At 73.9% G+C, this 57,671-nt stretch carries 48 protein-coding genes and 2 pseudogenes (2 of these 50 running past the window's edge); 33 read left to right on the forward strand and 17 right to left on the reverse strand.

Features of this window, described 5'->3' with window-relative positions; all coding sequences use genetic code 11:
• Positions 1–468: the 3' end of an ExeM/NucH family extracellular endonuclease gene (locus ACY34I_RS00710; protein ID WP_462751412.1), read on the forward strand. The gene continues 3,867 nt to the left of window position 1, outside the view; only the last 468 of its 4,335 coding nucleotides appear in the window; its start codon lies beyond the left edge, outside the window; its stop codon occupies positions 466–468.
• 147 nt (positions 469–615) lie between these two features.
• The gene (locus ACY34I_RS00715) at positions 616–957 is read left to right on the forward strand and encodes a hypothetical protein (RefSeq protein WP_462751414.1); all 342 of its coding nucleotides are present in this window, start codon (positions 616–618) and stop codon (positions 955–957) included.
• Between the two features lie 96 nt (positions 958–1,053).
• Here the strand turns inward: ACY34I_RS00715 and ACY34I_RS00720 are convergent, their stop codons facing one another.
• A complete protein-coding gene (locus ACY34I_RS00720) occupies positions 1,054–1,962 on the reverse strand; it encodes a methyltransferase domain-containing protein (RefSeq protein WP_462751416.1) in 909 nt (302 codons plus the stop codon).
• A gap of 340 nt (positions 1,963–2,302) precedes the next feature.
• Positions 2,303–2,566: a GlsB/YeaQ/YmgE family stress response membrane protein gene (locus ACY34I_RS00725; RefSeq protein ID WP_148798767.1), complete on the reverse strand. Its 264-nt coding sequence runs from the start codon at positions 2,564–2,566 to the stop codon at positions 2,303–2,305.
• A 241-nt stretch (positions 2,567–2,807) separates the two neighbouring features.
• Here ACY34I_RS00725 and ACY34I_RS00730 point away from each other — a divergent pair, with 241 nt between their 5' ends.
• From ACY34I_RS00730 to hpnH, 13 genes and pseudogenes are all read left to right on the forward strand, one after another.
• Positions 2,808–3,152: an ABC transporter permease gene (locus ACY34I_RS00730; protein WP_462751419.1), complete on the forward strand. Its 345-nt coding sequence runs from the start codon at positions 2,808–2,810 to the stop codon at positions 3,150–3,152.
• Between the two features lie 732 nt (positions 3,153–3,884).
• Positions 3,885–6,326, forward strand: a complete 2,442-nt coding sequence (locus ACY34I_RS00735) for a transthyretin-like family protein (protein WP_462751421.1) — start codon at positions 3,885–3,887, stop codon at positions 6,324–6,326.
• Positions 6,327–6,478: 152 nt separating this feature from the next.
• Complete coding sequence (locus ACY34I_RS00740) at positions 6,479–7,219, forward strand: hypothetical protein (RefSeq protein WP_462751423.1); 741 nt, start codon at positions 6,479–6,481, stop codon at positions 7,217–7,219.
• Between the two features lie 288 nt (positions 7,220–7,507).
• A complete protein-coding gene (locus ACY34I_RS00745) occupies positions 7,508–8,881 on the forward strand; it encodes an MFS transporter (protein ID WP_462751425.1) in 1,374 nt (457 codons plus the stop codon).
• Between the two features lie 268 nt (positions 8,882–9,149).
• A complete protein-coding gene (locus ACY34I_RS00750; RefSeq protein ID WP_462751427.1) occupies positions 9,150–10,997 on the forward strand; it encodes a 1-deoxy-D-xylulose-5-phosphate synthase in 1,848 nt (615 codons plus the stop codon).
• 37 nt (positions 10,998–11,034) lie between these two features.
• Complete coding sequence (gene hpnC / locus ACY34I_RS00755) at positions 11,035–11,892, forward strand: squalene synthase HpnC (protein ID WP_148798777.1); 858 nt, start codon at positions 11,035–11,037, stop codon at positions 11,890–11,892.
• Positions 11,889–12,761: a presqualene diphosphate synthase HpnD gene (hpnD, locus tag ACY34I_RS00760; protein ID WP_462751429.1), complete on the forward strand. Its 873-nt coding sequence runs from the start codon at positions 11,889–11,891 to the stop codon at positions 12,759–12,761. Before hpnC ends, hpnD begins: the two co-directional genes overlap by 4 nt.
• A gap of 38 nt (positions 12,762–12,799) precedes the next feature.
• The gene (gene hpnE / locus ACY34I_RS00765; RefSeq protein ID WP_462751431.1) at positions 12,800–14,137 is read left to right on the forward strand and encodes a hydroxysqualene dehydroxylase HpnE; all 1,338 of its coding nucleotides are present in this window, start codon (positions 12,800–12,802) and stop codon (positions 14,135–14,137) included.
• Positions 14,134–15,141, forward strand: a complete 1,008-nt coding sequence (locus ACY34I_RS00770) for a polyprenyl synthetase family protein (RefSeq protein WP_462751433.1) — start codon at positions 14,134–14,136, stop codon at positions 15,139–15,141. The genes hpnE and ACY34I_RS00770 overlap by 4 nt, the downstream gene beginning before the upstream one ends.
• Complete coding sequence (gene shc / locus ACY34I_RS00775; RefSeq protein WP_462751435.1) at positions 15,141–17,087, forward strand: squalene--hopene cyclase; 1,947 nt, start codon at positions 15,141–15,143, stop codon at positions 17,085–17,087. Before ACY34I_RS00770 ends, shc begins: the two co-directional genes overlap by 1 nt.
• A 47-nt stretch (positions 17,088–17,134) precedes the next feature.
• Positions 17,135–17,644, forward strand: a pseudogene (locus tag ACY34I_RS00780) (phosphorylase family protein); the annotation flags it as partial.
• 42 nt (positions 17,645–17,686) lie between these two features.
• Positions 17,687–18,646, forward strand: a complete 960-nt coding sequence (ispH, locus tag ACY34I_RS00785) for a 4-hydroxy-3-methylbut-2-enyl diphosphate reductase (protein ID WP_462751919.1) — start codon at positions 17,687–17,689, stop codon at positions 18,644–18,646.
• The gene (gene hpnH, locus ACY34I_RS00790; RefSeq protein WP_462751437.1) at positions 18,643–19,647 is read left to right on the forward strand and encodes an adenosyl-hopene transferase HpnH; all 1,005 of its coding nucleotides are present in this window, start codon (positions 18,643–18,645) and stop codon (positions 19,645–19,647) included. The genes ispH and hpnH overlap by 4 nt, the downstream gene beginning before the upstream one ends.
• 24 nt (positions 19,648–19,671) lie before the next feature.
• Here hpnH and ACY34I_RS00795 read toward each other — a convergent pair whose 3' ends face one another.
• Positions 19,672–20,421: an SDR family NAD(P)-dependent oxidoreductase gene (locus ACY34I_RS00795; protein ID WP_462751439.1), complete on the reverse strand. Its 750-nt coding sequence runs from the start codon at positions 20,419–20,421 to the stop codon at positions 19,672–19,674.
• The gene (locus ACY34I_RS00800; RefSeq protein WP_462751441.1) at positions 20,412–22,964 is read right to left on the reverse strand and encodes a wax ester/triacylglycerol synthase domain-containing protein; all 2,553 of its coding nucleotides are present in this window, start codon (positions 22,962–22,964) and stop codon (positions 20,412–20,414) included. The genes ACY34I_RS00795 and ACY34I_RS00800 overlap by 10 nt, the downstream gene beginning before the upstream one ends.
• 182 nt (positions 22,965–23,146) lie before the next feature.
• Between ACY34I_RS00800 and ACY34I_RS00805 the strand changes: the two genes are divergently transcribed.
• From ACY34I_RS00805 to ACY34I_RS00825, 5 genes are all read left to right on the forward strand, one after another.
• Positions 23,147–23,980, forward strand: coding sequence for a DMT family protein (locus ACY34I_RS00805; RefSeq protein ID WP_462751443.1), 834 nt, complete (start codon positions 23,147–23,149; stop codon positions 23,978–23,980).
• 190 nt (positions 23,981–24,170) lie between these two features.
• A complete protein-coding gene (locus tag ACY34I_RS00810) occupies positions 24,171–24,986 on the forward strand; it encodes a phosphatase PAP2 family protein (protein WP_462751445.1) in 816 nt (271 codons plus the stop codon).
• Positions 24,980–25,855, forward strand: coding sequence for a DMT family transporter (locus tag ACY34I_RS00815; RefSeq protein WP_462751447.1), 876 nt, complete (start codon positions 24,980–24,982; stop codon positions 25,853–25,855). The genes ACY34I_RS00810 and ACY34I_RS00815 overlap by 7 nt, the downstream gene beginning before the upstream one ends.
• 105 nt (positions 25,856–25,960) lie before the next feature.
• Positions 25,961–27,964, forward strand: a complete 2,004-nt coding sequence (locus ACY34I_RS00820) for an N-acetylmuramoyl-L-alanine amidase (RefSeq protein ID WP_462751449.1) — start codon at positions 25,961–25,963, stop codon at positions 27,962–27,964.
• Between the two features lie 138 nt (positions 27,965–28,102).
• A complete protein-coding gene (locus ACY34I_RS00825) occupies positions 28,103–28,846 on the forward strand; it encodes an N-acetyltransferase (protein WP_462751451.1) in 744 nt (247 codons plus the stop codon).
• Positions 28,847–28,960: 114 nt separating this feature from the next.
• Here the strand turns inward: ACY34I_RS00825 and ACY34I_RS00830 are convergent, their stop codons facing one another.
• Together ACY34I_RS00830 and ACY34I_RS00835 are read right to left on the reverse strand one after the other, a co-directional pair.
• Positions 28,961–29,293, reverse strand: coding sequence for a nuclear transport factor 2 family protein (locus ACY34I_RS00830; RefSeq protein WP_148798803.1), 333 nt, complete (start codon positions 29,291–29,293; stop codon positions 28,961–28,963).
• Positions 29,294–29,332: 39 nt separating this feature from the next.
• Positions 29,333–31,801 (reverse strand): glycoside hydrolase family 65 protein, encoded by a 2,469-nt coding sequence (locus tag ACY34I_RS00835; RefSeq protein WP_462751453.1) that lies wholly within the window; start codon positions 31,799–31,801, stop codon positions 29,333–29,335.
• 110 nt (positions 31,802–31,911) lie between these two features.
• Here ACY34I_RS00835 and ACY34I_RS00840 point away from each other — a divergent pair, with 110 nt between their 5' ends.
• The 6 genes and pseudogenes from ACY34I_RS00840 to ACY34I_RS00865 all read left to right on the forward strand — a co-directional run bounded on the left by ACY34I_RS00840 (position 31,912) and on the right by ACY34I_RS00865 (position 39,907).
• Positions 31,912–32,580, forward strand: coding sequence for a spermine/spermidine synthase domain-containing protein (locus tag ACY34I_RS00840; protein WP_462751454.1), 669 nt, complete (start codon positions 31,912–31,914; stop codon positions 32,578–32,580).
• A 123-nt stretch (positions 32,581–32,703) separates the two neighbouring features.
• Positions 32,704–33,210, forward strand: a complete 507-nt coding sequence (locus ACY34I_RS00845; protein WP_462751456.1) for a hypothetical protein — start codon at positions 32,704–32,706, stop codon at positions 33,208–33,210.
• Complete coding sequence (locus ACY34I_RS00850; RefSeq protein WP_462751458.1) at positions 33,210–34,616, forward strand: hypothetical protein; 1,407 nt, start codon at positions 33,210–33,212, stop codon at positions 34,614–34,616. Before ACY34I_RS00845 ends, ACY34I_RS00850 begins: the two co-directional genes overlap by 1 nt.
• Positions 34,613–35,952: pseudogene (locus tag ACY34I_RS00855) on the forward strand (VWA domain-containing protein). The gene ACY34I_RS00850 and the pseudogene ACY34I_RS00855 overlap by 4 nt, the downstream one beginning before the upstream one ends.
• Before the next feature lie 14 nt (positions 35,953–35,966).
• On the forward strand, positions 35,967–37,079 hold the full coding sequence (locus ACY34I_RS00860) for an ATP-binding protein (RefSeq protein ID WP_462751460.1): 1,113 nt from the start codon (positions 35,967–35,969) through the stop codon (positions 37,077–37,079).
• Positions 37,076–39,907, forward strand: coding sequence for a DUF5682 family protein (locus ACY34I_RS00865; RefSeq protein ID WP_462751462.1), 2,832 nt, complete (start codon positions 37,076–37,078; stop codon positions 39,905–39,907). The genes ACY34I_RS00860 and ACY34I_RS00865 overlap by 4 nt, the downstream gene beginning before the upstream one ends.
• 83 nt (positions 39,908–39,990) lie before the next feature.
• On the opposite strand, the gene ACY34I_RS00870 is transcribed toward ACY34I_RS00865, so the two are convergent.
• Genes ACY34I_RS00870 through ACY34I_RS00885 form a run of 4 tightly spaced genes read right to left on the reverse strand, consistent with a single transcriptional unit; the run spans position 39,991 to position 42,852 of the window.
• On the reverse strand, positions 39,991–40,353 hold the full coding sequence (locus ACY34I_RS00870) for an aromatic-ring hydroxylase C-terminal domain-containing protein (RefSeq protein ID WP_462751464.1): 363 nt from the start codon (positions 40,351–40,353) through the stop codon (positions 39,991–39,993).
• A 26-nt stretch (positions 40,354–40,379) separates the two neighbouring features.
• Positions 40,380–40,949, reverse strand: coding sequence for a TetR family transcriptional regulator (locus ACY34I_RS00875; protein ID WP_462751466.1), 570 nt, complete (start codon positions 40,947–40,949; stop codon positions 40,380–40,382).
• Positions 40,939–41,478, reverse strand: coding sequence for an SRPBCC family protein (locus ACY34I_RS00880; protein ID WP_462751468.1), 540 nt, complete (start codon positions 41,476–41,478; stop codon positions 40,939–40,941). The genes ACY34I_RS00875 and ACY34I_RS00880 overlap by 11 nt, the downstream gene beginning before the upstream one ends.
• A gap of 30 nt (positions 41,479–41,508) precedes the next feature.
• Positions 41,509–42,852: a nicotinate phosphoribosyltransferase gene (locus ACY34I_RS00885; RefSeq protein WP_462751470.1), complete on the reverse strand. Its 1,344-nt coding sequence runs from the start codon at positions 42,850–42,852 to the stop codon at positions 41,509–41,511.
• Positions 42,853–43,051: 199 nt separating this feature from the next.
• On the opposite strand from ACY34I_RS00885, the gene ACY34I_RS00890 reads away from it, so the two are divergent.
• The 3 genes from ACY34I_RS00890 (at position 43,052) to ACY34I_RS00900 (ending at position 46,034) form a co-directional block, all read left to right on the forward strand.
• A complete protein-coding gene (locus tag ACY34I_RS00890; protein ID WP_462751472.1) occupies positions 43,052–44,008 on the forward strand; it encodes a hypothetical protein in 957 nt (318 codons plus the stop codon).
• Positions 44,009–44,110: 102 nt separating this feature from the next.
• Complete coding sequence (locus ACY34I_RS00895) at positions 44,111–44,773, forward strand: hypothetical protein (RefSeq protein ID WP_462751474.1); 663 nt, start codon at positions 44,111–44,113, stop codon at positions 44,771–44,773.
• 31 nt (positions 44,774–44,804) lie between these two features.
• Positions 44,805–46,034: a M23 family metallopeptidase gene (locus ACY34I_RS00900; protein ID WP_462751476.1), complete on the forward strand. Its 1,230-nt coding sequence runs from the start codon at positions 44,805–44,807 to the stop codon at positions 46,032–46,034.
• 67 nt (positions 46,035–46,101) lie between these two features.
• Here the strand turns inward: ACY34I_RS00900 and ACY34I_RS00905 are convergent, their stop codons facing one another.
• Entirely contained in the window at positions 46,102–47,991 is a 1,890-nt protein-coding gene (locus ACY34I_RS00905) for a zinc ribbon domain-containing protein (RefSeq protein WP_462751478.1), read from the reverse strand.
• A 234-nt stretch (positions 47,992–48,225) separates the two neighbouring features.
• Between ACY34I_RS00905 and ACY34I_RS00910 the strand changes: the two genes are divergently transcribed.
• Entirely contained in the window at positions 48,226–48,558 is a 333-nt protein-coding gene (locus tag ACY34I_RS00910; RefSeq protein ID WP_462751480.1) for a putative quinol monooxygenase, read from the forward strand.
• Here the strand turns inward: ACY34I_RS00910 and ACY34I_RS00915 are convergent.
• Together ACY34I_RS00915 and ACY34I_RS00920 are read right to left on the reverse strand one after the other, a co-directional pair.
• Positions 48,555–50,129, reverse strand: coding sequence for a Na+/H+ antiporter (locus ACY34I_RS00915; protein WP_462751482.1), 1,575 nt, complete (start codon positions 50,127–50,129; stop codon positions 48,555–48,557). The two genes, ACY34I_RS00910 and ACY34I_RS00915, sit on opposite strands and share 4 nt — an antisense overlap.
• A gap of 125 nt (positions 50,130–50,254) precedes the next feature.
• Positions 50,255–50,875, reverse strand: a complete 621-nt coding sequence (locus tag ACY34I_RS00920; RefSeq protein WP_148798831.1) for an L-threonylcarbamoyladenylate synthase — start codon at positions 50,873–50,875, stop codon at positions 50,255–50,257.
• A gap of 126 nt (positions 50,876–51,001) precedes the next feature.
• On the opposite strand from ACY34I_RS00920, the gene ACY34I_RS00925 reads away from it, so the two are divergent.
• Positions 51,002–51,322, forward strand: a complete 321-nt coding sequence (locus tag ACY34I_RS00925) for a hypothetical protein (RefSeq protein ID WP_462751485.1) — start codon at positions 51,002–51,004, stop codon at positions 51,320–51,322.
• A 23-nt stretch (positions 51,323–51,345) separates the two neighbouring features.
• Here the strand turns inward: ACY34I_RS00925 and iolD are convergent, their stop codons facing one another.
• From iolD to iolC, 4 genes are all read right to left on the reverse strand, one after another.
• Entirely contained in the window at positions 51,346–53,196 is a 1,851-nt protein-coding gene (iolD, locus tag ACY34I_RS00930; RefSeq protein ID WP_462751487.1) for a 3D-(3,5/4)-trihydroxycyclohexane-1,2-dione acylhydrolase (decyclizing), read from the reverse strand.
• Complete coding sequence (iolB, locus tag ACY34I_RS00935) at positions 53,196–54,080, reverse strand: 5-deoxy-glucuronate isomerase (RefSeq protein ID WP_462751489.1); 885 nt, start codon at positions 54,078–54,080, stop codon at positions 53,196–53,198. Before iolB ends, iolD begins: the two co-directional genes overlap by 1 nt.
• A 76-nt stretch (positions 54,081–54,156) precedes the next feature.
• Complete coding sequence (locus tag ACY34I_RS00940) at positions 54,157–55,053, reverse strand: Cgl0159 family (beta/alpha)8-fold protein (RefSeq protein ID WP_462751491.1); 897 nt, start codon at positions 55,051–55,053, stop codon at positions 54,157–54,159.
• Entirely contained in the window at positions 55,050–56,015 is a 966-nt protein-coding gene (iolC, locus tag ACY34I_RS00945) for a 5-dehydro-2-deoxygluconokinase (protein ID WP_462751493.1), read from the reverse strand. The genes ACY34I_RS00940 and iolC overlap by 4 nt, the downstream gene beginning before the upstream one ends.
• Positions 56,016–56,200: 185 nt before the next feature.
• Between iolC and ACY34I_RS00950 the strand changes: the two genes are divergently transcribed.
• Both ACY34I_RS00950 and ACY34I_RS00955 read left to right on the forward strand, forming a co-directional pair.
• Positions 56,201–56,938 carry a GntR family transcriptional regulator gene (locus tag ACY34I_RS00950; RefSeq protein ID WP_462751495.1) on the forward strand — a complete coding sequence of 246 codons (738 nt, stop codon included), beginning with the start codon at positions 56,201–56,203 and terminating at the stop codon, positions 56,936–56,938.
• Between the two features lie 152 nt (positions 56,939–57,090).
• On the forward strand, positions 57,091–57,671 hold the 5' portion of the coding sequence (locus ACY34I_RS00955; RefSeq protein ID WP_462751497.1) for an extracellular solute-binding protein. 817 nt of this gene lie beyond the right edge of the window; only the first 581 of its 1,398 coding nucleotides appear in the window; the start codon lies at positions 57,091–57,093; its stop codon lies beyond the right edge, outside the window.

A 57,671-nucleotide genomic window follows, 5' to 3' on the forward strand; every position in this document is an offset into this window, starting at 1 on the left:
ACCGGCACCTACGCCAAGCCGCTGGTGGTCACCGCCGGCCTGACCTGCCTGGAGAACGCCACCATCGGCGGCTCCGTCACGGTCAACCCGGGCGCCTCGCTGGTGGTCACCGGCGGCACCATCGGCGGACCGGTGTACGCCACCCGCCCGGTGCTGTTCGAGCTCTCCGACGCCACGGTGTCCGGCCCGGTGACGGTGTCCGGCGCGACCGGCGAGCTGGAGATCAGCAAGGGCAAGGTGAACGGCCCGGTGTCGGTCACCGCCAACACCGGTGGGGTGCGGATCGACACGGTCACCGTCGGCGGTCCGATCAGCGCCAACGGCAACGCCGGCAGCCAGCCGGTGGTGGTCGCCGGGAACACCATCGGCGGGCCGCTGGCCTGCTCGGGTAACACCCCGGCCCCGATGAACGAGAGCCGGCCGAACAGCGTGAAGGGCCCTGCCTCGGGGCAGTGCGCGCGACTGTAGTCCGGACGTGATCCCCGGTCAGCGGCCGGAGCCTGGCAGGCTCCGGCCGCTGACCCGTTGTGGGGGCACGCGCGGCCCGCCTCAGCCTCGCTCGCGGGCACCAGTGCCGCGACCACGGCGGAGGCGGGCGTTGCTACGCTCGCCGACGTGGGCGTGGACGTCGAGCTGGTCCGGGTCGAGCAGCTGGGTACGAGCCCGCGCCGCCGGCGGGAACATGAAATTGCCGTGGTCGGCGATCCACTCTTCCGGTTCGCTGCCCTTCTTGAGCGCTCCCAACACGCTGGCCGGACACCGATGCTGGACCGCATCGATCCCTACGGCTCACTGGAACTAACGCCCGCCGAGATGAACCAGTTTCTCGGCGAGTTGGACGTTCTCGCCGCGCTCGTCGAGGACATCGGTGAGCGGCAGGTGCTCGACGCCGTTCGAGGGCTCGCCAAGCGATGTCTCGCCGATCCGGACCTGCGGCTCCGATTCGCCGGCGACTAGGTCCCGTCTGGAGTTGTGATCACGGTGGTGTGGCGGCCGGCCGGTCGGCCGCTCCATGCTGCCACCCAGTTACCTGCAGAACTTCAGGCAGGCTGCTTAGCCTGGGCGGCGTCCCCATGCCGAGATCAGCGGCGCGAGGGTGAGGTCGAGCTCGCCGGCATCGACGGCGGCCAGGTGCGCGTCGATCTCGACGTCGTTGGCCAGCCCTGCGGCGAGCAACTCGGCGCGGACCATGCGCACCGTCGCAGCCTCCAGCCGGTCGCAGGCTACCCCGCCGACCGGGAAGCAGCCGGCCGCCGTAACGTCGACCAGGCCCGCCGCACGCAACGCCCGCGGCAGCGTACGGCCGTAGCGCAGATCGGCGCCGCGGCGGGTCATCAACTCCCGGACGGCGCGCCGCAGTCGGTTGGCGCGCCGCTGCGCCGGGCCAACCTCATCGAGGCAGGCCAGCGGCTGCAGCTCGGTGTCGGCATCCTCTATCAATAGCCAACCGCCGGGCCGCAGCGCCGCCACCATCGTCGCCAACGCCCGGGCACGGTCGGGCACGTGAACGAGCACGAGCCGCGCGTGCACCAGGTCAAACGTGCCTGGCTGCGGCGGCGGGTCCCCGACGATGTCGTGCCGGAGCACCTCGTACCCGCCGTGCGGGTCCAACCAGGCCGGATTGATGTCCGTGGCCAGCACGTAACCGGTTGGTCCGACGGCCGCGGCGAGTGCCTCGGGAATGCTGGGGCCTCCGGCACCAACTTCCCAGCAGCGCCAGCCCGCCCTCACTCCGAGCCGGTCGAAGTGCCCACGCGTGACACCGTCGAACAGCTCGGCCAGCCAGGTGAACCGCTCGCCCGCCTCCACCCGGGCGTTGTCGAGCAGGTAGCGGTGATCCGGCGAAGATCCGGGGGAGTCCGGCGATGGGGGCCCGGACCGCGCGCCAGCAGAATTCACCGGCCCGCCCGCGGTCGTGTCCGGCTCGGGCCCGGGGTCGACGACGGGCTGCGATGAACTCATGCCCACATCCTCACGCCCGACCCCGTGCTGTGTCAGCGCGACACGGGATGAAGCCAGACACAGCCCGGCTCCAGCCAACCAGGCCGACCCCTCACCCTCGACACGATCGCCCGCTCATCCGGGACCTCGGTGTCCCGACGCTCCCCCGGCCGCCTGGCCGCGCTGCGCCAACTCGTCCTCCAGGCCCCGGCGCCGATCGTCGCTCAGTCCTGTTTGGAGCAGCCGACCGGCCGGCCCCCACACCACTGTGATCACAACTCCAGACGGGACCTAGCTCTCCGCCGCGCCGAACACCGACGAACGCGGAGCCCCGCTGGCGGGCCGGCGGCGCTGCGGTGATTCAGCGGCGGCGGTAGGAGTTGGACGCTATCGAGACGCCGATCGCGGCGAAGATGACTTGGAGGGCCAGCTCGATCCAGTCGATGCCCCAGGTCTCCGCCACGCCGAGCACCGTGGCGACGAGGGTGCCGAGGACCGCGGCGACCACGCCGATGAGCACCGTGAGCCAGATCGGGATGCTCTGCCTGCCGGGTACGACCAGTCGGCCCAACGCGCCGATGATCAGACCGACGATGATCGCGGAGAGGATGCCGGTGACTTCCACGAGAGACCTGCCTTCCGACGGAATGTCGCTGCCCTCGATCATCGCCGGGGCTGGCAAGTCGCCACACCACCGGCCGTTCGAGGACGCTCGCCGGGAACGGGAAGCACGCCTGCTCGCCCTCGACCCGAACGGCGACCACGCGACGGTCCACGCCCGCCCCGGTAGGTCGTCCGCGCCCACGTCCGGCCACCTGGACGCCAGGCTCAGCAGCTTGCCGGGGCCGCCGCCGACATGAGCCGGCGTGGTGGTCACGCTCGTCCTCGGCGCCGCCGTCTTCGCCACCTTCTCGCTGATCATCGCCTGCCTGGTGCGGACCCGGGAACGGTTCCTCGGCATCGGCCAACTCCTCACCATGCCCCTGTTCTTCGCCTCCAACGCGATCTATCCCGTCGCGATCATGCCGCCCGCGCTGCAGTGGCTGGCCCGCGTCAATCCGCTCAGCTATCAGACCGACATCCTGCTCACCCTGATGCTGACGGGCGGCCGCAGCACCTTCGGGCTGCCGGTGGACTTCGCGGTGCTGATCTGCTCGCTGGTGCTTCTCGTCGTCATCGCCGCGCGCCTCTACCCGCGCGTCGTGCGGTGAGTCCGGGCTGCCGGGCACGGCTTGAGCGAGCCCTTCTCGCGCCGCGACTCGGCGGGCGTCCATCCCGGACATCCGTCCGTACCGTCGGTGGGAAGTCCCGATCGTGGTCGGGGCCTTCCCGCTGAGCAGCATTCGGTTGTCCCGCCGTTCTCAAGAGGTTCGCATAAATGTGACGGGCACCACGCCCGACTTTCCAAATATCGTGCGCCCATTCTCACCAATCGCCGGGCTGTAATCCCTTTCCCCGGGTCCGGTCCGGCACCCGCCTCGTCCGGGTGCCGCCCCGCCTGTGTCGAATCGCCGCAGGCCGCAGCCGGTCACCCCGGCCGGAAATCCTGTCCATAACAGATATCGCCAACTGCCGCCACCACAATTCCCGCCGGCGGGAACCGGCCGCGTCCGATGACCGACACCGCCACGGCTTTCCCAGTTGCTGCCAAGGTCGCGCTGGCCTGCTATGAGTCGACGCACCGCTGTCCACGAAACGGCAGCCGACCGCAGGAGGCGGCGCACGCCGCCGCCCGATCGGACGTTCGGACGGCGAGCGGCCGCCATTCGGTCGAATGAGTCGGGATTGTCAACCGAATCTGTCCATTGTCTTCGGTCGACGTGTCACTAACCGGTCAAAGGCTTTACCGAAAGGCACGCCGATATCAATGCTCACTCGGGGCCAAACAATGGCCCGGTCGACGCGGGCCCGACCACGGCCCAGCATCAGCGAGAGGAACACGAATGTTCAGCACGAAGGCCACCGGGCCCGCACGAACGGCGTTCGCCGTGCTCGTGTCGGGCGCGATGGTGGCACTCGCGGTCGGCACCGGTCCGGCGTACGCCGCGGACCCGAACGACGCCGCGAAGGCGCGTGCCACCCCCGCCTACCAGCCGGCGCGGGGCGAGACGTGCGGGCTACGCCCGTCGGCGAGCAAGAGCCTCAAGGACGAGACGCTGAGCTGCCTCGGCGTCGAGGCCAAGCTGGACCGCACTCCCGCCGTGGGCGAGACCGCGACCCTCCGGGTCACCGTGCGCGGCCAGGGCAAAATCGGACCGAGCGAGATCAGCGTCACCCTGCCGGCCGAGCTGGAGTGGGTCCAGACGCCGGCCGAGTTCGGTGCCCAGGACCGCAAGAGCACCCTGCCCGAGCGGGCCGGCACGGTCTCCGTCGCCCGGACGACCCGCACGCTGCGCGCCGACGACCGCTTCGCGTTCAGCGGCGTGGTCCGCGCGGTCAAGGCGGGGCAGGTGCAGATCCAGGTGCGGGCCACCGCTCCGCACGGCAAGGACGTCCAGGCCGGTCAGGACGACGTCTTCCTGACCATCGGGGAGAAGCCCGGGGTGTCCCGGCTCGGCCACGCCACGCCGGCCGGCGACAACGCCACCAAGCCCGTACCCACGGCGGCGCGCGCCCCCCGGCTGGCCGGGCAGAAGCCGCGCAGCGTCGGCGTGGACCGGGTGGCCGGCGAGGCGCGGGCGGAGGCCACGGCCAAGGGCCTGACCGCGATCAGCCCGCAGGCGGCGTGCGACACCCGGGTGGCCGGGAACTGGAGCTACCAGGACCAGAACGGCAGCTGGCACAACCAGATGAACTTCCAGGTGCAGGTCTGGGACGACGACACCTTCGGCGACTCGCTGCTCGCCACCGGCGTGACCGACGCCAACGGCAACTACAACATCTGCTTCGACTCGCAGGTCGAGGGCTGGCCGGACAGCGGCACCGCCGACATCTACCTCCGCTTCATCAGCTCGAACTCGCTGTGGCGGGTGCAGCGTGGCGGCAACCCGCTGTCCTTCCAGACCGGCACGACCAACGACGTACCCACCGGCAGCACGCTGAACCTCGGCTCGCTCACCGCCGCGGACGGCGCGCTGCAGCGCGGCCTGCACGCGTTCGACGCCGCGAACGACGCCTGGCTGTGGATCCCGAAGCCGAACAACCTCTGCTGGGACCAGGACGACACGAGCTGCCGGCAGGTGGTCATCAACTGGGCCCCGGACTCGACCGACGGCACCTACTACAACATCGGCGACAACCAGGTCCACCTGGCCGCCGACGACCCGAACGCGCCCGTCACGGTGGTGCACGAGATCGGCCACGCGGTGATGGACGACCTGTACAACGACAGCTTCCCGTCCGCGCCCAACTGCAGCCCGCACAGCATCACCGGCGCCAGCTCCGCGGGCTGCGCCTGGACCGAGGGTTGGGCCGAGTGGTTCCCGGCGACCGTCTACAACGATCCGTTCTACCGCTGGCCGAACGGCGCCTCGTTGAACCTGGAGAACGCGAGCTGGGGCAACGGCTGGGGCGAGGGTGACACGACCGAGGGCCGGATCGCCGGCGCCCTGATCGACATCACCGACTACGCCAACGAGGCGACCTGGGATCGGTACGGGGAAGGCCCGCTGAACATCTGGACCACCTCCCGACGGCACAACTCGGTGAACTTCGCGGACTTCTGGGCCCAGCGCGCCGCGGACGGGTTCAACGTGGCCGACTCCGGCGCCCTCGCGTCCGTCTACCAGAACACGATCGACTACCAGTTCCGGGACCCGCTGGGCAACTACGCCCCGCTCACCCGGCCGGCGCCGATCCCGCCGCACAACTTCGGCTACTCGACCTCGTGGAACTACTGGTCGGTGGTCGCGCTCAAGCCCAACTCCGGCGACCTGGACCTGCAGCTGTGGGACGACCGGGGGCAGGGCGCCTACCTGGCCGGCAGCGCCCAGGGCGGGACCAACGTCGACTTCGTCGCGGTCGACTCCAACCGCCGTGCGCTGGGTGACTACTACCCGCGGGTGGTCAACTACTCCGGCGGCGGTGGCTACCGGATCGAACTCGCCCAGGGCGCCGCGGTCCTGAACGCCGGCAGCAGCACGATCACCATGGGCACGAACAACGTGGCCACGGTGCGGGACACCTACCTGACCGCCGGGGTGCCGGTCACCATCTCGGTGGCGACCACCAACACCGGCCAGGACGCGGAGCTGTTCGTGCTGGACAGCGACTCGGCCAACGCCGGCACCTGGATCCGCTCGCGGTCCAGCGCGGTGGCCACCGCCACGAGCGGCGGGGCCGGCGCGACCGAGACGATCACCCTCACCCCCATCCGCAGCGCCTGGTACGGGGTCGTCGTGATCAACAAGGCGGGCTCCGGCAACTACACCCTCACCCGGTCCTGATCGTCGGGACCATTCCGGAACAACCGGTCCGGGGACGCCGACCATGGCGTCCCCGGACCGCCGTCCGTCCCCGGCGCGCTCCGGCCGGGACGGAACCGGCGGCACCGTCGTGGCGTCCGACCGGCGTGACCGCGACCCAGGAGGGCGATCCGATGCACCGAGGCAGAACGCTGACCCTGCTCGCCGTGCTCGCCGCAGCGGCGACAACCGCCGGCTGCGCCGGCCGGGGCGGCGGGGAACCGGAGCCGCCGACCGGTGGTGAGGCGCTGGTGCTGCGGCTGAGCGAACTGCCCGGCATGCTGGCGCCCGGTGGCGCCGCGGCCGTACCCCCGAGCTTCTCCCTGTTCGGTGACGGCCGGCTGATCAGCGTCGCCGCTCGGCCCTTCGGTGGCTGGCCGCAACTGCGCGAGGACCGGATCCCGCCGGACGGCGTACGCGATCTCTTCCGCGACGCGGCCGCGCTGCCGAACCATGCGCCGGTCGACGGCCCGGACGCGCCGGTCGTCCGGGTCGTCGTCGGCGCGACCGGCGGGCCGCGCACGGTCACCCTCCCCCGCTCCGACCCGGCGGCCACGCGGCTGCGGGCGGCGCTCGCCGGTCACGCGGCCGGGTCGCTGGTGCCGTACCGGCCGGCGGCCGTGGCGATCGTCGCCACGCCCGCCGATCCCACGGAACCGGCCCGGCCCTGGCCGTTGCCGACGCTGGCCGGTGAACCCCTGACGGGCACGGGAGCCGGCGCCAGCTGCCTGGTGCTGCGCGGCGCCGACCTGGAAACGGTCCGTCGGGAGACGGCCACGGCCGGCGCCGAGACGCGCTGGCGCAGCGCCGGTCAGGTGTGGCAGGTGGCACCACGCCCGCTGCTGCCCGACGAGACCGGCTGCGCGGACCTGTAGCCGCCACCCGGGTCGCTAATCCGCCGGCCGGGCGCGGTCAGCGCGCCCCCGCCCGGGTCACCGGGGAGCGGCTTGTCATCCCGCCCGCTCGGGGAATGCGGCACGGGCGGCCCGCCGGTCGGCCAGAGTCAGGGTGGGCACTCACCCGGGTGCCGGGCAGGGGCGGATCGAGCGATCATGGCGGGGCCGGCTGAGGGCAGCCACGACAGGCGCCCGGGCGGCAGGCCGGGGCGGGCGGTATCGCGCGGGGCAGTCCGGCTGCTCGGCGGCCCGGGCCGGATCCGGGTCGTGTTGCTGCTGGGTGGAGCGCTGGCGCTGAACAGTGCGGACACCGGCACGCTCGGCGCGGCGGCGAACCAGTTGGAGGCGGACCTCGGCATCAGCCACGCCCAGCTCGGCCTGCTGGCCACGGCCTCATCGGGCGTCGGCGCCGTCGCCTCCGTGCCGCTGGGCGTGCTCGCCGACCGGACCAACCGGGTCCGCCTGCTGGTGATCACCACTGCGCTGTGGGCCGCGGCCATGGCCGTCGGCGGCCTCGCGCCCAGCTACGGGTGGCTGCTGCTGTCCAGACTGCTGCTCGGCGCCGCCGTGGCCGCAGCCGGCCCCGTGGTGGTCTCGCTGACCGGCGACTTCATCCCACCCGCCGAGCGCGCGGGAGTGCTCGGCTGGATCCTCGCCGGCGAGCTCATCGGTGCCGGCGCCGGCCTGCTGGCCGGTGGCGAGATCGCGGCGGCGTACTCCTGGCGGTACGCGTTCTTCCTGCTCGCGGCGGCGAGCGCGGGCCTGTCGGTGGCGCTCTGGTGGCTGCTGCCCGAGCCCGCCCGGGGTGGCGCCAGCCGGCTGCCGCCCAGCGAGGACGCCGCCGAGCCGGGCCGGCGACCGGATTCCGGGCAGCAGCCCACCGGTCGGGCACAGGCGGCGGTGTCCGCGAGCGGGGTCGCGCCGGCGGGCGACCGGGTGCTGACCGGTGATCCGAACGGGTGGTCCCTGAGCCGGGCGGCGGCCTACCTGCTCTCGATCCCCACGAACCGGCTGCTGATCGTGGCCTCGTCGATGGGCTACTTCTTCTTCGCCGGCATGCGCACGTTCATCGTCGTCTTCGCCGTCCGGCACTTCGGCATTCCGCAGACGACGCTGGGCGCCCTCGTGCCGCTCATCGGGGTGGTGGCGCTGGCCGGCACGGTGCTCGCCGGCCGGCTCACCGACCGGGCGCTGGCCCGCGGCCACACCGGCGTCCGCATCGTCGTGCCGGCCGCCGGCTACGTCGCCGCCGCGCTGCTGTTCGTACCCGGGGTGTGGTCCAGCTCGGTGGTGGTGGCGCTCCCGCTGATCGCGCTCGGCGCCGGTGCGCTCGCGGTGGCCAACCCGCCGCTGGACGCCGCCCGGCTGGACATCGTTCCCGGCCGGCTGTGGGGGCGGGCGGAGAGCCTGCGGACCGTCCTGCGGCTGACCGCCGAGGCGGCCGCCCCGGCCACCTTCGGCTGGCTGGCCGACCAGCTCGGCGGCCCGGCCGGGCGGTCCAGCGGCATCGGCCTGCGGAACGCGTTCCTGATCATGCTGATCCCGCTGGCGGCCAACGGCCTGATCATGATCGCCGCTCGCCGCAGCTATCCGGTCGACGTGGCCACCGCGGCGGAGTCGGACCGGACGTCGAACGGCTGATCGGGGCCCGGCGGGCGGAGGCCAGCGCGCTCTGGGCGAGGCATTAGAAGCGATTTCAAGCGGTAGGGGTGATCAGCATGGTTATGCTCGGTTTGCACATGTTCCAGGTGACTCCATCGCCCACGGCGCCACCCGCACCACCCACGGCCGGATCACCGCATCCGCAGGTGCAACGCCCCGCTGCCGGGGGGCGATCGACGCCCGGCCGGCCGCTGCCGACGGGGTTGTGGCCGCTGGGTTCGCGCACGACCGGCCGGACGGAGAGATGATGTCCCTGCTTGACACCGTCAACCAGCCCGACGACCTCAGGCGGCTCACCCACGACCAGCTCCGGCTGCTCGCCGGGGAGATCCGGACGTTCCTGGTCGAGGCGGTCTGCCGCCGTGGCGGGCACCTCGGCCCCAACCTCGGCATGGTCGAGCTGACCATCGCGCTGCACCGGGTGTTCCAATCCCCGCGCGACCGGATCATCTTCGACACCGGCCACCAGGCGTACGTCCACAAGCTGCTCACCGGCCGCCAGGCTGGGTTCGCCCAGCTGCGCGGTTCGGGCGGGCTGTCCGGCTATCCGCGGCGGGCCGAGTCGCCGCACGACCTGGTGGAGAACTCGCACGCCTCCACCGCGCTGTCCTACGCCACCGGACTGTGCCGGGCGTACGCCCTGGACGGGCCCGACCGCACCGTGGTCGCGATGATCGGCGACGGCGCCCTCACCGGTGGCCTGGCCTGGGAGGCCCTGAACAACCTGGCCGCGTCACCCGGCCGGGTGGTGGTCGTGCTCAACGACAACGGCCGCTCGTACGCGCCGACCGTGGGCGGCCTGGCCGCGCATCTCGCGTCGCTGCGCGCCGGGTCACCGGACCGGCGCGACGGGTCGACGGCCGGCTCGGAGTTCTTCCAGGCGCTGGGCCTGAGCTACCTGGGCCCGATCGACGGGCACGACGTCGCCCAGCTCGAAGCGGCGCTGCGGCAGGCCCAGGAGTCGGACCGGTCCGTCGTGGTGCACTGTGTCACCCACAAGGGGCACGGCCACCCGCCGGCCGAGGCCGACGAGGCCGACCGGCTGCACACGGTGGGTGTGGTGGACCCGGCCACCGGGCAGCCGACCGGTTCACCCGGCCGCACCTGGACGGACGTCTTCGCCGAGGAACTCGTCGCCATCGGCGGACAGCGCCCGGACCTGGTGGCGGTCTCCGCGGCGATGCTCGGCCCGACCGGACTCACCGGCTTCGCCGCGCGCTATCCCGAGCGGACCGTCGACGTGGGCATCGCCGAACAGCACGCCATCACCTCGGCGGCCGGGCTCGCGTTCGGCGGCAAACACCCGGTGGTGGCGGTCTACGCCACCTTCCTGAACCGGGCGTTCGACCAGGTCCTGCTCGATGTGGGGCTGCACCGGCTGCCGGTCACCCTGGTGCTCGACCGGGCCGGGATCACCGGCCCGGACGGGCCGAGCCATCACGGCATGTGGGATCTGGCCGTGCTCGGCACCGTGCCCGGCCTGCGGGTGGCCGCCCCACGGGACGCGGCCACGCTGCGCGAGGAACTGCGGGAGGCGGTCGACGAGCGCCGGGGACCCACGGTGCTGCGGTTCCCCAAGGCCCGCGTCGACCACGACATACCGCCGGTGGAGCGGATCGCCGGAGTGGACGTCCTGCGCCGGGCGGTGGGTGCGCAGGTGCTGCTGGTCGCCGTCGGGGCGATGGCCGGGCCGACGCTGCGGGCGGCGGACCTGCTGGCGGCGGGCGGCGTCGAGTGCACCGTGGTGGACCCCCGGTGGGTGCGCCCGGTGAACCCGGAACTCGCCGTGCTGGCCGCCGACCACGCCCTGGTCGTCACCGTGGAGGACGGGGTCCGCGACGGTGGGGTGGGCGGCGCCGTCGCCCAGAGCCTCGCCGACGCCGCCGTCGCCACGCCGGTGTGCGCCCTCGGCCTGCCGACGGCGTTCGTGCCGCACGGCGACCGGCCCGGCCTGCTCGCCGAATACGGCCTGGACCCCCACGGCATCTGCGCGGACGTGCTGCGCCGGCTGTCGTGGGTCGGCACCGGGAGCTGGGAGGCGTCGCGGCGGGTACGGGCGAGCGTCCACAGCCGGTTGACCCCGCTCGCCGGATGAGCCGCCGCCCGTGTCCAGAGAAGGGAGAGAACCAGGGATGAGTCCACCAGCCATCGCCCCTGACATACGTCGGTTGGAGCAGGCCCGGGCGCAGGAGAACTTCCCGGTCGCCCTGCGGGTGCTGCCCGCGCGGTACCGCCGTCACCTCCTCGCGGTGTACGGCTACGCCCGCCACGTCGACGACCTGGGCGACGAACCGCTGGCCGACGGGCTCGACCGGCTCGCCGCCCTGGACGACGTCGAGGCCGAGCTGCGCGCCCTCTACGCGGGCGCCGACGTGCGGCACCCGGTGCTGCGCGCCCTCGCGCCCACCGTGGCCGAGTGCCGGCTGCCGCTGGACGCGCTCGTCCGGCTGATCGAGGCGAACCGGGTCGACCAGCAGGTCACCCACTACGCCACCTTCGAGCAGCTCGTCGGCTACTGCACCCTGTCCGCCAACCCGGTCGGCGAGCTCGTCCTGCACGTCTTCGGGCAGGCGGACCCGGCGACCGTCGCGCTGTCCGACCGGATCTGCACCGCCCTGCAAATCGTCGAGCACCTGCAGGACGTGGCCGAGGACCACCGCCGTGGCCGGGTGTACCTGCCGGCCGCCGACATGGAACGGTTCGAGGTCACCGAGGCGGACCTCGCCCGCGGCACCGCCGGTCGGCAGCTGCGGGAGCTGATCGGGTTCGAGGCGGAGCGGGCCCGGGCCTGGCTGGACGCCGGCGCCCCACTGGTGCCGGCCCTGCACGGCTGGGGCCGGCTCGCCGTCGGCGGCTACCTGGCCGGCGGCCGGGCGACGCTCGACGCGCTCGCCGCCGCCGACCACGACCCGCTGGCCGTCACCGTCCGGCCCCGCCGCCGGCACATCCTCGGCAGCTGGCTGGCCGCCACCGTGCGGAGCGCCGGATGACCACGACGACCACCCGGACCGACGCCGCCTACCGGCACTGCGAGCAGATCACCCGTAGCCAGGCGGCCAACTTCGCGTACGGCATCCGGCTGCTGCCGACGCCGAAACGGCGGGCGCTGTCGGCCATCTACGCGGCCGCCCGCCGCATCGACGACATCGGCGACGGCACGCTGCCGCCCGACGAGAAGCTGGACGCGCTGGCCCGGACCAGGGCCGCCCTGCACCGGCTGCCCGCCGACAGCGGTGGCGACCCGGTGCTCGCCGCGCTCGGCGACGCCGCGACGCGGATGCCGATCCCGCTGGCCGCCTTCGACGAGCTCATCGACGGGTGCGCCGCCGACGTGACCGGCCGCCGGTACGCCACCTTCGACGACCTGCTCTGGTACTGCCGCTGCGTGGCCGGATCGATCGGCCGGCTCTCCCTGGGCGTGTTCGGGGCCCGCCAGCCGGGCCGGGCCGCCCCGCTGGCCGACGCGCTCGGCGTGGCTCTGCAGCTGACCAACATCCTGCGCGACCTGGTCGAGGACCGGGCCGGCGGCCGCGTCTACCTGCCGGCCGAGGACCTGGACCGGTTCGGATGCACCCTCCGCCTGGACGGGGCCGGCTTCGCCGACGCACCCGAGCGGCTGGTGGAGCTGGTGCGCTTCGAGGCGGCCCGGGCCGCGCGCTGGTACGACGTCGGCCTGCGGCTGCTGCCCATGCTGGACCGGCGCAGCGCGGCCTGCACCGCCGCGATGGCCGGCATCTACCGCCGCCTGCTCACCCGGATCGCGGCCGATCCGCTGGCGGTCACCCGCAGTCGCGTGTCGTTGCCGGGCCGGGAGAAGGCCTGGGTGGCGGCGCGCGCTCTCGTCGGCCGTAGCGCATGACCGGGCCGGCCGCGCAGCCGGGAGGCGGATCCGGCACGGTGTGCGTGATCGGCGGCGGGCTGGCCGGGATAGCCGCCGCGATCCGGCTCGCCGACCTCGGCCTGTCCGTGACGCTGCTGGAGACCCGGCCGGAACTGGGTGGGGCGACCTACTCCTTCCGCCGCGACGGCCTCAGCGTGGACACCGGCCAGCACGTCTTCCTGCGGTGCTACCACACCTACCGTCGGCTGTTGGACCGGCTCGGCACGGCGGGCGACACCGACCTGCAGCCGCGGTTCACGGTGCCGGTGCTGCTGCCGGGACACCGGCCGCAGGTGCTGGCCCGCCGCCGGCTGCCGGCCCCCGCCCACCTGCTGCCGGCGCTGGCCGGATACCGGCTGCTCAGCCCGGCGGAACGGATCGCCGCCGTCCGGGCCTGCGCCGCGCTGCGCAACGTCGACCCGGACCTGCCCGCCACCGACGGGCGCAGTTTCGGCGACTGGCTCGCCGCGCACGGCCAGAGCCGCCGGGCCGTCCGGCGACTCTGGGACCTGATCACCGTGGCGGCGCTCAACCTGCCCAGCACCGACGCGTCACTGGCGCTGGCCGCCCGGGTGTTCCGCACCGGGCTGCTGGAGGCCGCGGACGCCGGTGACATCGGCCGGCCCCGCGTCCCGCTGACCGAACTGCACGGCGTTGCCGCCCGTCGGCTGCTCGACCGGCTCGGCGCCCGGGTCCACACCCGGGCGCGGGTCCGCTGGATCCGGCCCGAGCCGACCGGATTCCGGATCGGCCTGGGCGACGGCGAGCTGGACGCCGACGGTGTGGTGCTGGCCGTGCCGCACCAGGCCGCCGCGTCGCTGGTGCCGCCCGGCGCCGCGCCCGCCGCCGAGCAGTGGCACCGGCTGGGCGCGGCACCCATCGTCAACGTGCACCTGCGCTACGCCACCAAGGTCACCGACCTTTCCATGGCCGCCGCGGTGGAGTCCCCGGCGCAGTGGATCTTCGACCGGTCGGAGCCGGGGATGAACGGCGAGCAGCATCTGGTGGTGTCGCTGTCCGCCGCCGACGCGGAGATCGAGCGGCCGGCGGCGGAGCTGGTGACGACCCAGCGCCAAGCGCTCGCCGACCTGTTCCCGGCCGCGCGGCACACCGCGGTACGCGACGCGTTCGTGACCCGGGAGCCGAAAGCCACCTTCCGGCAGGCGCCCGGCACCCGGGCGTACCGGCCGGGTCCGGCCACCCGCCTCCCGGGGCTGGTACTGGCCGGCGCATGGACCGACACCGGCTGGCCGGACACGATGGAGGGCGCGGTACGCAGCGGCGAGGAGGCCGCCGACATCGTCGCCCGCCAACTCCTGTCCCGGCCCCGACACCACTCGGAGGCCGCATCATGACCGTCGCACGCAGTCGCAGCACGGACCAGATCCAGACCTACGTCGAGCCGGCGATCCGGGCCCTGCTGGACCGGTTGGACCCGGGCAACCGCCTGGTCGGGGGCTACCAGCTGGGCTACTGGGACGCCGACGGATCACCGGCCGCCTGCCAGGGCAAGGGGCTGCGCCCGGCGCTGGCGCTGCTGTCGGCCCGGGCCACCGGCGCCGAGCCGACCGCCGGGGTGCCGGCCGCCGCCGCGGTGGAGCTGGCGCACAACTTCTCCCTGCTGCACGACGACGTGATGGACGGTGACACCGAGCGCCGGCACCGGCCGACCGCGTGGACGGTGTTCGGGGTGGGCCCGGCAATCCTCGCCGGCGACGCGCTGATCGGGTTGGCCCACGAGGTGCTCGTCGAGGCCCCTGGCGGCTGCCCGGCCGCCCGACGACTCGCGGTGGACATCCGGGCGCTGGTCGCCGGGCAGGCGGCCGACCTGGACTTCGAGCGGCGCGACGACGTGACCCTCGACGAGTGCCTGCGGATGGCGGAGCAGAAGACCGCCGCGCTGCTGGCCGGCTCGTGCGCCCTCGGGGCGATCCTCTGCGGCGGCCCGCCCGGCCTGGTCGACGGGCTGTCCCGCTTCGGGCGCCACCTCGGACTGGCCTTCCAGCTCGTCGACGACCTGCTCGGCATCTGGGGGGACCCGCGCCGCACCGGCAAGCCGGTCGGCTCGGACCTGAGGACCCGCAAGCGGAGCATCCCGGTCGTGCGGGCGGTGACCAGCGGTCAGGCGGCCGCCCGGGCCCTGGCGGAGCTTTACCGGTCGCCGCAGCCGCTGACCGACGACGACGCGACCCGGGCGAGCGCGCTGATCGAGGCGACCGGCGCCCGGGACTGGACGACGCAGCGGGCGTGGCAGGAGACGGAGCGGGCCCGCGCGGAACTGGACGCGCTCGACCTGCCCGACGACGTGCGCGACGAGTTCGCCGATATCGCCACCTTCACCACCGGACGGGATCACTGATGACTGAGCTGCTGTCGCCGAAGCCGAAGCCCACCGCCATCACGACCCAGCCGGGCACAACGGCGTCCGACCCGGCCTGGGACGCCCTGCGCCGCGCCCGGGACCACCTGCTCGGGCTGCAGGACGACGCCGGCTGGTGGAAGGGGAACCTGGCCACGAACGTCACCATGGACGCCGAGGACCTGCTGCTGCGGCAGTTCCTGGGCATCCGGACCGCCGAGCAGACCGCCGAGTCGGCGCGGTGGATCCGCTCCCAGCAACGCCCGGACGGCTCGTGGGCCACCTTCCACGGCGGGCCGGGGGACCTCTCCACCACCGTCGAGGCGTACCTGGCGCTGCGGCTGGCCGGCGACACGCCGGACGCGCCGCACCTCGCCGCCGCCGCCCGGTTCGTCCGCGCGCACGGCGGGCTCGCGGCGAGCCGGGTGTTCACCCGGTTCTGGCTGGCCCTGTTCGGCCACTGGCCCTGGTCGCAGCTGCCGGCCGTCCCGCCCGAGCTGGTGCTGCTGCCGCACTGGATGCCGTTCAACGTCTACGACTTCGCGTGCTGGGCCCGGCAGACCATCGTCCCGCTGTCCATCGTCCGGGCGCTGCGCCCGGTGCGGGAACTCGGCTTCGACGTCGACGAACTGCGCACGCCCGCGGCGGCACCGCGGCCGCCCCGGTTGCGGTCCCGGGCCGGGGTGCTGCACCGGCTGGACCGACTCGCCAGCGGCTACGAGCGGATCGCCCGGGGACCGGTGCGCCGGCACGCGCTGCGCCGGGCCGCCGAGTGGATCGTGGCCCGCCAGGAGGCCGACGGCTCCTGGGGCGGGATCCAACCGCCCTGGGTCTACTCGCTGATGGCGCTGCACCTGCTCGGCTATCCACTGGACCACCCGGTGCTCCGGGCGGGACTGGACGGGCTGGACCGGTTCACGGTGCGCGAGCAGACCCCGGACGGCCCGGTCCGCTGGCTGGAGGCGTGCCAGTCGCCGGTGTGGGACACCGCGCTCGCGGTCACCGCGCTGTCCGACGCCGGGCTGCCGGCCGGGCATCCGGCGCTGGAGCGGGCCGGGAAATGGCTCCTGCAGGAGGAGATCCGGGTACGCGGTGACTGGGCGGTCCGCCGGCCGGCGGCCCCGGTGGGCGGCTGGGCCTTCGAGTTCGAGAACGACGGGTACGCCGACACCGACGACACCGCCGAGGTGATCATGGCGTTGCGGCGGACCGCCGTACCGGCGGAGGCCGCGGTGCTGCGAGGCAGCCGCTGGCTGCTCGGCATGCAGTGCCGCGACGGCGGCTGGGGCGCCTTCGACGCCGACAACACCCGGGCGATCGTCGGCGACCTGCCGTTCTGCGACTTCGGCGAGGTCATCGACCCGCCCAGCGCGGACGTGACCGCGCACGTCGTCGAGGCGCTGGCGGCGGAGAACTTCGCCGGCACCCCGCCGGTACGCCGGGGCGTGCACTGGCTGCTGCGGGCCCAGGAGCTGGACGGTTCCTGGTCCGGCCGCTGGGGCGCCAACCACGTCTACGGCACCGGGGCGGTGGTGCCCGCCCTGGTGGCCGCCGGGGTCAAGCCCGGGCACCCGGCGATCCGGGCGGCGGTCGACTGGCTGCTGGCACACCAGAACCCGGACGGCGGCTGGGGCGAGGACATGCGCTCCTACCGGGACCCGTCCTGGATCGGGCGGGGCGAATCCACCGCCTCGCAGACCGCCTGGGCGCTGCTCGCGCTGCACGCGGCCGGCCACGGCTCCGGGGAACCGGCGCAGCGCGGGATGCGCTGGCTGGTCGACACGCAGCGGCCGGACGGCGGCTGGGACGAGCCGCACTACACCGGGACCGGCTTCCCCGGCGACTTCTACATCAACTACGGCATGTACCGGCTGGTCTTCCCGATCAGCGCGCTCGGCCGGATCCTGAACGCGCGGGGTGGCCTGACCGCCGAGGTGGTGCCGTGACCGAGCCAGCGGCACCTCCCGATCCGGCGTGGACCCTGTACGCGCCGATGCGGCCAGAGGCGGCGGCGCTGCGGCGGGGGCTGACCGGTCTCGATCCGGGACGGTGGCCGACCCTGCGCCGTACCGGCGCCGGACTCCGGCGCGCCCGGTCGGTCGCCGCCGGCCGGCCCACCGGGGCGACTCCGGTCGCGGTCGCCGGCATCGGCGGCGGGCTGGCTCCCGGCCTGGCTGCCGGCGACGTCGTGGTGGCCACCGAGGTACGCACCGACCCGCGCGCCGGGCACCTGGGGCCGGACGTGCTGCCGATGCCGGCCGCCGCCCTGCTCGCCGCCGCCCTGCGTCGTCGCGGGCTGCGGGTGCACCTCGGTCCCGTCCTGACCACGGCCCGGCTGGTCGACGGCGCGGCCCGGACCCGGCTGGCCGACACCGGCGCGCTCGTCGCCGACCTGGAGTCGGCGTGGCTGCTGGCCGGCTGCGCCGACCGTCCGACCGCCTGCGTCCGGGTGGTCGCCGACACCGCGGCCGGACCGCTGTACCGACCGGCCACGCTCCGCCGGATCCGCGCCGCGCTGCGGGTGCTGCCCGCGGTGGCGGCGGCACTGGCCGAGTGGGCGGCGGCCGCCGGCAGCGTCGAGCAGGTGCTGCTGGCCTCGCCGCGCTCATTCTGCGCCGGGGTGGAGCGGGCGATCGCGGTGGTGGACCAGGCGCTGCGGCGGCACGGCCCGCCGGTCTACGTCCGCAAGCAGATCGTGCACAACGCGCGGGTCGTCGCCGACCTGCGGGCCCGCGGCGCGGTCTTCGTGGACGAACTCGACGAGGTCCCCGACGGCGCGCTGACCATTTTCTCCGCGCACGGCGTGTCGCCCGCGGTACGCCAGGAGGCCGCCGACCGGCAGTTGCCGGTCATCGACGCCACCTGTCCGCTGGTGACCAAGGTGCACGCCGAGGCGCGCCGGTTCGCCGGCCGGGGCGACACGGTGCTGCTGATCGGGCACGCCGGCCACGAGGAGACCGAGGGCACCCTCGGCGAGGCGCCCGCGCGGATCCGGCTGGTGCCGGACGCGGCCGCCGCCGAGACGGTGCAGGTGACCGACCCGTCCCGGGTGTCCTATCTGGTGCAGACCACGCTGGCGGTGGACGAGGCGGCGGGCGTCGTGGACGCGCTGCGCCGGCGCTTCCCGGCGCTGACCGGGCCCGGCTCGGACGACATCTGCTACGCCACCACCAACCGGCAGCGGGCCATCACGGCGGTCGCCGAGCGGTCCGATGTCGTGCTGGTGGTCGGGTCGACCAACTCCTCCAACTCCCGCCGGCTGGTCGAGGTGGCCGAGCGGGCCGGCGCGCGGGCCCACCTGGTCGACGACGTGGGCGGTGTGGACCTGCGCTGGCTGGCCGGCGCCACGACGGTCGGGGTGACCGCCGGCGCGTCGGCGCCGCCTGGCCTGGTCGACGAGCTCGTCGCGGCACTCACCGCGCTCGGTGCCCGGGAGGTGAGCGAGCACACCGCAGCCGTCGAGGACGTCAGCTTCACCCTTCCCAAGGAGGTACGCCAGCCATGAGCATGCCGATGCGCCAGAGCCTGCGGATCGCCAGGTACCTGGTCGAACAGAAAGTGCGCGGGCGCAAGCGGTTCCCGCTGTTGCTGGAGCTGGAGCCGTTGTTCGCCTGCAACCTCAAGTGCGCCGGCTGCGGCAAGATCCAACAGTCGGCGGACCTGCTGAAGCGCCGGATGCCGGTGGAACAGGCACTGGCCGCCGTGGAGGAGTGCGGCGCGCCGATGATCTCCATCGCCGGCGGCGAGCCCCTCATGCACCCCGAGATCGACACCCTGGTCGCCGAACTGGTGCGCCGGAAGAAGTACGTCTTCCTCTGCACCAACGCGGTCCTGCTGCCCAAGAAGATCGACAAGTTCCGGCCGTCGCCGTACTTCGCCTTCACCGTGCACATCGACGGGCTGCGGGAACGGCACGACGCGTCGGTGTGCAAGGACGGGGTCTTCGACGCCGCGGTGGCGGCCGTGCGGGAGGCGCAGCGGCGCGGCTTCCGGGTCACCACCAACACCACCTTCTTCAACACCGACACCCCGCAGACCGTCATCGAGGTGCTCGACTACCTCAACGACGACCTGCGGGTCGACGAGATGATGCTCTCCCCCGCGTACGCGTACGAAAAGGCGCCGGACCAGGACCACTTCCTGGGCGTGACGGAGACCCGGGAGCTGTTCCGCAAGGCCTTCGGCGGTGGCCGGCGGGCGCGCTGGCGGCTCAACCACTCCCCACTGTTCCTGGACTTCCTGGAAGGCCGGGTGGACTTTCCCTGCACGGCGTGGGCCATCCCGTCGTACTCGCTGCTCGGCTGGCAACGGCCCTGCTATCTGATGGCCGACGGCTACACCGCCACCTACCGGGAGCTGCTCGACACCACGGACTGGGACAGCTACGGGCGGGGCCGTGACGACCGCTGCGCCAACTGCATGGCGCACTGCGGGCACGAACCGACCGCGGTGCTGGCGACCATGTCCTCGCTGCGGCAGTCGCTGCGGGCGGTACGCGGCGGCTGAGATCCAGCCCACCGACGGCCGGGCTCACCCGAACCGGGTGGCCAGGCGGCGGTACAGCGCGGGCAGCAGCCCGCGTACCGCCACCGGCAGGCGCAGCCAGCCCGGGACGTACACCTCGGCCCGGTTCCGGGCGATCGCCTCGGTCAACGCCGCAGCCACCCGCTCCGGTGGCAGCGGTCGGGGCCGGCTCCGGTGGTACGGCTGCCCCCGGCGGACGAAGAACGGGGTGTCCACCACCCCGGGCACGATCGTGCTGACGGTCACGCCGCGGCCGGCCAGCTCCAGCCGGAGACTCTCGGCGAAGGCGTCCAGCCCGGCCTTGCTGGCCGCGTAGACCGCTTCCCCGCCCACGCCGAGCCGCCCGGCGATCGAGCCGACGAAGACCAGGTGGCCGCCGTGGTGGCACATGCCGGGCAGCAGCGCCCGGGTCAGCTCGATCGGTGCGCGCAGGTTCACCGCGAGCAGCTCGTCGGCGAGCGGGTCGGCCATCCCGGTGAACGGGCCGGCCCAGCCCATGCCGGCGTTGTTGACCAACACGTCCACCCGGGTGTGCCGGGCCAGGGTCCGCTCGGCCAGTTCCCGGCCGGCGCCCGGCCGCGTCAGGTCGGTCAGCACCGTGGTGGCGCCGGTCTCGGCGGCGAGCCGGCCCAGTCGGTCCGGGTCCCGACCGGCGGCGACCACCTGACTTCCCGCGTCGGCCAGCCGTCGGACGAGGGCGGCGCCGATGCCCGACGAGGCGCCGGTGACCAGCACCACCGCGCCGGTCAGCCGCACGGTGGCGGCTCCGGCGGCGCCGGACCCCGTCGCGGCGGCCCGGAAGCGCTCACCGCCGGGGCGCCAACCGTCCGGGCGTCGGCGACCGGCGCGCGGTCGGCCTCGGCGAGCAGCTGGGCCAGTTCGGCGTGCAGGGCGGCGACGAACGCGGGGCCGACCTCGGCCAGCGACGCGTCCAGCAGTGCGCCGACCTCGAAGGTGTCACCGCCGCGCAGGATGCCGACCCCGACGGGCACCCCCTCGGCGAGCGGGACCACCGGGGTGGCCGACCGGAGCGGCGCGCCGGCCACCTCCAGCGGACGCAGCGGCGCCGGGACGTAGGAGACGATCACGTTGAGGTGCCGGCTGCTGTAGAACCGCCGCGCCAGGGCGGCGTGCAGCGGCGCGGGCAGCGCCCCCATCGCCCGCATGACCAGGCCGGCCGCCTCGGCTTCCCCGCTGCGCAGCGCGGTACGCAGCGACTGCCGGACCACGGCGACCCGGAACCGGGGCGGGATGCGCCGCACCGGAAGGTCGAGCGTGACCGCACCGGTCCAGTTCCCCTGCGTGGGCGCCCGGCGGCGAAGGTCGCGGGAGACCGCGAACATCGCCCGCAGCCGGGGCGGCGCCGGCGTGGGGTGCACCCGACCCAGCGCCCCGGCGGTCAGCGCCAGCATGAGTTCGCTGGCGTGCGCCCGGCAGGCCCGGGCCGCGCGCAACACCTCGGCGGCGGGCAGGGTGGCGGTGATCAGGATCCGGCGCGGTGAGCCCAGCGGGCGGTTGAGCTCGGTGGCCGGGGCCGGCCCCTGCGCGGCGAGGCGGGCCAGCCCGCGTGCGGTGAGCGCGACCCGACGTGCCGTGTCCCGGACCCGGTCACCCTTCGCCGCCCCGTCCCACGCCGGTCGGGCCGGTGCCCGTCCGGCCGGCTTCGCCGCCGGGGTGGTGGCCGGCTCGAGCAGCCGTTGCAGGACCCCGATGGCCGACAGCCCGTCGCCGAGGCAGTGGTGCAGCTTGATCGCGACCCGGCTACGCCGGTCCGGCAGCCCGCCGACCAGCAGGATCTGCCAGGGTGGCCGGTCCAGGGCCAGCGGCTGGGACCAGAACCGGTCCACGGCGGCGCTGCCGTCGTCGCCCGGCGCGACCCGCGCCTCGGTCAGGTGGGCGGCGGGATCGACGTACCGGTCGACGACCCAGCCGGGCCGGCGTCCGGGCCCCCGGCTGACCAGCCGGCGACGCAGGGTGGTGATCGCGGGTAGCCGCCGCGCCAGCAGCGTGACCAGATCCTCGCGGGTCAGGGCCTCGCCGTCGGGCCGGGGCCCGAACTCCAGCACCACACCGATCTCTTGGGCCACCGTGGCCGACTGCACGTACCGGAAGAACGCGTCCTGTGGGCGCAGGGGCCAGCTGGGCGGCCGGCGGCCGGCCGGCCCACCGGGAGACGGGGTCGGGCGGTCGCCGGCGGATGGCGCAGCCTCGACCGGCGAGCGCGCCCCGGCGACGGCCGGCAGCCCGAGGTCCGGCAGGTGGGGGTGGGGCTCACGCAGCGGGTGGGGCGGGTGCGGGCCGACCAGCCGGGAGCGGACGACGGCGACCAGCGCGACCGGGTCGCGGGCCGTCTCGGCCAGCCCGGCGGCGGTCATCAACGCCGCGTTGGCGGCGCCGTGCGCGGCGATCGGCCGGTACATCACCACCGGCGTGCCGCTGGCCCACGCCTCCAGTGCGGTCGCCCCGCCCGCGTTGGTGACCAGCAGGTGCGCGGCCTGCAGCAGGGTCGGCATGTCCTCGACCCAGGCGCGCACCACCAGCCTGCCGGCCGGGGCGGGCAGCCGCGCCAGCCGGTCGGCCAGCTGTTCGTTGCGCCCGCAGACCGCGACCACCTGCACCGCGTCCCCGATGCCGACCAGCGGGGCGATCGCCTCCTCGACCGAGCCCAGGCTGTAGGAGCCGCAGGCGACCACCACCACCTTCCGGTCCGGGTCGAGACCGCAGCGCCGGGCCGCCTCGGCCCGGTCACCGGGCCGGAACCGCTGCAGCACCGGGGGCGCGCAGACCCCGAGCGCCGCGCCCGGGGCGGCGACCGCCGCCACCGGCACCGCCGCCGGGTGCACCACCACCCCCAGATCCAGCTGTGAATACACCCAGAACGGGTGCGGGGCGAAGTCGGACACCCAGGCCCCGACCGGTACGCCGAGACCGCGGTGCCGCCGTAGCCAGGCCAGCCCGGCACTGCCGATCGGGTAGGTGGAGAGGATCAGGTCCGGGTCGAACGCCTCGATGACCGGGGCGAGCCGTCGGCCGGCCCAGGAACCGGTGAACCACTTCGAGGCGTCGGCGAACCACCGGTGCCGCCACAGCGAGGACCAGAAGAACTCGTACAACCAGGGCGTCGCCCCGACATTGGTGAGGTAGGTGCGACGAAAGGTCGGCCCGACCCCCGGACCCATCGCGTCGAGGGTGTCCACCCAGCCCACCCGGCTACCCGGCCAGAGCGCGTGGACGCGCTCCTCGAGCGCCCGGCCGGTGGCGTCGTGCCCGCCCCCGATGTCGGCCGAGACGATCAGCACGCGCCGCCCGATCGACCCGGCCGGATCCGGCGGCCGGATCGGCTGACCCGGCCCGCTGTCGGCCGCGATCACCGGGCGCCCGCCGGATTCGGGCGGCGCCGGGGGCGAGACGCGGGCGCTGGTGGGTATGCCAGGCGGGCCTCGACCGGCCGACCCGGCGCCGACGAACTCGGGACTTCCTCATGGCCTTCGGTTTCCTGCTGGCGATCCTCGCCGCGCTGTGCAGCGCCAACGCGGCGATCGTGCAGTCGATCGGAGCGCGCCGGGTGGCGGCCACGGCACACCTCGACCCGAGGTTGCTGTGGCGGCTGGTGCGGAACGGACCGTACGCGGCGGGCCTGGCCCTGGACACCGCCTCCTCCGGCCTCACCTTCACCGCGCTGCGCACCGTGCCGCTGTTCGCGGTGCAGGCGGTGGGCGCGGCCAACCTCAGCCTGGTGGCACTGATCGCCATGCTGGTGCTGCGCGTCCGGCTGGCCGCTCGGGACTGGGTGGCGATCGGTGGGGTGGTCGCCGGCCTGCTGCTGCTGGTGGTCTCCGCGGGCACCAGCCCCCCGGCCGAGGAGCCGGCGGCCGTCGGCTGGGGGCTGCTCGGCGCGGTGCTCGCGCTGGCCGTGGGCGCCTACCTGGGCAGCCCGCGGATGCGGGGGCCTGCCCTGCCCGGGCTGCTGGCCGGGCTGTCCTTCGGCGCCGCGGCGGTCGGTGCCCGGCTGCTCGGCCGGGTCGACAGTCCGGGCGCCGTGCTGGGCAGCCCGGTCAGCTACACGCTGGTGCTCGCCGGGCTGACCGGCCTGCTGCTCTACGCCACCGCCCTGCAACGGGGCTCCGTCACGGTCGCCTCCGCCTCGACCATCCTCGGGCAGACCGTGGGCCCGGCGGCGACCGGCTGGCTGGTGCTCGGCGACCGGGTGCGGCCCGGTGCCGAGCCGGTGGCGGTGCTGGGCTTCGTGCTCGCCGTCACCGGCGCGGTCGCGCTCGCCCGGCACGCCCAGCCGCACCAGGCGCGGACCGACTGACCGTCGGACCGTTGGGCACCGGGTCGCGGTCGTTGACATGTCGTACGCCTCCAGCGACGAAAGGCGGAGCGCCACCAGCCGCCGCCCCTCGGGATGAATAGCAGCTTACCGGCGGATTTCCTCCGCTATAAGGTACTTTCAGGCTCTTGGTAGGGGATATGCCGGTTCGACGAGGCGAGGGCGGAGGCGGATGACAGCGGGAAGACCCGGCCGGAAGCCCGAAGCCCGTCCGCCTCGTCCGCTCGGCGAACCCGCCCTGGTTCCGATACCGACCGGCTGGTGGCTGGACGCGCTGCTGATCGCCGCGCTCGCCGCGCTCACCGCCGCGCTGGTCTGGTGGTCACCGTTGCTGCAGATGGACATCGCGGTACGGGACTGGTGCGACCAGCACCGGCCGCCACCGGTCGGCAAGCTGATGCTGGCCTTCGACTACCTGGGCCAGGGCGGGCCGCTGACCACGCTGACCGTGGCGGTGTCGTTCTGGCTCGCCTGGCGGCACCGGACGATACGGCCGATCATCCCGGCCGGCCTGGCCCCGATCGTGAGCACCGTGCTGATCGTGGGTCTGAAGAAGTGGACCTCACGAGGCGCCCCACACCACGGCTCCGTACGGTTGTTCAGCCACGGATGGGAGGAGTTCTACCCGTCCGGGCACGTGAGCAACGGCATCGTCTACTACGGGGTGCTGGCGATGCTGCTCGCGCCGTACCTGGCGGTGCCGGTCCGGCGCGTGCTGCAGTGGCTGCCCGGCGTGCTGGTGCTCATCGGCACCACCTACCTCGGCTACCACTGGCTCACCGACAGCATCGGCGGGTACCTGCTCGGGCTGCTGATCGTCCGGTTCCTGCTGCGGGTGCCGTGGCGGACGCTCCGCCTGCCGCGCCGGCTCGACCGGCCACCGCCCAGCGACCACCAGGTCTACGCGCACGCGCACCGCGACGGCCCCTCGAATCCGCATCACCGCTGGGCGCCGGGCCAGGTCCGGATGATCGGACCCCCGTGCTGAGCGGGGAGGTGCTGGCCGGAACGCCCCTCGCCCTCGGCGCGGCCGCGGCGTTCGGGGCGTCCTCGGTGCTGCAGTTCCGCGCCTCCCACCGCGCACCCGAGAGTCCGGCCGGCCGACCCAGCCTGCTCCTACACCTGGTGCGCCTACCGGAATGGCGCTGGTCGGTCGTGCTCGCCGCCGGGGCCTTCGGCCTCCAGGTCGCCGCGCTCAGCCTGATGCCGCTGATCCTGGTGCAGCCGCTGCTGATCACCGGACTGCTCTGGTACATCCTGCTGCACTCGCTCACCGAGCGGAGGCGCCCGGACCTCAGGATCATGCTGGAGGCGGTGCTCTGCCTGGTCGCGCTCTCGGCCTTCCTGCTGATCGCCCGACCCTCGGCCGGCCAGGGCAAGGGGCTCGGCACGCTGTCGTCGGCCCTGCTGCTGGGCGTCGCGGTGCTCGGGACAGTCTCGTTGTGCCTGGCGGCCGCTGTCGGGCTGGGCCGCAAGTGGCGCCCGCTGCCGCTGGCGCTGGCCGCCGGCACCTGTTACGGCGTCACCGCCGGCCTGATCAGCAGCCTCGCCTTCCACTACAACGGCAGCCCGCTGAGCGTGTTCGGGCACTGGCAGACGTGGGCGCTTGCGGTCCTGGGCCCGTTCGGCGTGCTGCTGAGCCAGAACGCCTACCAGGCCGGCCCGCTGGGGGCGCCGGCCCTGGCCACGATCATCGTCGCCGACCCGCTGGTGTCGCTCGCCGTCGGCCTGCTCTGGCTCGACGAGCGGATCCAGACAGGGCCGTGGGACCTGACCGGCGAGGTGCTGGCCCTGGCCGCGCTGGCCGGTGCCGTCTTCCTGCTCGCCCGGCGGGCGCCCCACGTCGACGAGGAGTAGCGACTGAAGCTTTCTTACGCCATCGATAGGTCGATCGGAATCCATTGACACGAGGACCGGTCGGGGCGAGGGTGGCCACTGAGCCATCCCTCGAACGGAGGTGCCATGCCCCGATCACGAGCACCCATCGGCAGGCGGATCCTGCTCAGCACCGCGCTGGTCGGCGCCGCCACGCTCGCGCCGGTCTCCCCCGCGCCCGCGGCCAGCCCGACACCCACCGACCGGCAGCAGCAGTACGCGGCGGCGGCCGCCGAGTACGGCGTCCCGGAGTCCGTCCTGCTCGCCGTCTCGTACCTGGAGTCCCGCTGGGACACCAACGCCGGCACCCCGAGCACCAGCGCGGGCTACGGCCCGATGCACCTCACCGACGCGACGTACGTCAACAGCCTGGGCGGCCCCGGCCACTACGGCCCGGCGGAGGACCCGCGCGGTGACGACTCCCGCGCGCCGATCCACCTCGGCCAGCCCGCGGTCGGCCCGGCGGCCGAGCCGGCGCTGCAGACCCTGGACGCCGCCGCCGCGGCCACCGGCACGGGGAAGGCGGCGCTCAGGTCCGACCCGGCGGCCAACATCCGCGGCGGCGCCGCCCTGCTGGCGGCGTACCAGAAGGCGGTCGGCGCCCCCGTCGGCGCCGGCACCGACCCCGGCGCCTGGTACGGCGCGGTGGCCCGCTACTCCGGCTCCGACCGCACCGACTCCGCCGCGATCTTCGCCGACGAGGTGTACGCGACGATCCGCACCGGCGCGGCCCGGACCACCGACGACGGTCAGCGGGTGACCCTCGCCGGCCGCGCCGTGACCCCGCAGAAGTCCTGGCTCGCCCGGCTCGGCCTGCACAAGGCGGCCCGGGCCGCCGGCGTGGAGTGCCCGGCGGAACTGGCCTGCGAGTGGATCCCGGCGCCGTACCAACTGCTGGGCGACGGGACGGACCCGGAGTACTACGGCAACCACGACCTGTCCGAGCGGCCGGCCCGGCAGAAGATCGAGTACATCGTCATCCACGACACCGAGGAGACCTACGCCCGCACGCTGGAGCTGGTGCAGGACCCGGCGTACGTGAGCTGGCACTACACGATGCGCTCCAGCGACGGCCACACCGCCCAGCACGTCCGGACCAAGGACGTCGCCTGGCAGGCTGGCAACTGGTACGTCAACAGCAAGTCCATCGGCATCGAGCACGAGGGCTTCGCCCGCCAGGGCACCTGGTACACCGAGGCCCTGTACCGCAACTCGGCCAAACTCGTGCAGTACCTCGCGAAGCGGTTCGACATCCCGCTGGACCGACAGCACATCATCGGCCACGACAACGTGCCCGGCACCGTCCCCTCGACGGTCCGCGGCATGCACTGGGACCCGGGCCCGTACTGGGACTGGTCGCACTACTTCGACCTGCTCAAGGCGCCGTTCCACGGCACCGGCACGCCGCGGACCGGGCTGGTCACCATCGACCCGGACTTCGCCACCAACCGCCCCGCGTTCTGGGGCTGCACCGTGGACGACAACGGCAACCCGACCAGCGAGCCCTGCCCGCTGCGCGGCTCGTCGTCGGTGATCCTGCACACCGCGCCCCGCGACGACGCGCCGCTGGTCACGGACATCGGGCTGCACCCGGACGGATCACCGTCCACCATGGAGGCGTCCGACCACGGCGCCCGGGCCTCCGCCGGCCAGACGTACGCCGTCGCGGACCGGCAGGGCGACTGGACCGCCATCTGGTATCTCGGCCAGAAGGCGTGGTTCCACAACCCCGCGTCCGCTCCGGCGGCGAAGTGGGCCACCGGGTTCGTGGTGACCCCCAAGCCGGGCCGGGCGAGCATCCCGGTCTACGGCCGGGCCTACCCGGAGGAGGCCGCCTACCCGCCCGGCGCGCCGTACCAGACCATCACACCGCTGCAGTACACGCTGCCCGCCGGGCAGCGGTACGCGGTGGGTCTGATCGCGCCGAGCGAGTTCTACAAGGCCTACACCTTCGCCGGCACCTCACCGGGTGACTGGACGGTGATCCGCGGAGAGACGACGTACGTGCAGATCCAGTTCGGCCACCGGATCATGTTCGTCAACCGGGACGACGTCCTGGTCCAGCCCTCGACGGTGGGCGCGCCCCGCTGACCCCCCGCTCGCCCCGGGTGGGCCCCCGCTCGGCGCCGAGCGGGGGCCCACCCCCGGGCGGCGCCAAGCCCGGTCGAGCAGGTCCGCCTCGGCGAAAATGACGTGCGATTGACGACTCGCCGCTCTACCTTCCCGGCCATGGCACTCGACATCGTGAGTTTGGCGGACCGTCCCGACCTCGCCCCGCTGCTGGACGAAGACTTCGACGGGGCGTGGCCGGAGTTCATGCTCTGGGACCCGATGGCGCCCGTCTACTACGGCGTCGCCCACGACCTCTACCCGGAGTTCGTCTTCGCCGCCGTCGACTCCGCCGACCCGGGGCGCGCCGTCGCGCGGGCGTACGCCGTGCCGTTGCGCTGGACGGAGGAGGAGCTGCCCGACGGCGGCTGGGACCGGATGATCCAGCGGGCCACCATCACCCGTCTCACCGGGGCCACTCCGACCATCGTCTCCGCCCTGGAGATCTGCATCCGGCCGGACCAGCGCGGACGCGGCCTGTCCGGGCTGATGCTCGCCGCCATGCGGGAGGCGGCCGCGAAACTGGGCTACGACACACTGGTCGCCCCGGTCCGCCCGAACGGCAAGCCCGCCCAGCCGGACCTCCCGATGGCCGAGTACGCGGCGCAGGTCCGCGCGGACGGCCTGCCGGTCGACCCGTGGCTGCGGGTGCACGTCCGCGCGGGCGGGCGCATCGAGCGGGTCGCCACCCGGTCGATGATGGTCAGCGGGACGCTCGCCGAGTGGCGTTCCTGGACCGGCCTGCCGTTCGACACCAGCGGCCCGGTCCACGTGCCGGGAGCGCTCGTGCCGGTGCACTGCGACGTGGCCCACAACCACGCCGTCTACGTCGAGCCCAACGTCTGGGTCCGACACCGCCTCTAGCGCGGTGTCCACCCGACCCGGCTGAGTGGTCGGTGCGGCGAGTCCCGCCCCGGGCCGGGCTGCCGGCTCCGGTAGTTGCCGCTGCGGCCGGGAGTGAGCGCGAACCCGCGCTCCTCACGGCCGGATGTCCAGGGCGCCGATCAGGCCGTCGCGCAGCGTGAAGCGGTGGCGCAGGCGGACCGGGCTGCCCGGGAACGTGCCCGAGACCAGCGTCCTGACCACCACGTTGCCGCCGGCCTCCTCCTCCACCGCCTCCGGTATCGCCTTGTAGTCGAACTCGGCCGCGGTCCGCTCGCGCCACGCCCGGATCGCCGCCGGGCCCTGGTAGGTCCGATCCTCGTCGGCCACGATCGCGTCGTCGGTGAAGCAGGAGACGAAGGCGTCGATGTCGGGTTCGGCGCTCAGCTGGTAGTAGCGGACGATCACCTCGGGAACCGTGACGGTCATGCTTCTCTCCTCGGCTCGGGACCGGTTCGTCGGGGCTGACTACCACGAATGCGCGCTGGTAGGCGTCGCCGCGTCGTGCAGCGCGACCTCGACGGCCGTCCCGGGCGCCAGCGGGAAGGACTCCCCCCGTACGGCCACCGGAACGGGCTGGTCGGCGCCGGGGGCGGCGGCGATCCGCAGCCGCTCGTGATCCACGTGCAGGGAGATCAACTGGTTGCGGTACCGGATCACGCAGTCGAGTTCGTCGAGCCCGTCGGGCAGCAGCGGGTTGAGCCGCAGGACGTCGCCGCGCACCTCCAGCCCCGTGTAGCACCGCTGCAGGATGTCCAGCGTGCCGGCGGCGGCGCCGAGATGGATGCCGTTCCGGGTCGAGCTGTGCTGCGGATCCGTGAGGTCGGTGCCGAGGGCGGTGGTCAGCATCTCGAACGACCGACGGCGATCCGTGCGGGCCAGTACCCACGCGTGGGCGACCCGGCTGAGCGTGGAGCCGTGGGTGGTGCGGGACAGGTAGTAGTCGACGATGGCGGGGATCCGGGCGGGGTCGAACTCGTATCCCAGGCCGCGCACCAGCCCGGTGAGTTCCTCGGCGCTGAACAGATACAGCAGCATCAGCACGTCGGCCTGCTTGGAGATCTTGTAGCGGTTCGCGTCGTCGCCCTCGGCCTGCAGCAGCGGCCCCAGCTGCCGCAGGTCGCCGTACCGCCGCTGGTAGCGGTCCCAGTCCAGCTCCGCCAGGTCGCCGTACCCCTCGAACTGGGCGGGGATCCCGTCGTCGAGGAAGGCGAGCCGCAGCCGGCCCCGGATGTGCGCCCACCGGCGCCGCTCGTCGTCCGCCGGGGCGACCGTGCGCCACGGCGCCACTCCCGGATGCCGGCCGAGGATCGCGCAGGCCTCCTCGGCGCGGCCGAGCACCCAGGCGGCCATCACGTTGATGTACGTGGAGTTGTCCAGCCCCTGCCCCGGCCGGCCCGGGTACCCGTCGTGGAACTCGTCCGGCCCCATCACCCCGCGGATGTCGTACCGGTCGTCGGCCGGGTCGTAGGTGGCCAGGCCGGCCCAGAACCGGGCCGTCTCGACCAGCAGTTCCAGCCCGGAGTGGGCGAGGAACGGCAGGTCGCCCGTCGTCTCCCAGTACCGCCACACGCAGTAGGCCACGGCCAGGTTGACGTGCTGCTGCCGGCCGGTGTGGTCGTCCACCCATTCCCCGGTCACCGGGGACCGCGACCGGTGGGGGCTGTCGTCCCGGCCGCTGTCGCCGCTCTGCCAGGGGAACAGAGCGCCGGCCAGACCCCCCGCGGCCGCCTGGCGCCGGGCCGCCGGCAACCGCCGGTACCGGTAGTCCAGCAGGGCCCGGGTCAGCTCCGGCATGCGCAGATTCAGGTACGGGTAGACGAACAGCTCGTCCCAGAAGATGTGCCCGTGGTAGCCCTCGCCGTGCAGCCCGCGGGCGGGCACCCCCGCGTCCAGGTCGATCACGTGCGGCGACAGCGTCTGCAGCAGGTGGAACGTCTGCACCCGGACCGGCACCTGCCAGGCGTGCTCCTCGCCGACGTCCAGCCGGAACCGCTCCCACAGCTGCGCCCAGGCCGTGGCGTGGTCGGCCAGCAGCAGATCGAACGCCCCCGCCTGCCGCAGTTCCCGGCGGGCGGCCGTCAGCGGCTCGGACACCACCCGGTCGCGGTTGGAGAAGATCGTGACGGTCTTCTCCACGACGACCCGTTCCCCGGGCGTCACGTCGACCCCGATCACCTGGCTGACGTCGTTCGGCCCGTGCACGGCCGCCTGCCGCAGCTGCGCCACCCCGGCGCCGCTGACCCTGGTACGCGCCGCCACGGCCACCTGATGCCGGGACGTGGTCGTCACCGCCGTCAACCAGACGGTCTCGGCGTCGTCCCCGCCGGTGGCCACGTCGGTGAGGTGCCGGCCGCAGCTGCCGGCCTCCGCCGGCGCGTTCGCGTTGACCACCCCGCCGTCGATGCCCGACCTGATCTCCAGCCGTCCGGACCAGTTCTCCGCGATGATGCTGGTCTCCAGCGCCGCGAGGTGCGGGCTGGCCAGCGACACCAGCCGTCGCTGCCGGACGCGGGTACGCCGCTGGTCCGCATCGACCACCAGCAGCTCCCGCAGGTACACCCCGCGCCGCAGGTCCAGCACCCGGTGCTCGTGCTCCCGCCGCCCCCGCCGCGGCGCGAACCAGTCACCACCGGCGGGGCGGAACGTCAACGGGAGCCAGTTCGGCAAGTTGACGATGCTCTCGTCGCTGTCCGGCCGGTCGGCCCCGTACAGCCGGTTGTGGAAGCCGGCGAGGTAGGTGCCCGGATAGTGCACGCCGTCGGCGGAGGCCTCCGGCGCCGCCCCGCGGGTGGCCAGGTAGCCGTTGCCCAGGGTCAGCATCGTCTCCCGGGTGCCTTCCTCGGTCGGGGCGGCATCCTCCCGGTACGCCAACGCCCATCCGGCCGGCGGCGGCCGGCTGCACAGCTCACACCCAGGGTCCACGTCCGCCGGCACCCCGCAATCCCCTTCCACGGCGCGGTGCCGTTTCCCCGTTTCCCGCTCGGCAAACCCCTGCGGCGGTAAATCGCGGGCTGATCTCCACCCCACCACCTAGATTGGGCCGGATGAACCAAGCGGTTGCGGTGGTTGATCGAGTGGTGACCGAGCGGGGCGAGCTGGTTCTCCGGCAGTGCGGCGGGCACTTCGAGATCGTCAGCAACGGGGTGTTCCTGATGGACACCCGGGCCGGCGCGTCGGAGCGGCTGCTCGTCCGGAAGGCGCTCGAGGTGGTGCGGCCCGGTGCGCGGGTGCTGATCGGCGGACTCGGGGTGGGGTTCTCGCTGGCCGAGGCGGCGGCCTCCGCCGTGCCGGCGGAGATCGTGGTGCTGGAGATCGAGGAGACGCTCATCGGGTGGCACCGCCACCGGCTGGCCCCCTGGAGCGGGCACGCGCTGCGCGACGCCCGGGTACGCGTCGTGAACCAGGACGTGCTGACCTGGCTGCGGGCCACCGACGAGGTCTTCGACGCCATCTGCCTCGACATCGACAACGGCCCCGACTGGACGGTGTTCCCCGGCAACGCCACCCTCTACGACGCGGACGGCACGGCGCTGCTGCGCGACCGGCTCGCCGCCGACGGCGTGCTGGCCGTCTGGAGCGCCTCGGCCGCGCCGGCGTACGCCGAACGGTTGGCGGAGCTGATCGGTCCGGTCAGCGCGCACCCGGTCGCGGTGCCGCGCGGCGAACCGGACGTGGTCTACCTGGCTCGCCGCGGCGGCCCGCGCCGCCCCTGACCGTCCCGCCGTTCCTGTCGTACCCGTGGCCCATGATCCTTGTCGTCACGGCGGCGCCGGCTCGTTCCGGCGTCGACATCGTCATGGGCGACGCCGGGCGCGGCGGGCGGGGAGGTCGGGAAGGTGGCGGACGTGGACGACGCCGGGTGGGCACGGCGAAGTAGCGTGCGGGTGGTGCCGGCGGCCCGGCCCCGCAAGCTGGCCAAGGTGCCCTTCGTGGAGCTGGCCGACGGGCGGCTGCAGGGTGTGGTGTCCAGCGGGTCGGACATCGAGCGGGTGTACGTCTCGTCGCTCACCTCCGGCACCCACGCCTACCACTGCAGCACCAACAACAACCGGCCCTGCGGCGGCCTGCGCGGCACCCCGTGCAAGCACCTGGAGGCGCTGGCCGACGAGGCGATCCTGCAGTACGGCCTCGACCGGGTCGCCCGCTACCTGCGGGTCGACGCCGGCGACGGGGTGACCACCGGCGCGGAGCTGCTGGGCCGCCTCGACGCGCGGCACGAGCCGACCCAGGCGGCGGTGGTGTTCAGCCGGTTCCTGCGCCACCTGTCCTACCTGGAGGTGCCGGGCAGCACCACGCCGCTGCCGGAGCTGCACTGGTTCCCGTCCACCGGGGCGGGCCGCTGATGCTCGGTACGCAGCTCACCGCCCGGACCGACGGCCACCCGGCCGGGCTGACCGACGCCCTCGACCTGGTGGCGGGCGTCGACGCCGCCCTGACCCACGGCCTGGCCCGGGTCGGCGAGGCGGACGCGGCGGCGCTGGCCGGCCTGGCCGCCGCGCTGGGGACCACCCCGCTGGCCGACCTGGTCGCCGAGGCGGTCGACAAGATCTGCGCCGGCTCGGTGACCCCAGAGCATCTCGCCGCGCTCGCCGGTGCCCGGTCGGCGCTGCTCGGCGCCGCGCACGACGCGCTGCTCGGGCAGCTCGACGCCGCGCTGGGCCGTGGCCGCGTCCCGTGGTCGCCGGCGCCGCCGGCCCCACCGGCCGCGCCCTCGCCCGTCCTGGCCGGCGCGCGGGCGTGGCTGCACGAGGTGGCCGTGACCGGCTGGCGGGGCGTCGACCATGAGCTGGTGGCCGCAGCCGGGACGTCGGTCGAGGCCGCGCTGGCCGCACCGGAGTCGCGCCGGCTCGCCGTGCTGCTCGACGGTCTCGCCGCCGAGCTGCGGGCCTGCGTGCCGGTCGCCACGATGCCGCAGGTGCCGGCGCGCCGGTGGGCCGACCTGTGGGCCCGGGGCGTGCTGCTCGCCCAGGACGCCGCCGCGGTCGACCCCGTGACCGAGGTCGACCGGGTCGACGGGCGGCTGCTGCCGCTCGGCGTGGACGTGCACGAGCACGACACCGCGATGCAGATCCAGGTGCACGCGATCCTCGAACCGGCCGCCGGCGGGCCGCCGCGGCTGGTCCGCACGGCGGTGGGCGCGGCCAAGGTGGACACGGTCGTCGGCCCGGCCCTGTGGCGGCTCCTCCAGGCACACCCCACCCTGCTGGCCGCGCTGGCCCAGCGGCGCGGCGTGACGGTCGCCGACCTGCCGGTGCGCGGCGCGGACCTGCGCTGGCAGGACGACCGGGCGCAGCTCGACGGGCCGGTCGACCCGTTCGCCGCGGCGCGGGTCCTGCTGCCCGGCGCCCAGGCGGCGGCGACCGCGCCGCTGGACCGGCATCCGGCCGCGATCGCCGAGCCCGTCCTCCTCGAGGGGTACGCCGTCGGCGACCACGACGGCGACCTCGTCCTGGAGCTGGACGGCCGCCCGCTCGCCGTGGCGGTCGACCGGCTGCCCTCCTGCGGGCCGCTCACCCCGGAGCTGGTCGCCGCCTCGTCGGCCTGTCTCGGCCTGCTGCGCTGGGACGACGGCCGGTGGCGGCTGCAGCCGTTGGCGGTGCGGGCCACCGTCAAGCGCAAGGCCGTCGACGTGCACACCGGCGACTGGGCGTGCGGGATCACCGACGCGAAGGTGGCGAAGGCCGAGGCGAAGGCCGGCGACGCCGTGGCGGTGCTGCGCGAACGCGCGGGACGGTTGCTGCGGCGATGACCCACCACGACCACGACCGCGCCGACGAGAATCGGCGGCAGGTGCTCTACTGGCGGCTGCTGGCCCGGCTCTTCGACCCCACCGAGCAGCCCACCCTGGAATCGGCGAGCATGGCCGTCGTCGAGGACCTGGGCCTGCCGGCCGCGCTGCTGGACCCGGCGGTCTCGGTGGACACCGTGGTGCAGCGCTTCCCGGCGCTCGCCGCCGAACTGCGTGGCCTGCTGGCCGCGGCCGAGGGCGCGGCGGCGTCCGACGACCCCACCGGGCGGCCCGGGCCGGCCGAGGTACGCCGCGCCGCGCTGGTGTCGAAGGTGCTGCTGAACGTGTTCGCGACCGGCGCTGGGCCGGTCAGTGCCGGCCAGCTGGCCCGGTGGCAGTCCGACGCCGGCTGGTTCGAGCAGGCGCTCGGCACCGAGCCGGGCGAGCTACGCCGGCAGGGCGGCACCGGGCTGGGCGGCACGCTCGCCGCCCTGGAGGGTGACCTCGTACGCCGCATGCACCTGCGCGAGGTCCTCGCCGACCCGGCGCTGGCCAGCCGGCTCACGCCGAGCATGTCGCTGATCGAGCAGCTGCTGCGGGACAAGGCCAACCTGTCCGGGGTGGCCCTGGCCAACGCCAAGGCACTGATCCGCCGCTTCGTCGACGAGGTCGCCGAGGTGCTGCGTACGCAGGTGGAGCAGGCCAGCGTGGGGGCGATCGACCGGTCGGTGCCGCCGAAGCGGGTGTTCCGCAACCTCGACCTGGACCGCACCATCTGGCAGAACCTGACCAACTGGAGCCCGGAGGACCAGCGCCTCTACGTCGACCGGCTCTACTACCGGCAGACCGCCCGGCGAACCACACCCGCGCGCCTGATCGTGGTGGTGGACCAGTCCGGTTCGATGGTCGACTCGATGGTCAACTGCACCATCCTGGCGTCGATCTTCGCCGGGCTGCCCAAGGTGGACGTGCACCTGATCGCGTACGACACCCGGGCGCTGGACCTGACGCCGTGGGTGCACGACCCGTTCGAGGTGCTGCTGCGCACCAACCTGGGCGGCGGCAACGACGGACCGGTCGCCATGGCGATGGCCCGCCCCAAGATCACCGAACCGCGCAACACGGTGCTGGTCTGGATCTCGGACTTCTACGAGTTCGACCGCTCGCAGCTGTTGTCGACGGCATCGAGGCCGTGCACCGCTCCGGCGTGCGGTTCATCCCGGTCGGCTCGGTCAACAGCTCCGGCCAGCAGAGCGTCAACCCCTGGTTCCGACAACGGTTCAAGGACCTGGGCACACCGGTGATCTCCGGTCACATCCGCAAACTCGTCTTCGAGCTCAAGAGCTTCCTCACCTAGGAGTCCCACCCCTCATGTCCGAGATGCTGCGTGCCCCCGCCGAGGTCAAGTACGCCGACGAACTCGACTACCTGGAGTCGGTCGACACCGACCCGAAGCCGTTCTCCTGGCGGCTCAGCCCGCGGATGGTCCGGCTGTTCGTCCTCGGTTCCGAACGAGCCGACGGCCTCGACCGGGAGATCCCGCAGAAGTGGTTCGGCGACCGGACCTTCGTCGAGCGGAGCATCGTGACCCTCGCCTCCGACCGGGGTCTGCTGCTCATCGGCGACCCGGGCACCGGCAAGAGCTGGCTGGCCGAGCTGCTCGCCGCCGCGATCTGCCGCAACTCCACCCTGGTGGTGCAGGGCACCGCCGGCACCACCGAGGACCACATCAAATACTCGTGGAACGTGTCCATGGTGATCGCCCGCGGGCAGTCCCGCGACTCGATGATCCCGTCACCGATCATGACCGCGATGGAGCAGGGCGTCATCGGCCGCTTCGAGGAGCTGACCCGCTCCACCAGCGACGTGCAGGACGCGCTCATCTCCATCCTGTCGGAGAAGTACGTCTCGATCCCCGAACTGAACGACGACAACATCGTCTTCGCCCGGCCCGGCTTCTCCATCATCGCCACCGCGAACAGCCGCGACCGGGGGGTCAACGACCTCTCCTCCGCGCTCAAGCGGCGGTTCAACTTCGTCCGGATCCCCGTGGTCACCAACAAGCGCAGCGAGGCGGAGATCGTCCGGTTCCGCACCGAGGAGCTGCTGCGCCGGCACCGCATCGAGTTGGAGGTTCCGCCCACCCTGCTGGACATCCTGCTGCAGAGCTTCGCCGACCTGCGCACCGCCGCCGCGGCGGCGACCAGCGACGACGAGAAGCTCGAATCGGCGCTGTCCACCGCCGAGCAGATCGGCGTCCTGGAGGACGCCATCCTGCACAGCCAGTTCTTCGGCGACCGGACGCTGCGCGCCGAGACGCTGGCCGGCTCCCTGATGGGCTCGCTGGCCCGGCGCAGCCCGGAGGACCTGGCGATCCTCAACAAATACCTGCACGGGGTGGTGGAGCCCCGGGCCAAGCAGGACGGCGGCGGCTGGGAGGGTTTCCTCGACGGCGGGCGCCAGGCGATCGCCGCCCTGTCATGACCGTCCCCGTCGCCGGCCCGTTCGGTGCCCTGCGTCAGCAGCTCACCGACGCCGCCGTTGCCTTCGCCGACTCCCCCGATGCGCTCGCCGGCATCCTCGCCGGCCTGGTCGACGACGTCGACCGGGCGCTCGCCGTGCCGTTGGAGATCTTCCCGGTGTGCCACCACTCGCCGGCCTCGGCGCTGGCGATGCTGCGCCGGCTGCGCGCGAAGCAACCCCGGGTGATCTATCTGGAGCTCTGCGAGGACCTCCAGCCACTCCTGGGCGAGCTGCGCAACTGCCGCCTCCCGGTGGCCGTGCAGGCGTTCGCCGCCGAGCTGGACGGCCACCCGGCCGAGTGGGGCCCGCTCAGCGTCGTCGCGCCGATCACCGAGGCCTCCGCCGAATACCAGGCCATCGCGTACGCGCTGGAGACGCCGGGCGTCGAGCTGGTGCTGGTGGACCGCTCCACCGACCACGTCTTCCAGTGGCTGCCGCGGGACCGGCCGGAGCCGACCCGTCCGGGCGACGGGGAGGTCGACGCGGGCGAGGACGGCGGGCGCCCCGGCGACGAGGGCGCCCTGCACGGCGACGCGGTCGGCGTGGAGATCGGCGACCTGCGGCCCGGCTTCGCCGAGCTGGAGGCGTACCTGCTGCACCACGGCAAGGTGCGGCACTGGTCGGAGTGGTGGGACCAGTACGTCGAGCAGCCGCTCGCCGACGCCGATCACGACACCTACCGGCAGGTGATGGTGCTCATCGGCAGCCTGTTCCGGCGGCTGCGCCCGGCCCGCTCCGCGCGGCTCGACCGGGACGAGGACCGCGAGCGGTACATGTGGACGCGGATGCGCGAACACCTCGCCGCCTCCGGCGTCGACCCCGCCGACTGTCTCTACGTCTGCGGCGCCTTCCACGCCGCGAGCCACGTGGAGCAGTTCGGCCTCGCCGCCGACGCGCCCGCGTACGAGATCAGCCCGCGCACCGGCACCCGCTGGCACTACGGGCTGATCCCGTCCAGCCACTCGGCCATCGAGGCCCAGTTCGGCCTCGCCCCGGGATCGGTCTCCATCGCCGCGGCCACCTGGACCAAGGCGCTGACCCGCGCCGGTCTCACCGGCTACCGGCTGGACGGGCAGCGTGCCAGCCGCACCCGGACCAAGGGCCGCCGCGCGGTCGCCGGTGCCGTCCCGGACACCGGAGTCACCGACCGCCTCTCCGGGTTCCTCGCCGCACCACCCGAACCCGGCGGTCTCGACGAGGCGGAGCTGCGCGGCTGGTGTGTCGACATCGTCCGGCTCGCCCGCCGCAACGGCTACCTGGCCAGCACCGCCGACGCGATCGCCGTCTTCGAGACCGCGATCCTCCTGGCCGGGCTGCGCAACCGGGCCCGCCCCACCCCGTACGACTTCGCCGACGCGGCGGTCACCTGCATCGAGAAGGACGTGGTGCCCGGCCGGCGCGACGTCCGCCGGCTCTGCGAGATCCTGCTCGGCGGGGACCGGGTCGGCCAGGTCGGCTACGAGGCGCTCCCGCCGCTGGCCCGCGACGTCCTCGACCGGCTCCGACCGCTCGGCCTGGACCTGGAGAAGCGTACGGTCCAGCGGGCCCTGTTGGACCTGGACGCCGACCCGCGGCTGGCACCCTGCTCGGATCTGCTCTGGATGCTGCGATATCTGCTCCCACCCGACGCGGTCCGCCCGATCATGGGCGAGCGGCGGCTGGGGCACCGGTCCATCCAGGAGAGCTGGGACCTCGCGCTCGGCCGCAACCAGCGGGCGTTGATCGAGCTGGGCTACGACGGCGTCACCGTGGAGCAGGTGCTGGAGCAGCGGCTGCGCCGGGCGGTCCGTGGCCCGGAGGCCACCGCGTCCGGCGCCCTGGCGGCCGTCGAGGAGGCCATCCGGCTGCTCGACAGCCCGCGTCTGGTCGACGAGCTGGGCGCCCGGGCGGTGGAGCTGCTCGCCGCCGAGCGCACCGTCGACGACGCGCCGGAGGTGCTGCGCCGCATCCGCCGCCTGCTGGCCCACTACCGGGCCACCGCGCCGGCCCTGCCGGCCTGGTGCGCGGCGTTCGTGACCGCCGGCTACGCCCACTACTGCACCCTGCTGCCGACCGCGGTCGTCGACGAGCAGACCGGCGTCCGGCAGGTCGGCGCCATGCTCGGCTTCCTGTTCAGCATGGAGAGCCTGGCGCTGTCCCTCGGCTGCGACCGGACGCAGCTCGAACTCGCCGTCGCGCAGTCCCATCCGGAGGCGCCCGCCAAGGTCGCCCTGCTGTGGGCGGCCCGGCACCAGTTGGGCCTGCTGCCCCTCGCCGAGTTGCGGGCCCGCTGCGCCGACCTGCTGGCGAACCGGCTGGTCGTGCCGACCTTCCCGCAGTACCTCTCCGGCTTCGTGCAGGCCCTGGAACCGGTGCCCGGCCTGGCGCCGTTCGTGGTGGAGCTGATGTCGACCGCGTTCGGTCAGCTGCCCGACCCGATCCTGCTGCCCTGGCTTCCCACGCTCATCACCACCCTGCGCGAGCACGGGCCGGAGCTGGTGCCACTGCTGATCCGTGAGGCGGGGCGTACCTTTCCCGGCGGCCTGGCCACGCTGGACGCCTGGGTGCCACCCTGGGCGGCACCGGCGGCAGCACCGACGCCGGCGGGGCCGGTCGCGCCGGCGGGGCCGATCGTCCGCCTGCTGGTGGACCATCCCGAGGCTGTCGACGCGGTCGCTGGGCTGCTCGGCTGCCCCGGTGAGTGGCGGCGGGCCGACGCAGCCCCGCACGCCGAGGTGGCAGCGCTGCTCAGCCAGCATCCGGAGGCGCCCGAGGCGGTGGCCGGCCTGCTGGCGGCCGGCACGGGCTGACCCGGCCGTGCCCGGTGCGCGAGGTGGCGGTGCCAGCGGGTGTCGGTCACCGCGGTGCACGCGAACCGGCGTGGCTTCGGTGGTCAGCCGAGCCAGCGGCGCAGGTACGCGGCCAGCCCGGTCAGGTCACCGCCGCCGGAGCGGTAGCCGATGTGTCCGTCGGGGCGTATCAGCAGGAGGCCGGCCACGCCGGGAGCGAGGCCGAGCCGGTGCAGCGCCAGCTGGTCGGCGGCGTCGGTCAGCCGGTGCACGGTGACCTGGCCGGCCCGGCGCAGCGGCGCGACGGCCTCCTCCGGCCAGGCCGCCGGTGGACCGCAGAGCAGCAGGTCCCAGCCGGGTGGGGCGGTGAGCCGGCGAGCCCGGTGGGTCCCGCCCCGACCACCAGCACGTCGACGGCCTCCATCGGCACCTCCTGATTCGGACCGGGTGACCGCCCTGCTGCGCATGACGATATCGAGGTGCCTCCAGCGGCTCAGGCCGCTGACGGCGGCGGTGCCGTGACGAGCTGCGCGAACAGGTCGGCGGCGGCGTCCAGGACGGCCCGGTCGCCGGTGATCAGCAGGTCCAGCAGCAGGCCGCGGGTCGCGGCGAGGCTCAACCGGGCGCGCCGGCGGGCCTCCGCGCGGTCGTGGCCGAGCTGGACGAACAACTCCTCGACGGGGCCCGCCCAGGCGGCGATGACCGAGGCGCGGAAGGCCCCGGTCCAGGATCGGTCGAACAGCGCGTGCGCGTAGATCTCGAAGAACAGCCGTTCCGCCGGGGCCAGGGCCGGGTCGGCCAGGCGGCGCCAGAAGCGCCGGCTCACCTCGACCGGATCATCGGCCTCGGTGGCGAGGGCCGCGAGCGCCGCGCGCTGCTCGGCCTCGACCCGCCCGACCACCTCCGTCAGCAGGCCCTCCCGGCTGCCGAAGTGGTAGATCAGCATGCGGTGGCTGGTGCCCGTACCGGAGGCGATCTCGCGGAGGCTGAGCTGGCTGAACCCGCCCGACTTCAGGAAGCTGACGCACCGGTCGAGCAGCGCCTCCCGGGCGTCACCGGCCACCGGTGGGCGCCGCGTCGTCGTCCGTCGCCGCCACGGCTTCCGCCTCGACTTCCCGGGACGGCGACGCCGGGGCAACCGCCTCGCCGGCCGGGGACGGCGACGTCGGGGCAGCCGACTCGGCAGCCGCCTTGAGCCCGGCGGCCTCCATCCGCAGGTACCGGCGCGTCCGCGCCGCGGTCAGCAGCGCGACCAGCCAGGCGAGGGCGCCGGTCTGCCGGATGCCGATGCTGATCCGGGTCGTCCCGTCGGGTTGGCCGTCCACCCGGTGGTAGGCGACGGTGTGCACGCCGGGCACGTGCGCGTCCCAGGCGAACGACGCGCCCGGTCGCAGCTCGCAGACCCGCCACACCGTCGGCGGCAGGCCGGGCTGGCGGATGCGGAACCGGCCGCCCACCGCCAGGGACGGCCCGTCGAGCGGCTCCACGGTCGACATGGACGCCGTCCACCGCGGATAGCTCGTCACGTCCGCCAGCGCCGCCCAGGCGGGCTGGGGGCCCGCCGTGGTGGTGATCGTCTCCGCGTAGTCCATGTACCAGATGGTACACAGCGGCCACGAGCATCAATAGGTGCCACCGTGGCCCAGCTCCGCGGTCACCCGCTCGTGCAGCGCGGTCAGCGCCGGGCTGACCGTGACGGCGAGCGGCGTGGGATCGGTCAGCCGCCGCGTTCCCTCCGGCAGCCAGGCGAGGTCGGCGTCGAACCGGCGGCGGGCGGCCCGCACCTCGCCGGCGGGATCGGCGCTCTCGAGGCGCCGGCCGCCGCGCATGACCGGCACCAGCAGCGGCTCACGGTCCGCCGGCGGCGGCTCGTCGCGCAACCCGACCAGATCCCCTTCGGCGCCGGCGGGATCGCGGAAGACCTGCTTGGGCCCGGGCAGGGTGGCCTTGCCGGGCGACAGCTTGAGCACCGGCCGGTCCCCGTAGGCGACCAGCTTGTACGCGCTGTCCAGCGACGGCGCGTCGTACGAGACGCCCATCTTCGTGCCCACGCCGTACCCGTCGATCGGGGCACCCTGGGCGACGAGCTCCGCGATGACGTCCTCGTCCAGGCTGCCGCTGGCGACGATCCGGGCCTGCCGCAGCCCGGCCTCGTCGAGGATCGCCCGGGCCTGCCGGGCCAGCGCCGCCAAGTCCCCGGAGTCCAGTCGCACGGCCATCGGGCCGGTCAGCCCCAGTTCGGTGATGACGTCCACCGCAGCCCGGACTCCGGCGGGCGTGTCGTAGGTGTCCACCAGGAAGATCGGGTTCGTGGGGAAGTCGGCGGCGAACGCGCGGAACGCCGCCCGCTCGTCGGGGAACGCCTCCACGTACGAGTGGGCCATCGTCCCGGACGGGGTGAGCCCGTACCGCCGGGCGGCCTCGACGTGGCTGGTCGCGGCGAAGCCGGCGATGGCCGACGCCCGCGCCACGCCCGCCCCGGCCTCGATGCCGTGCGTGCGGCGGAACGCGAAGTCGACCAGCTGCGCGTCGCCGGCGGCGAGCCGGCAGCGGGCGGCCTTGGTGGCGACCGTGGTGTGGAAGGTGATCAGGTTCAGCACCCCGGTCTCCACCAGCTGCGCCTCCGCGATCGGCGCGGTCACCTCCAGCAACGGCTCGTCGGCGAAGACCACGCGACCCTCCGGTACGGCCCGCACGTCGCCGGTGAACCGCAGCCCGGCGAGGGCCGCCAGGGCCGGCGGGTCGAGCCCGACGACCTCCCGCAGGTAGCCCAGCTCGTCGTCGTCGAAGGCGAAGCTCTCCAGGAAGTCCAGCGCCTCGGCCAGCCCGGCCGCGACCAGGAAGCCGCGCCGGTGCGGCAGGCGGCGGACGAAGAGGCTGAACGTGGCGGGCTCGGTCATGCCACGGCGCAGGTAGCTGGCCGCCATCCGCAGCTCGTACAGGTCGGTGCGCAGTCCGCCGCTCATGCCACCTCCTCGACCACGCCCCCACTGTGGTCGACCGGGCCTCGGCGCGTACGGCAAACCGGCGATCCTGACGGCGGCGCCCGGCGAGGGCGACCGCGTGTCAGGTGGCCGACCCGAGCTGTCCATCAGGGCCGTGAGCTGCGGATACTGGAGACGGTCGGCCCTGTCGGCCGACCGGCCGGTGAGCGGAGGCCACGCCATGACCCAGCACGACGCCCCGCCGGAGGAGGCGATCCGGAGCGGGAACACCGGCGCTGGCACCAGCGCGGTGCCTGCCGCCGCCTGGCAGGTCCGGGTCCGCACCAAGGTCGACGACCTCTACCAGCAGCTGGCCAGCCTGGCCGCCCGCGACCCGCCCACCGCCGCCGGGGTCGTCCCGCTCCAGCGGCAGCTGTCCGGGGTGGAGGCCGTCCTCGGCCGCAGCGACGTGGTCGACTGGCTGCGCGGCGGGAAGATCGAGTACGCCTGGCAGACCATCCACACGGTGGAGCGGGCCATGGTGGAGCTGCGAACGCCGGCGGAGCTGCTCGGGCTGCTGCCCGCGTACCGGGACTCGGCCGCCCAGTTCCTCAAGGCGGACGACAAGGTGCTGCTGGACTTCGACGCGACGAAGGACCTGGCCGAGCCGGAGCTCTTCCGTGCCAAGGTCCGGGCGCTGCTGCTGCGCTACCACCAGGCGTCGGACGAGTTCCACGAGTCCGCCCGCCGGCTGCGCAACCGGATGCTGGGCATCTCCGTGTTCGCGCTGCTGGCCGAGGCGCTGCTGGTCCTGGTGCAGTGGCGCAGCCGGGACGTGCACCTGCTCAAGCCGCCCGGCGACGCGGCGGGCGTGCCGGCGTGGCGGCTGCTGTTCTTCGTGCTGCTCGCCGGCGCGCTGGGCGCGTTCATCAGCGCACTCCCGTCGATGATCACGTCGCGTTCCGGCGGGCTGCCCTACAAGTTGCCGTTCCAGCAGGGCCTGCTGAAGCTGGCCGTCGGTCCGCTGGTCGCGCTGGTCGGCATCATGCTGGTGATCGGTGGCCTGGTGGAGTCCACGGTCGGCAGCACGGCCGCCCTGCTGGGGGTGGCCATCGTCTTCGGCGCCGGTCAGCAGGCGGTCACCGCGTTCGCCGACCGGCGGGCGGCGGAGCTGCTGACCACGGCCAGGAAGAGTTGACGTCGGTACGCTTCGACGGAGGTGACGGCCGCCGCCGGTCGAGGCCTGGCGGTCCGTCCGGTTCGGCGGGCGGACGTGCGGCGGTGGGCCTAGAGTGTGGGGATGGGGGAAGCGGTTGCCGCGTCCGCGGTGGCCATCACGGCCGCCGTGATAGGTCTTGCTCCGACGCCGACGCCCAGCCCGCCGCTGGACGCCGCTCCCGTGCTGACCTCGGCCCCGTTCGGCGCGCTGCCCGGGCAGCAGGTCACCCACACCGTCACGATCGCCGGCACGGCGACTCTCGTCGCCGCGCGGATCACGTTCACCACCACCGCGGATCTGGAGCGGGTCACGGCGCGCGCCCAGCCGGGCTGGTGCTCGGTGACCGCCCGCGAGGTGGTCTGCGACCTCGGTGACATCCGGCTGGCCAGCGGCTCACCGGCGCCGCGGATCACGATCACCGGGCGGGTCCGTCCGGGTGCGACACCCGGGACGGTGGTCCGTAACCGGGTCAGCCTCACCTCCGACCAGATGCCGGAGAACGGGGCCCAGATCGCCAGCAACGCCTACCTGGTGCCCGGCTCGACCGCGACGCCCACGGATCCGCCGGCGGAGCCGCAGGCGGCGGCGCCGGTCGACCCGGCGGCGCCCCGGTCGATGCGGGTGCCCACCGTCCTGGCGGTGGTGGTGGCGGGCGTGGCCGCGGCCGGAGCGGTGCTGACCCGTCGACGGTTGCGGCAGCGTCGGGCGGAAAGTGTTACGACCGGGCGGCCGGATCCGATGTAGCAGGCGGAGGCAGGCGCGTCAGGAGTGCGGCATGGATCGACGGTGGTGGCGGCGGACGACGCTGGCGGCGGTCGCCGGAGCGGCGACCCTGGTCACGACGTCCACCTGGCTGGATGCCGGGTCCGGCAGCGCGGCGGCGCAGGGGCCGCTGCCCCTGCCGACCGCCCTGCCCGTGTCGTTGCCGCCCGTGTCGCTGCCGCCCCTGCCGCTGCCGTCGATCACCCTGCCCTCGCTCACGCCACCGTCGCTGAAGCCGCCCACCGCCCGGCCGACGACTTCGCCGTCGGCCGGCCCCGCCACGGGGCACACCCCGGGGCCGACGCCGACCTCGTCGGGCGTGCCACCGCGGGCCGGCGGGCCGGCCGCCCCGGCCCCGATCGCGGCCGCGCCGACCGTCGATCCCGGGTCCGCCCCGGCGCTCATCGCCGCCGACCCCGGCGCCGACCTGTACCCGCAGCCGCCGGTGGACGCCGCCGACACGCCCGACGCCCGGCAGGTGGCCGCGCTCACCGACGTCGAGCGCCGGATCCAGTACCTGCAGAACATCCTGGCCCGCACCCGCGACGACCTGGCCACGGTGCAGCGCCAACCCGATCCGGTGCTGCAACTGCTGACGGCCTGGACCGGCGGCCCGGCGCCGGCCGGTGACCCGGCGCCGGCCCTGGCCGTGGCCGACTCCACGGACCTGCTCGACACGCCCACCGGCCGCGCCGCCGCCCTGTCCGCCGCGATCACCTCCGGTCAGGAAGAGCTCGCCGGCCGGCAGCGCGAGGAGGCGGCCCTGCGGCAGGAGATCGAGCGGCGGGCCCGCTCCGCCTCGGTGACCGCCCCCGCGACGGCGCCGACGGCGCGGGTCGTCGCGGGCGGCGGCCGGCTGGGCCGGCCGCTGGCGGGCCGGCTCACCAGCCCCTTCGGCGTCCGGTTCGACCCGTACTACCACGTCTGGCAACGGCATCCGGGGATCGACCTCGCCGCCCCGACCGGCACCCCGATCGTCGCCGCCGCCGACGGGCGGGTCACCCGCGCCGGATGGTACGGCGGATACGGCAACTACACCTGCATCGACCACGGCCGGGCGTCCGGGCAGCGGCTGTCCACCTGCTACGGCCACCAGTCCCGGCTGCTGGTGTCGCCCGGCCAGCGGGTCCGGGCCGGCCAGGTGATCGGCCTGGTCGGTTCGACCGGCGCCTCCACCGGACCACACCTGCACTTCGAGGTGCGTCTCGGCGGCCGGGCCGTCGACCCGCTGCCCTGGATCTGAGGCGTCCAGGTGACGGACCGCTGGTGGCGTCGCCCGCCCGGGCTCCCGAGGTGGGTAGCGTCCCTGATCAGCTTAGTGATCCTGAGTCGGATTGGGTTTCCGGGATCGTTTCCCACCGTGGTGGGGACGCGTGGGCGTGGAAGTGGAATCCCGCGCCCAACGCGGCTCCTCGCGGCCGGTGACCGGTGGTGGGTGTGCTGATCGTTGTCACGCCCTGGTGCCGGTGGGCTGCGCGGGGCAACCTCAGCCGGTCCGTTGGCGCGTGTCCCTCCGGACGCTTACCCGCCGAGCCGTGAGGTCTGGTGGGGGAGGGTGCCCTGCGTCGCCTGGGCGCAGGGCGTGGTGCCTTGCGCCGGGTGGGACCAGCCTTCGACCGGTCCCCCCGGTGGCTCTTCGTGATGACCGCTGCCGTTTCGAGTTTCTCGACCACGGCGCGAATGACCATGTGCCCGCTGGTCTTGTCAATGACGGTCTTTGCCTGATGGGCGAGGCCGCGGGCGGCGATGCGCCGCCAGGCGCCCTGGTCGCGGTCGCCTTGCCAGCGGCAGGACTGGTGGGGACACAGGGCCCATTTCCAGCCCGCCACCGTGGGCTTGTCGGGGGCCTTACAGTGCCGTAGCGGGGTCAAGCAGTGCGGGCAGTGTTTGGAGGTGTTGCGGGCAGGCGTGGTGACCACGGCGATACCCGCCTCGGCGGCGAGGTGCCGCATCCGGTCGACGATCTGCCCGCGCACCTGCTGCGACAGCCGCGTGTTGAGGGTGGCGCCCATGCCCCGTGCTTCCAACGACTGCAGATCTTCCACGTAGATCACGGTCGCCCGGGCGGCGATCGCCTGGTCGACCGCCCAACGGGCGGCAGCCCAGGCAAGCGCGGCGTTGAGATGCGCGCGGCGGGCGGAGACGTGCCGGATCTCGTCGCGCAGCACCTCGTGCTTGCCGACGAGGTGATGCCGCTCGTCACGGCCGGCGAGGCGCTGGTAGTGGTCGGCTTTGGCGTGCAACCGCTCACCGTGCCGGCGCAGGCGATGCTGCTTGGCCAGGACCCCGACCGCCCGGAACTGACCACCCGCCCCCAACGCGGTGATCCGGCCGTCCTCGTGCAGTCGCAGGGCTCCAGCGGACAACAGGGTGTTCAGCCCCCAGTCCACGCCGAGCGCCACCGAGTGACCGGTGCGCCGGGCCTTCGGCACCGGGTGGCTGTATGCCATGTCGGCGTGCACCTGCCCGCCGGTGACGCGCAGGGTGGGCAGGTGCAGCACCGCGCCCGCGGGGACCGTGGGCGGCAGGCTGATCGGACAGGCCACCCACGTCCAATCCCGATACGATCGCGGATCTGGGCGGGTGGGCAACTGCAACCGCAGCAACACCCTCCTGGGGTCGGTGTCGGAGCGTTCGATGCTGGCCTGCTGCCGGTCACACGCGGCCAGCAGCAGCATCCGCGCGACCTTTGGGACGCCTTCCAGTTCGAACACGTCCACCGGCAGCCGGCCATTGGCGGCAAGGAACTTCGCAGCCTGCCGGGTGCGGCCCTTGATGACGCTGGACGGTAGATGCTCCCCGCCCGGAACCGCCTTGCGTACCTGCTCCCACTCCTGCACGGTGCGCTGACGCGGATCGTCCGGCCACGTCGCCAGCACCCCGGCGATCAGGTCAGCCCGCCACGACGCCGAGCGCAGAACCCGCCCCGCCTGCTCCTGCGCCATGCGCACGACCCGGTCATTGACCCTCACACCCACCGGCGCGGTAACCGTCCAGCCCAAGCGCCGCAGCGCCATCCACGCATTCGACGGAAGCTTCCGGCCGCCCGCGTCGTGTCCGGAGGCCAACACATCCACATCCGCGGAGTTCCAGCGCTCCACCAACAGGCCGGACACCATCCCCGCCACCAGATCGGCACACCAGCCGATCCGTTGCGCCAGCACCGCCTGCGACAGGACCTCACCGCTCTCCTCGTCCACCCCAGATCCCAGCAAAACGCGGGCGCAAGCGGTACGGGAAGCCTCACCCTCGGCCAGCGGCAGCTTTCCGGTCACCGGCTCATCGCCTCGACATCGATCCAGGAGAACCCGCGATCACGACCGGCCCACCTCACCGGAATCTCCCCCGAACCAGCCCAAAGGCGAAGCGCCACGGTCCACACGGTTAACCTATGATCACCGACGATTCCTGATCAAGTTGTTAGCCTGATTGCCATGATCTTCATTACCGCCAAGTTCCGCGTGAAGCCCGAGGACGCCGACCGCTGGCCGCAGATCGTCGCGGAGTTCACCGAGGCCACCCGCGCCGAGCCCGGCTGCCTGTGGTTCGACTGGTCGCGCAGCCTGGCCGACCCGACGGAGTACGTGCTGGTCGAGGCGTTCCGGGACGACGAGGCCGGCGCCGCGCACGTGCAGTCGGAGCACTTCCGCACGGCGCAGCGGACGCTGCCGCCGTACCTGGCCGAGACGCCGCGGATCGTCAACGTGACCGTTCCACAGCAGGACTGGTCGCTGCTCGGCGAGATGGCCGTCCCCGAGAGCCGTTAGTCCTCGACGGTCGGGCCGAGCAGCCGGATCTCCTCGATGTCCAGGGCCGCCTGCACCTCGCGCAGCACGGCGTCGTCGATCTGGTTGGTCCGCCGTAGCCGGGTCAGCTCCTGCCGCTTGGCCTCCAGCACCCCGAGTCGCAGCCGCCGGGCGAGTTCCCGCTCCCGCAGCATGTCCTCGTCCTGGGGAGTGCGGATGTCGTGGAGGTGGTCCTGGTAGTCGGAGCGGAGCCGGTCGACAGCATCCGGTGGAGCGCCGATGTCGGCGGCTACCTGGGGCAAGGCGTCCAGTCCGGCCTGGGTGGCGTGGATTCGTGCGCGACGGGCCTCGTCCTCGCGTTCCATGTCGCCGCTCAGGCCGGCCCAGGTGGCCACGGCGGGCAGGGTGGTGCCCTGGATCAGCATGATCAGCACGATGACGGTGACCGTGACGAAGATGATCAGATCCCGGTCCGTGACCGGGGTGCCGGTGTGGGTGGTCACCGGCACGGCCAGGGCGGCGGCCAGGGAGACCGCGCCACGGAAGCCGGCCCAGCCGGCGACGGTCCGCTCCCCCTGGTTGAAGCGGCGGCCCCGGCGGGACTCGCGCCGGTCGAGGGCCTGCAGGCCGCCGACGGCCAGGTGCAGCCAGATCATCCGGATCACCACCACGACCACGGTCACCGCGGCCGCGATGCCGAGCGATTCGATCGGTGAGTGACTGGTGATGCTGCGCAGCGTGCGCGGAATCTGGGTGCCGAGCAGCACGAAGAGGCTGCCGTTGAGCATGAAGGTGAACAGGTCCCAGAACGCGAACGCCACGATCCGGGAGCGCGCCCGGATCACCCGCGGGGCGGCGTAGGAGAGCACGAGCCCGGCGACCACCACGGCGAGGACGCCGCTGGAGTGCACCGACTCGGCCAGCAGGAAGGCCACGACCGGGGTGAGAATGCTCAGCCCGCCCTCGCGCAACGGGTCGTCGAGGTGCCGGCGGATCAGCACGACCACCCCACCGACCAGCAGACCGGCGGCGATGCCGACCGCGGCCGAGCCGACGAACCGGCCGAGCAGGCCGAGCGGCCCGGGGAAGGCGCCGCCGGCGATCACGCCGACGGTCACGGAGAAGAGCACGAGCCCCGTACCGTCGTTGATCAGGCTCTCCGCGCGCAGCGTGGTGAGGATGCCGCGCGGCATCCGCTTGGCCAGGCCGGCGACGGCGGCGGCGTCGGTGGGCGCGAGCACGGCGCCGAGCACCCAGGCTGCCGTCGGCTCGACGCCGAGGGCCCGGGCGGCGTACGCCACGGCGCCCGCCGAGATCACCACGAGCACCACCGCGAGCAGCGCGATCGACGCGAGGTTGGCCCGGATCTCGCGGAGGCTGATGACGAGGCTCTCCCGGTAGAGGATCGCCGGGAGGAAGAGCAGCAGCACCACGTCGGGCGGCAGCACCACGTGCGAGAACGGTGGGAACACCCCGAGCAGCGCGCCCATGGCGATGAGCAGGACGGGCGGCGCGACCCGGTACCGGCCGCCGATCGTCGTGCCGATCAGCACCGTCGCTCCCAGCACCGCGATCAGCAGGAGCGCTTCCACGTCGTACTCCCGTCACCCGGTCGCCGTGGTGCGGCGGCGGGAGGTTTCACGGAGTACGCCGCCGCACCAACATGGTGGTACGGCAGTCCGATGGCGCGGGGACAAACCAGTTAATTGGGCGGCGGCTACTCGAATCGCGAGGGGTCCCCGGCGCCGCGGCGCAGGATCTCCGGTTCGGGCCCGGACAGGTCGACCACGGTGGTCGGCTCGGTCCCGCACTCCCCCGCGTCGACGACCGCGTCGAGCTGGTGGTCGAGGCGCTCCTTGATCTCCCAGCCCTGGGTCAGCGGCTCGTCCTCGTCGGGCAGCAGCAGCGTGCTGGACAGCAGCGGCTCGCCCAGCTCAGCCAGCAGCGCCTGGGTGACGGTGTGTTTCGGCACCCGCACTCCGACGGTGCGCTTGCGCGGCTCCTGAAGCCGGCGCGGCACCTCGTGCGTGGCCGGCAGGATGAACGTGTAGCTGCCCGGGATGGCGGCCTTTACCAGGCGGAAGACCGCGTTGCTCACCTTGACGAACTGGCCGAGCTGGGCGAAGTCGCGGCAGACCAGGGTGAAGTGGTGCCGGTCGTCGAGCCGGCGGATCTCCCGGATCCGGTCCAGGCCGGCCCGGTTGCCGATCCGGCAGCCGAAGGCGTAGCAGGAGTCGGTGGGGTAGGCGATCAGTCCGTCGTCCCGGATCAGGTCGACCACCTGCCGCAGGGTCCGCGGCTGGGGGTTGTCCGGGTGCAGGTCGTAGTACCTCGCCACGGCGCCCAGCCTATGCCCGGCCGCGCGCCCGCCCACGGCGGGGCGCGGCAGAAAAATCGCCGGTCGCAGGTTTGGCCGAGCAGCGGACTGGAAAGGAGGAGCCCGCTCGAAGAGGGGGGACCGACCATGTCCGACGCCAGTACAGACCGCGACGACGACCGTCCGGCCGAGGTGACCGACCCGCTGCTGTGGCGGCTCGCCAGCGCCGTGGCCGACACCCACCAGCCGGACGAGAACGGCGCCTGCGACAACGGGAGTTGCTTCGGCGTGGCCTGGCCCTGCGCCGCTTGGAACAGCGCCCAGGAGGGGCTGCGGGCGGCGCAGGCCGCGCCGACCGTCGACCAGACCCAGCCGGACGCCTCGGCCGGGCCGGCCGCCGAGCTGCCGCCGCCCCCGCCCTGGCAGCCACCGGCCGCTCCGTCGCCGTTGGCGATCACCGCCGCCTGAGGCAGCCGGGCCGCTGTCGCACCTCAGGAGGGGCGCAGGTGGACGCGGCGCGCCTTGCGCCCCGTCTCGTACGCGGCCCGGGCCGCCCGGGCCGCCGCGCCGGTGGACACCTCGGCCACCGGCACGTCCCACCACGCGCCACCGTCCGGGCCCGGCTCCATCGGGTCCGTCGCGACGTGCACGACCGTCGTCCGGTCCGCGGCCTTCGCCGCGGCCAGCCCGGCGCGCAGCTCGGCCGTCGTGGTCACCCGGATCACCTCGGCGCCCAGGCTGGCCGCGTTCGCCGCGAGGTCGACCGGCAGCGGCCCGCCGGCCCGGTCCCGGTAGGCGGTGCCGAGCCGCTGCGCGCCGACGCTCTCGGACAGCCGACCGATCGACGCGAAGCCGTGGTTGTCGACCAGCACCACGACCAGCTTGACGCCCTCGGCGACCGCGGTGACCAGTTCGCTCGGCAGCATCAGATAGGAGCCGTCGCCGATCAGGACGAACACCTCCCGGTCCGGCGCGGCCAGCTTCACCCCGATCCCGCCGGGGATCTCGTAGCCCATGCAGGAGTAGCCGTACTCGACGTGGTAGCCCTTGGGATCGCTGCTGCGCCACAGCTTGTGCAGGTCGCCGGGCATCGACCCGGCCGCGCAGACCACCACGTCGCGCGGGCCTGCGGCGTCGTTGACCGCGCCGATGACCGCCGCCTGGGTCGGCGCGGCGTGCGCCTCGGCGTGCCGGGCGCGGTCCACCGCCGCCGCCCACCGGGCGGCCAGGTCCGTGACGGTCGACCGGTACGCCGCCGCGGTGGCCCAGTCGCCGCAGGCCGCACCCAGCGCGGTCAGGCTCTCCCGGGCGTCGCCGACCACCTGGGTGCCGGACAGCTTGGCCGCGTCGAAGCCGGTGATGTTGAGGTTGACGAACCGGGCGTCACCGAAGAGCGTGCCGGAGGCGGTGGTGAAGTCGCTGTAGCGGGTGCCGATGCCGAGCACCACGTCCGCCTCGGCGGCGATCTCGTTGGCCGCCGTCGTGCCGGTGACCCCGACGGCGCCGAGGCAGAGCGGGTGGTCGTGCGGCAGCGCGCCCTTGCCCGCCTGGGTCTCCACCACCGGCACGCCGTGCCGCTCGGCGAAGTCGCGCAGCGCCTCGGTCGCGCCGCTGTAGATCACCCCACCGCCCGCCACCACCACCGGACGGCGGGCCGCGGTGACGATCCCGGCGGCCCGCCGCACCGCCGCGTCGTCCGGGCGGGGGCGGGGCACGTGCCAGGTCCGGTCGGCGAACAGCTCCTCCGGCCAGTCGTACGCCTCGGCCTGCACGTCCTGTGGCAGGGCGAGGGTGACCGCTCCGGTCTCCGCCGGATCGGTGAGCACCCGGATCGCGGCCAGCAACGCCGCCGGCAGCTGCTCGGGCCGGTTGATCCGGTCCCAGTAGCGGCAGACCGGGCGCAGCGCGTCGGTGACGCTGACGTCGTAGGAGCGGGCGTCCTCGAGTTCCTGCAGCACCGGGCTGGCCGGCCGGGTGGCGAAGAGGTCGCCGGGCAGCAGCAGCACCGGCAGCCGGTTGATGGTCGCCCCGGCCGCGCCGGTGACCAGGTTGGTGGCGCCGGGCCCGATGGAGGTGGTGCAGGCCAGGGTGCTCAGCCGGTCGGTCATCCGGGCGTACGCCGCGGCGGTGTGCACCATTCCCTGCTCGTTGCGGCACAGCCGGTACGGCAGGTCGACGCCCAGCGCGGCGGCCCCGGCCAGGGCCTCGCCGAGCCCGGCCACGTTGCCGTGGCCGAAGATGCCGAAGCAGGCCGGGATCAGCCGCCGCCGCTGCCCGTCGCGTTCGGTCCACTGCCGGGCTAGGAAGGTCACCAGCGCCTGCGCCACGGTCAGCCTGCGCATTACTCGCCTCCCGCCCGGGCCAGTGGCAGCCGGGGGTCGACCGGCTGGCCGGCCCAGCTCTCCCGGATCCAGCCGTGCCGCGGGTCGTCCACGCAGGCCATGGTGCGGGCCGGACCGGGACCGGCCAGCACGTTGAGGTAGTAGAGGTGGTAGCCGGGCGGCGCCATCGACGGCCCGTGGTAGCCGTACGGGACGAGCACCACGTCGCCGCTGCGCACCTCGGCGAGGACCTCGATCGGCCGCCGGTCGGTGCCGTAGACCCGCTGGTAGCCGACCGCGCCGCCGTCGCCCGGCGCCGCGCCGGACACCTCGAAGTAGTAGATCTCCTCCAGCCGAGCCTCGACCCGGCCGTCGTCGTGGATCCGGTCGTCCTCGTGCTTGTGCGGCGGGTACGACGACCAGTTCCCGCCGGGGGTGAGCACCTCGACGGCGACCAGCCGGTCGCAGTCGAACGCCTCCGGCGCGCAGAAGTTGTTGACCTGGCGGCTGGCCGGCCCGGCCCCGCGCAGCTCCACCGGTACGTCCCGGGCCGCGCCGTAGCGCGGCGACAGTCGGCGGGTGGCCCGGGCCGCGGGCAGCGCGAACCGTCCCTGGCCGCGGACCGTGACCGTGGCGTCGCGGGGCAGGTAGGCGAAGTCGGTGACCGCGGCGAAGACCGAGGCGCGGCCGGTGAGTCGCAGGCTGAGCCCGTCACAGTGCACGGTGGCGGCCCCGGCCAGCGGCAGGACCAGCATCTCCTCCGCGCCGGTGGTGAAGCTGACCTCGCCGCCGGCGGGCAGGGTGAGCACCCGCAGGCCCGCGTACGTCCAGCCGGCCCGCTCCGGCGTGACCTCCAGCGCCCAGGGCTTCCGCGCCGTGGACCCCCAGGGCAGGTAGGCACTCATGCAGCCACCTCGCTTCGCTCGGCGGCTGCCTGAGGCTCCATCGCGCGGTGCCTGATGATTCGCTCGCTGCGCTCGCTCATGCGGCCACCTCGCCCTGCCTCGTGGGCAGCAGGGAGTGGGCCAGGTCGACCGCGGCGGCCACGTCGTCGTCCGGCGGGTACAGCAGCGCCCGGCCGACCACCAGGCCGCGCACGCCGGGCACCCGCAACGCCCGCTGCCAGCGGGCGTAGACCGCGTCCGGGGCCTCCGTCGGGTCACCGCCGAGCAGCAGCACGGGCAGCGTGGTCGCGGCCATCACCCGGTCCATCTCGTCGATCGCCGGCAGCTTCAACCAGGTGTATGCCGACGTCGTGCCGAGCGCCTGCCCGACGCTGACGCTCTTGATCACCGCCTCGGGCGTCAGGTCGACGTGCACCCGCCCGTCCGTGCGGCTGACCCACATCGGCTCGACCAGCGCCACGGTGCGGTGTGCGGCGAGCGCGCTGACCGCCCGGGCGCACCCCTGCAAGGTGGAGACGGTGCCGTGGTCGTCGGGGTCGATCCGGCAGAGCATCTTGCCGCCGTCGTAGCCCATCGCGGCGATGCTGTCCGCGTCGTACGCGGTGAACCGGTCGTCCAGCTCGAACGCGGCGCCGGAGAGGCCCCCGCGGTTCATCGAGCCGATCGCCAGCCGGTCCTCCAGCGCGCCCAGCAGCAGCAGGTCCTCCAGGATGTCCGGGGTGCCGAGCACGCCGTCGACCCCGGGCCGGGACAGCGCGAGCCGCAGCCGGTCGAGCAGGTCGGCCCGCCCGGCCATCGCCATCGGACGGCCCCGCACCGCGAGGGCGGCCCGGGCCGGATGGTCGGCGGCGATGACGAACAGCGGCCGGTCGTGGTCCGGCCACGGTCGGCGGGCGCGTCGGGCGGCGGCCTCGGCGATCGCCTGGGGCCGGTGCGCGCGGGTGAGGGTCAGTGCCTCGTACTCGGTGCTCACCCGTCTCCTTCCGTCGCTGGGGCCGGCTCCGCCCGGGCCACCAGCGCCTCGGTCTCGGCCTCGTCGGGCATGGCGGACGAGCACGCCAGGCGGGAGGCGACGATGGCCCCGGCCGCGTTGGCGAAGCGCAGCGTCCGGGCCAGCGGCCAGCCGCGCAGCAGGCCCAGGCAGAGGGCGCCGCCGAAGGCGTCCCCGGCACCGAGGCCGTTGACCACCTCCACCGGCACCGGCGGCACCCGGACGGTCTCCGCGGCGGTGGCGGCCAGCACGCCGTCCGGCCCCAGCTTGACCACGGCCAGGCACGGGCCGCGGTCGAGCAGCCGCCGGGCGGCGCGTTCCGGGTCCCGGTCGCCGACGGCCACCTCGACCTCGTCGAGGTTGCCGACGGCCACGGTGACGCGCGGCAGCGCCTCGGCGTACGCGGCCGTGGCGGCGGCCGGTTCCGACCAGAACATCGGCCGGTAGTCCAGGTCCAGGATGGTGTGCGGGCGTCGGGCACGGGCGGCCAGCGCGGTGGCGTGGGCGTCCCGGCTGGGTTGCTGGCACAGGCCGGTGCCGGTGAGCCAGAGGATCCGCGCCCGGGTGATCGCGGCGAGGTCCAGCTCGTCGGGGTGGATCTGTAGGTCCGGCGCGGTGGGGGTGCGGTAGAACCAGATCGGGAAGCGGTCCGGCGGGAAGATCTCGCAGAAGGTGACCGGGGTGGGCAGCCCGGCGACCGGGCGTACCTGGCTGTCGTCGACGCCGAAGTCGCGCAGCGCCCGGTGCACGTAGTCGGCGAAGGCGTCGGCGCCGGTGCGGGTGACCACCCCGGCGCGCAGGCCGTACCGCGCGGCGGCGACCGCGACGTTGGTGGCACTGCCGCCGAGGAACCGGCCGAAGGTCTCGACCTCGGCCAGCGGCGTGGCGATCTGCAGTGGATAGATGTCCACTCCGACCCGGCCGATGGTGAGCACGTCGAGCATGCGGCGTCCCTTGTTCCGGGCCGGCGACGGCGTGAGGCGCCGGCTCGCTCCTGGTCATTGATTGGTAACAGTGACCGTGGGTTGTGTCAATGTGTTGTCCTGACATCTGGCGGCTGCGCGGGGTGACCGCTTCGGTACAGTGGCGCCCATCCCCGACCCTGGGCAGCCGTGCCGAGGAGGCCCCCGTGACCAGCCCCGAGATCGTCGTCGACCGGAGCAGTCCGGTCCCGCTCTACTTCCAGGTCGCCGAGCAGTTCGCCGCCGCCATCCAGCGTGGTGACCTGGCGCCGGGCGACCGGCTGGACAGCGAGTTGCAGCTCGCCGACCGGCTGGGACTGTCCCGGCCCACCGTCCGGCAGGCCATCCAGCACCTGGTGGACAAGGGGTTGATCGTGCGCCGGCGGGGCGTCGGTACCCAGGTCGTCCGGGGCGAGGTGCGCCGCGCGGTGGAGCTGACCAGCCTGCACGACGACCTCGCCCGGGCCGGGCGGCAACCGTCCACCTCGGTGCTGGAGCTGGCCACCGTGGGCTGCCCGGCGAAGGTGGCGGCGGCGCTCGGGCTGGACGTCGACAGCCCGGTGCAGCACCTGCGCCGGTTGCGCTTCGCCGACGGGGAGCCCCTCGCCGTGATGGAGAACTGGCTGCCGCTCGACCCGGTCCGGCTCACCCTGGACGCCCTGCAGGCCCGGGGCCTCTACGCCATCCTGCGCACGGCCGGCGTGCGGATCCGCAGCGCCCAGCAGCGGATCGGGGCCCGGGCCGCGACCGCCGCCGAGGCGCAGATGATCGGCGAGCGGCGCGGCGCCCCGCTGCTGACCATGACCCGCACCGCGTACGACGACCAGGGCCGGCACGTCGAGCACGGCGAGCACCTCTACCGGGCCTCCCGCTATGCGCTGGAGGTGACCGTCGTCGAGCGGTGACGGTGGATGTTTCGCACTCATTTCGCTGACAGGTATTTACGTCGTCAGGCTGTCATGACATTGTGGCCGACAAGCACCGCCGGCATGGACCTGCGGCCGGCGGGGCGACCCGCGAGTCTCTTCGAAGTCACTTTTTGCGAAGGGAACAGCCCATGTCAGTCACGCCGAGACGCGTCCCGGCCGTGCTCGCCACGCTCACCGCGGTCACCCTCGCCGTCACGGCCTGCGGTGGCGGCTCGGAGCCAGCCGGCAAGGACGCCAAGAATATCACCCTCACCATCGCCGCCAACGCCATCGCCGGCGGCAAGAACGCCACCGGTGCGGAGTGGATCGAGAAGTGGGTCATCCCCCGGTTCATCGAGGCCCAGAAGGCCAAGGGCGTCACCGCCAAGGTGACGTTCGTGCCCAGCGGCGTCGACGACGAGCAGTACAAGACCAAACTGGCCCTGGACCTGCGGTCCAAGGGCGGCGCCGACGTCATCTCGGTCGACGGCATCTGGGTCGGCGAGTTCGTGCAGGCCGGCTACCTCAAGCCGCTGTCCGACGTGGCCGGTGGCCAGGCCGACTCGTGGGACGGCTGGTCGCAGATCCCGGAGAGCGTGCAGGGCCTGGGCACCTTCGAGGACAAGCGCTACGGCATCCCGCAGGGTACCGACGGCCGGGTGCTCTACTACAACAAGAAGCTGTTCGCCCAGGCCGGCCTGCCCGCCGACTGGCAGCCGAAGAGCTGGCA

This window comes from Micromonospora sp. RTBAU3-60, assembly GCF_054963695.1.

Bases quoted from the DNA above. Each gene is read 5' to 3' on its own strand.
- ACY34I_RS00870 (WP_462751464.1), bottom strand. From the start codon at position 40,353: ATGCGCAGCAGGGCGGTCACCCGGTCCGAATCAGGAGGTGCCGATGGA.
- ACY34I_RS00925 (WP_462751485.1), top strand. From the start codon at position 51,002: ATGTCCGACGCCAGTACAGACCGCGACGACGACCGTCCGGCCGAGGTG.
- ACY34I_RS00840 (WP_462751454.1), top strand. From the start codon at position 31,912: ATGAACCAAGCGGTTGCGGTGGTTGATCGAGTGGTGACCGAGCGGGGC.
- ACY34I_RS00865 (WP_462751462.1), top strand. From the start codon at position 37,076: ATGACCGTCCCCGTCGCCGGCCCGTTCGGTGCCCTGCGTCAGCAGCTC.
- ACY34I_RS00830 (WP_148798803.1), bottom strand. From the start codon at position 29,293: ATGACCGTCACGGTTCCCGAGGTGATCGTCCGCTACTACCAGCTGAGC.
- ACY34I_RS00885 (WP_462751470.1), bottom strand. From the start codon at position 42,852: ATGAGCGGCGGACTGCGCACCGACCTGTACGAGCTGCGGATGGCGGCC.
- hpnD (WP_462751429.1), top strand. From the start codon at position 11,889: ATGACCACGACGACCACCCGGACCGACGCCGCCTACCGGCACTGCGAG.
- hpnH (WP_462751437.1), top strand. From the start codon at position 18,643: ATGAGCATGCCGATGCGCCAGAGCCTGCGGATCGCCAGGTACCTGGTC.
- iolD (WP_462751487.1), bottom strand. From the start codon at position 53,196: ATGCGCAGGCTGACCGTGGCGCAGGCGCTGGTGACCTTCCTAGCCCGG.
- ACY34I_RS00805 (WP_462751443.1), top strand. From the start codon at position 23,147: ATGGCCTTCGGTTTCCTGCTGGCGATCCTCGCCGCGCTGTGCAGCGCC.
- ACY34I_RS00910 (WP_462751480.1), top strand. From the start codon at position 48,226: ATGATCTTCATTACCGCCAAGTTCCGCGTGAAGCCCGAGGACGCCGAC.
- ACY34I_RS00890 (WP_462751472.1), top strand. From the start codon at position 43,052: ATGACCCAGCACGACGCCCCGCCGGAGGAGGCGATCCGGAGCGGGAAC.
- ACY34I_RS00900 (WP_462751476.1), top strand. From the start codon at position 44,805: ATGGATCGACGGTGGTGGCGGCGGACGACGCTGGCGGCGGTCGCCGGA.
- iolB (WP_462751489.1), bottom strand. From the start codon at position 54,080: ATGAGTGCCTACCTGCCCTGGGGGTCCACGGCGCGGAAGCCCTGGGCG.
- ACY34I_RS00825 (WP_462751451.1), top strand. From the start codon at position 28,103: ATGGCACTCGACATCGTGAGTTTGGCGGACCGTCCCGACCTCGCCCCG.
- hpnC (WP_148798777.1), top strand. From the start codon at position 11,035: ATGAGTCCACCAGCCATCGCCCCTGACATACGTCGGTTGGAGCAGGCC.
- ACY34I_RS00820 (WP_462751449.1), top strand. From the start codon at position 25,961: ATGCCCCGATCACGAGCACCCATCGGCAGGCGGATCCTGCTCAGCACC.
- ACY34I_RS00895 (WP_462751474.1), top strand. From the start codon at position 44,111: ATGGGGGAAGCGGTTGCCGCGTCCGCGGTGGCCATCACGGCCGCCGTG.
- ACY34I_RS00740 (WP_462751423.1), top strand. From the start codon at position 6,479: ATGCACCGAGGCAGAACGCTGACCCTGCTCGCCGTGCTCGCCGCAGCG.
- ACY34I_RS00770 (WP_462751433.1), top strand. From the start codon at position 14,134: ATGACCGTCGCACGCAGTCGCAGCACGGACCAGATCCAGACCTACGTC.
- iolC (WP_462751493.1), bottom strand. From the start codon at position 56,015: ATGCTCGACGTGCTCACCATCGGCCGGGTCGGAGTGGACATCTATCCA.
- shc (WP_462751435.1), top strand. From the start codon at position 15,141: ATGACTGAGCTGCTGTCGCCGAAGCCGAAGCCCACCGCCATCACGACC.
- ACY34I_RS00750 (WP_462751427.1), top strand. From the start codon at position 9,150: ATGTCCCTGCTTGACACCGTCAACCAGCCCGACGACCTCAGGCGGCTC.
- ACY34I_RS00810 (WP_462751445.1), top strand. From the start codon at position 24,171: ATGACAGCGGGAAGACCCGGCCGGAAGCCCGAAGCCCGTCCGCCTCGT.
- ACY34I_RS00880 (WP_462751468.1), bottom strand. From the start codon at position 41,478: ATGGACTACGCGGAGACGATCACCACCACGGCGGGCCCCCAGCCCGCC.
- ACY34I_RS00860 (WP_462751460.1), top strand. From the start codon at position 35,967: ATGTCCGAGATGCTGCGTGCCCCCGCCGAGGTCAAGTACGCCGACGAA.
- ACY34I_RS00720 (WP_462751416.1), bottom strand. From the start codon at position 1,962: ATGAGTTCATCGCAGCCCGTCGTCGACCCCGGGCCCGAGCCGGACACG.
- ACY34I_RS00850 (WP_462751458.1), top strand. From the start codon at position 33,210: ATGCTCGGTACGCAGCTCACCGCCCGGACCGACGGCCACCCGGCCGGG.
- ACY34I_RS00735 (WP_462751421.1), top strand. From the start codon at position 3,885: ATGTTCAGCACGAAGGCCACCGGGCCCGCACGAACGGCGTTCGCCGTG.